The organism is Streptomyces sp. AB3(2024), assembly GCF_041862025.1.
Lineage (GTDB): Bacteria > Actinomycetota > Actinomycetes > Streptomycetales > Streptomycetaceae > Streptomyces.
The window spans coordinates 1-40,959 of the sequence record NZ_JBGWAB010000068.1 but is presented as its reverse complement, the minus strand read 5'-3'; the positions used below and the strand labels follow the sequence as shown (position 1 = coordinate 40,959).

The following is a 40,959-nucleotide window of genomic DNA, read 5'->3' as shown; positions in this document are numbered from 1 at the left end:
CCGGCAAGCTGCCCTCGGCCGACTGACCCCCGTCGAATTCGAGACCGTCATGACCACACCGGCCCTCCAGGCCGCGTGACTCAACCTGTCACCCGAACCTGCATCAGACCCCACCTCGTCACGATGGGCTTGCAGCGACGAAGACTCAACTCCTCTCACGGGTCGGAGAGCTTCGCCAGCTAGCTGGCGCTCGCAGCCGTCAGCGTGGAGATTGCCGCCAGAACCCGTGCGACATCCTTGAGGGAGGCGAGTACGAGATCGGCCCCGGCCGAATTCAGCTCGGCTGCCGTGGTCTTACCTGATGCGATGCCGATAACAGGGACGCCGCCTTCGAGGCCAGTTCGGACGTCCTCCAGGGAGTCACCGATGATCACTGTGTTCGAGCGAGTGAAGACTGTTCCGTACTTGGCCTGGGCGCGCTTCTGGGCGATAGCGACGAGCGCCGGGCGGTGGGGGTCGTCGGAGGCGAATCCGCCGATCTCGGTGTCGAGGAGGCCGTCGATGTCGAAGGCTGCGAGCTTGAGCACGGCGTTCGGCTTGAGGTTCCCGGTCACGGCGGTCGGAATCAAGCCGGGGTGATCGTGCACCGCTCGCAGCGCGGCGGCGGCTCCTGGCATGAGGACGCCCTGTGCGCGCAGATCCTCCGCATGTGCTGCGAGGTGGACCGGCAGGAGATCCACCATGCGCGGCAGCAGACCGTCGACCTCGGCTTCCGGCACTCCGTTATCGACAAGGAGCGATCGGATCGCCAGCGGCATGGTGACGCCGGTGCCGCGGGCCGGGAGGTGTTCCGCCGGGCGGCCGACGACCTCGGCGAAGGTCTCGCGGTAGACCTGCCGGTCGATGTCCCCGACATACAGCAACGTGCGGTCGATGTCCCACAGCACGAGCACCTGCTGGGCCTCGGTCACGTTCAGCTCCTTGCACCGTCACGAGAGTGGCACGGTCGTTCCGCTGATAGCGGCCCGGCCCTACCCGAAGGGCCGGACCTGGGAGACTAGGGATCATGACCGACCGTCGACCGCTCTCGCTGCCCGCCTTCTCCGAGCCCGCTTCCGACGCTCCCGTACCCGCCCAGGCGGGTGGGCGCCGGCTGATGCCGGTCGAGCAGGGCGCCGACTTCCGCCAGCCGCCCGGCGAGACCGAGCCCGAGCCCGCACCCGCCCCGGCCCGACGTCCGCTCGCCCCCGGCGGCCTCACCTTCTCAGACCCGGACCGCCATATCTGAGCGCTGCCACCACGGGTTGCGCCACGTCCAGGACCAGCTCACCACCTAGCCCCACCGCCCCGTGTGCCAGCGCCTCCACCTGGACAGTGGTCGTAGCCGGCCCGGCTCCCGCCTCGGATACCGTGTTCCTCTACGGGGTGCCATAACGGATGTGACGCCCCCCACCGGAGGTAGTCAGCGTATGAGTTCAAAGCGCAGCAAGAATCCAGCCCTGCCCGTACTTGACGACGCATTTCGACTCGCGTCGGTCAAGGACGCCGAAGAGTCCACCCGTGACTTGGCCGCGCGGCTGGCCACCACCGAGCTGCGCCGCGTTTCCCACCCGGGCCGGGTCACCTGGGAGCCCACCGATCAGGCCGAGCCCCTTTCGGTCCCGCCGACTGTGGTCGACGGTGACGGGGACCTGTGGCTGCGGGACCGGGGCACTGGCACCTGGACCATGCCCGAGTTCAACCCGAAGGAGTTCCCGGCCCGCTGTGGCGAGGTTCTGACGTGGAACCAGCTTGCCCGCGAGTTCGGCCCGCTTACCGCACTGGCCGACGATCGCCGCATCGGCGGCGGCCGGCGCTGACCGCGCAGCCTTCTGGGATGACCGCGCCCCTGAAGCGCCCGTTACGGGTGGGTACGGGCGCTTGGCGAGCGGAGTGGCCGCGAGAGCCGGAGACAGCGCCAGAGCGCGGGCCTCGCGCCACACATAGTGGTAGGCGGTGTAGCTGAGGATGCCGCCGCGTTCGCTGAAGAACAGCCGGCCGTCGTCGGCCGTGCCGAACGTGGTGACGCTCTCGTGCCGGAGTGTCACCAGCTGCGGTGGGGGCGGCACCACGCGAGTCTCGCCGGGCGGGCGGTTCTTCAGTTCGCGTCCGTCGTGATAACGCCCAGTGTCGGTCCACGGCTTGCCTGCCTGCGGCAGGGTGCGGTGCACGATCAGCCGCCCCCAGCCGTTCCTCGGCAGGCGGCAGTCTGGCAGCGCCACCGCGATCGTCTCCTCCGGGCGCAGGCCCGCGTAGTACATGCCCGCGAACAGCCCGACCAGCCGGCGGCCACGGCCCGCCGGTATCCGCCGACATAGGAGATAGCGGTCAGCAGATCGCGCGCCTGGTGGGGGTTTGAGATTCGCGGCTGGCGGCCAAATGGGTGGATCCCGCTGGAGAGTATCGGTCCTGCATTCACCCTGGCCCGCGACCTCCTTCTAACGTGCCGCTGTGTCAATTTTGGAATCCCTTCCTGGTTACTCGGGCCGCAACAGCCCCGAGCGGGAGTCGGAGGTGCTGCTCAGCCTCGTGGCTTCCGGGTTGAGCAGCCTCTCGGGCTGGTGGGGGCAGGTCGATCGGCGCCGTCCGTACGACGACCGGCTGCAGCTTGGGCTGGATCGGCTTGCAGTGGCTTGTGCCCGGCAGGGGCTGGAGGCGCCGGTGGGGGTCGCGGATCTTGTCTGTTCGTGGTGCGCTGGGAGGCCGATGCGGGACTGGCCTCTCGTGTTCGATCCGGATGCCCAGGCCGACGGCGAGTTGCTACTGATCGATGGTGTCCCGAGTGAGTTCTGCCGGGAGTGGGTGCGTGCGACCCGTGACTTGGTGGCCGATGTTCATGAGAGCGCACTGGTAAATCACGTGAAGGACGTGGCCAGGGCGCTGGGCCGGCCCGAGTTGTATGCGCACTGGCGGATGCTGCTGACCAAGAAGTCGGTCTTGTCGGCCCCAGAGATGATTCGGCAGCGCAACCGGTTCCTTGACGTTCCGTCCTGGGCGGTGTGGCTCGACGAGTCGTACGAGCCAGTCCCTTCCGAAGGCACGGTTGATGGCTGGATCGCGGTGTGCCCGAGGTGCCGCCAGTGGATGTCGCGGGACGGTGGTGAAGGATGGGTGTGTCCGAGCTGGCGGTGTGCCGGGCACCGCTACGGTTCCATTCCCAGCATGAGGGATGCGGAGGGGGCGTACCGCCTGCGGGGGGACCTCGTAGGCTATATCGCTCTGCCTGGCCAGGCAGAGCTGCGGCTCGCCGAGGGGCTGGCGGCGCGTGGGGCTCGGGTCGTGGTCTCGCCGGGGTACGACGCGCTGGACACCGTGGCGACCTGGCCGGGTGGCTTCGCGATCGGTGTGGACGTGAAGGACTGGAGGAATCCCTTCCTCCTCGCCCGGAAGATCAAGAAGTTTCCGGAGTGGTCCGGGAACCACCCGTACGCCTACGACAAGGGGTTCGTGGCGGTTCCGCAGGATCGGACGCGAGGCAGGCAGGAGTACTTGCGCATCCTGCGCAAGCACAGCACGGCTCTCCAGGCCCAACCTCACGTCCAGGCCATCACCATCGAGGACTTGATCCAGCAGTGCCCTGACCTCGGCGCATCTGGGGTGGTCACCTGTGGCCCGTGATCGTTCCGAGTGGCGGCGGAAGCTGGTGAAGCGGCTGGGGAAGGCCGCGCAGGAAGCCGGTGCGAGCGAGGCAGAGCTGCGACGTGCGCTGACCGTGGAGTTCGGCCTGTACGCGCTATCGGTCTGGGCTCCTCAGGCTGCCGCTCGGGATGTGTGGGCTCTGCTGAAGGGGTTCGACTTCAGGCCTGGCGAGGGCGGCGCTCCGGCGATGAACAGTTCGGTGCGCTGGCTGATCGGGGAGCTCAAAAAGGATCAGGACTGGTACGAGGCCCTCGAAGCGTATGGGGAGTTTCCAGAGCATCTGCGGCTTTTCATCGTCAAGGATTCCGGTTGTCCGCCGGTGCAGCGTGAATTGTCCGACGGATGGGAGCGGCTCGCGGCGTACGCCGAGGCGCTGGCCCGTGCCCCAGAGCACAGGCGCGAGCCGGTACGGCTGGCGGAGCCGGAGACCACGTACACGTTCAGTGCGGATGGCACCCGGCACCGCGTGCGTCTTCCCAGGTGGCTCGTGCCCTCCCCATGCGCAGGCCACGCTGGCCTGCGCCGTCGACGGCAGATGAAGTTCAACTGGGCCTCCCTGCTGGCGACCGCCAGGAAGATGGACGCGGTGGATGCGGCAGCGGGACGCCACTGCAATTGGTACGGACGGATCCGGGACCTTCAACTGCATCTTCGCGGGCCTCGTGGCCTTCGGCCGGCGCGACGGCTGCACATCGAGGACGTACTGCACCTGGTGGGTATGCCGGCGGTCGGCAAGACCACGTTGCTGACTGTGCTGGCCGTGTGGGCGGCCGGGCACCGGTACACGATGACGCTGGTGCTGGGCGACGTGATCGCAATGCTGAACATGGTGGGCGACCTGAACCGCTATGCACCAAGCTCGGCGGCCCCGATCCTCGGCGCGTCGACGCGCGGTCAGCATCTGCGCCAGCTGCACCGGCCACCGGACCCGACGACGGTCGGAGTGGAGCTGCTGCGGGACGATCGGCTTCGTTGGGTGTCGACGGCCTGCCCGATGCAAGGGACGCTGCCGGACCTTACGGCCCCGTTGGCCCTGGGGGACGCGCCGTGCTTCGGGCGGCTGGAGCTTGTCCAGGATGACCAGGCCACGTCGAAGGAGAGGGCCATTCGGGGACGGTGTGCGTGCCCGCTGTTCTACGCGTGCGGGCGGCACGAGGCGGCACGCGCGCTGGTCGATGCCCCGATCTGGGTGGCCACGGCACCGAGCCTGCTGCACTGCCGTGTGCCGGCGCAGTTGACCGACGAGTCGAAGCGGTACCTTGAGCTGGCTCATGAACGCAGTGACGTCTTCGCCTTCGACGAGGCGGATCGCGTGCAGATCCAGCTGGACGAGATCTTCAGCCCGTCCCAGACGCTGGCAGGCCCTGGCAAGGACGCGTACCTCGATGAGGTCCGTCCGCTGTTCGAGCAGCACAACCGGGCCAACCATGGCAAGCATCTCACGACCAGTTCGACGGTCCGCCAGTGGTCGATCTCGATCAACTCCGCCGGCATGCTCGTAGCCCGCCTCCGAGCCTTGCTGGGAGAGCATCGGCACGTGCGGGAATGGCTGCGCGAGGGCTACTTCAACGAGTGGCGATTGGGTGTGCAGCTTGCCGTCGAGATTTCCAGGCGGCCGCCGAAGGAGGCGGAGGGCGCCGAAGGGCGGCCGCGCTGGAAGGTCGACGAGGAGCTGTTCGCCCGGTGGCGGTCGGTTCTGCGTCAGTGGCTGACCGACCCTGGTGGGCTCTACCAGGGCAGTGACCCTAGGGTCGCTGCCCTGAGCGAGATCTCTGCTCGTGGATACGACGACACCGGCCACATCACGCAGCAGCTGATGGACTGGCTGTGCCAGGACTGCGACGTCATCGTCGCCGACGGCGAGCCACGCCGTCGTCTGGCCATTCGTTTCCAGGTCGCCATGACGGTCGCCCTGTTGGCCAAGCAGCTCGACCACCTGACCCGGTACAGCTGGGAGGTGGAGAGCGAGACTGGCGCGGAAGGCATGTCCTCCAGCTTGGTGCACCGCCCGCCGGCCGAGTATCTGCCGCTGGTGCCCGAGAGCCCCATGGGGAACTTGCTGGGCTTCCAGTACCGGGAAGATGAGCACGCGCCTACTGACCAGTTGGGCACGCTCAGCTTCTTCCGCTGCAGTGGGATCGGCCGGTGGTTGCTGCTCAGCCTTCCGCATCTGTTCGGCGGCTCGGCTGACGGGCAGCCTCGCCCTGGGGTGCTGCTGCTGTCGGCGACCAGCTGGGCGGGGACCTCTCCGCGCTACGACGTCCAGGTGCCGGTGGCCGGCATTCTTACCTCCCACGCCGCCGAAGCCGTCCCCGTCGACCAGCGCATCGAGTGCTTCTACCTGCCCTCTATCAGCAAGGGTCCCGACGGCCGCTCCTACGAGCGCAAGGTCTCAGGAAAGCTCGGCGACAAACGCACCGCCGCCCTCTCCGACATCCTCGTCGACTTCTGCACGGCCCAGCCCGGCCCGCGCGGAGTGCGGCCCAGCACGCTTGAACGAATCAGGGACGACCTTGAACCCGGCCGTCACCGGCTGCTGCTCCTGGTAGGGAACTACCAGGAAGCGAAGCTGGCGCACCGCAAGCTGGTGGAACTGCGGCCCGAGTGGGCGGGCCAGATCATGCACATGGTTCCGGACGACGACCGGGGCACCCATCACTGGGACCACGGCTCGCTCGCCCGCAGCAGGGTGTCCACGCTCGCCAGCCACCAGGATGTCTGGATCCTGATCACGCCCATGCTTGCCATCGAGCGCGGCCACAACATCCTCAACGACGATCACGTCGCCGCGCTCGGAGCGGCCCTGTATCTGGTGCGCCCGCATCTGCATCCCGAGGACCTCGGCTACCACATCGAGTCCATGAACCGGTGGGGTGTGGAGGAGATCCGCAATGGGATGCCGTCCGCGGGCTTGCCGGACGCGACGCTGGGAGAGCGTGCAGAGATGTTTCAGCGCATCGCCCACCGCCGGTGGGCGGACCGGCTGGAAGAACCGGTGCGCTACGCCCTCACCGGAGCGCTTGAGCGGCGTGCGATGGACTGGACGAACATCCCTCCGCTCAACCAGATCGCCGGCCGCATGCTCCGTGGCGCGGCCCGGGCCCGGATCTACTTCTGCGACGGAGCCTTCGCTCCGCGCAGCGATGACAGCATCCTCCTGGGCATGTACCGGGCTCTGGAGGAGGCGATGTCGGGGCCGCATGCCGAGATCGCCACCCCCCTCTACCTCCCGCTCAAGCACGGCCTGCACAACCTCTTGGAGCAATACCGTGGCGATGTATGACCGCCTCCAGCGCATGTCCCTCATCCTGAAGCCCACCGAGAGCCAACCTCTCGGTACATATCGCGCCTACGACTTCCCCCAGCTCTGGGCACGGGAACTACACAAGCGGGTCTTCCGCCGTGACCGGGGCAACGACGAAGAAGATGAATGGCACGGTCTACCGCTGTGGGCCGTGACCACCGGTATCGCCGCGCTGCTTCCCCACGTGCTCGTCGGCGACAGCTCAGGACGGCAGGGCAGGGTGTGGCTGGCCTGGAACCACCAGGACGGCAGCCCGCAGCCGGATACGGACCTGATCGTCGAACTGGTACGCAGCGGGCTGGTGGTAGCCGCCCTCGCGAAGAATGAAAAGGCCCGCCTGCGCGGCCGCCCAGAACCGGTAGACCTGACGGAACTTGCCTCAGTCCTGGACGGTTTCAAGGCAGACGAGCTTCGCAGCGAGCTCCGTGAGCTGCACGTCCCGAAGGACGACGTTCTCCGTGACGTGGAGTACCGCATCCTGCCGAACCTGGTAGCCACCCAGCTCGTCGCCAGCGGCTGGCAGGTCGAGCACTCCGGCTGGGAGTGGGACAGTAACGGCGCTCCAAAGGAACTTAAGACGTACGGCATTTCGAGGTGGCGGCGCGTAGTGAGCGATGAGGGCGCCGAACTGATCTCATGGCCCCCGTACACGTACGAGAGCGAGAACAAGACAGCGTATCCGTGGTCATACACCCTGCGCCTGACCGCACAGAACCACGCTCTGGATCTGCGCTCGGACAACCTGCTGCACGCCCGTGTCGGCATTCGGCGGTGGGCACGCAGCAACGTCTGGGACGGAAAGCGCGCCATCACCGCCTATTTGTTCACTCCATCCCCCTGGGCCAACGCAACCAGTCCCTTCGGACGGGCGCGAATGAAGTGGCAGCCGGGGCCCAGGGGGAAGAAGGAGGGCAAGATGGTGTGGGATGACGTGCTCGCCGACACACTGGCGCGCTATACATCACGCCGCTACCTCCCCGCGGCACCCGAACTGGCCGCCGAACCTTACACCTTCTTCAAGCCCACCGACGGCAAACCACCGCTCGCCGGCGTGCCCTTCCGTGACGGGCTGGGCAAGTACGCCAAGCACTCCGTCGGCAAGGGCACCTCAGCCCGCGACCGCTGGCAGATCTTCCGACAGCTCACAACCGCCCTCACTGACATTGCCAAGCCCGAGGAACCACTGCGCCGCGTTCCCGTCCCGGTGCGGCCCCGACCGTCGGCAGATCAGCTGCTGTGTATCGATCAGCCTGCCCTCGCCCGAGCCGTACCTGACGGCATCGCTGTCGAAGTGCTGTGGGACACCACTGTCATGCGAGACGAGCTGCTCACCACTCTGTACACGGCGTTCGGCACGCCTGCGCCCCACCCACCGCAGGACCAGGGCAAACCCTCTCGGCACGAGTACGCCCTGGAGACAGGCGACATCCCTGTCATCATCGGGACGCAGCCTGTGGGCGAGATCGCCTCTGCACTCCAGGTCGACAGCACCATCAAGAACCGCACGGACCGGGTCCGCCAGGCCACCGCCCCTCGCCGCGACCGCACCATCGAGCGGCTGCGCTTGCCGGAGCCCTCGAACCGGCAGCGATTCGCTCTGATCGAGATGCCCGACGCGGACGCGTACAACAGCGCGGAACATGACCCCAAGCAGGCGGTCAAAGCGGCAGCGGCCTCCATCGGTGTACTTGCCCAGAACATCACACCGCCCAAGCCGACAGGCCCCCTTCCCGGCCAGGAAACCGCGGCGACCCGTCGCCAGCGCGCCGCCAAGTCCGTCATGGACCTACTCGTCCGCCAGACAGGGCTGCTTACCCATCCCTCAGAACCCGGCACGAAGACCAGTCCCCTCGGTGACGTGACGACCGTGGGCCTGTGGGTAGTACGCCGCAACAAGGAGAGCCGTGCCCTCTTGCCCCTGGCTGTCTCCCACACGCCTGACGAGCCCTTCGCCCGGATCCGTCTACCCCACGCCGAAGCCTGGATGCCCTTCCATCAAGGTCTGCTCACCCTGACCGACTTCGACATCGAGCGGCGGCTCGCCCACGAACGGATTCAGGCATTCTTCCAAGAAGTGACCGAGGAGATCTGCGATGGCACGCCTATCGCCCTGCTGACTCTCGCGCAGAACCTGCGCTCCAGTTGCCCCGGCCTCACCAACGGCAAGCTGGCAGCGGACTCCCTCGCCTTCGACGCCGGTAGCCCTGTCCGCGCCGACCGCCGCAAGGGACTGCGCCACATCCGGCTGCGCACCAACGTGCGAGACGAAACCAGCCAGCACTTCAGCTTCACCGAGGGAGGCAAAGACGGCGATGTAGGGGTCGGCTCTCATTTCTGGGCGGACCCGCACCGGCCCCGGCACTTCTTCAGCACGTCCAAGAAGCCAGCCACAGCCGGCAACGGCTCCCCGAAGGGCTCACGCATCGAAGCCCATTGGGGCTGCACGGGCAAAGACGAGGAGAAGAACAAGATCTACGGCGTGAAGCACGACACGCTCGCGGACGTCTGGAACCCCCAGCTGCTGGAGCTCCTCGTTGCTTGCCATGCCCAGGACGACGACCCAGCTGCATGGGCCGCCTTCGTGCACCAGCAGCGATACGAGGCAGCACACTTCTCCGACCCACTCGCACTACCTGCCGTGCTTCACCTCGCACACACCGTGAGCGAGCACATCCTGCCGCACTACCTCGTCGAACCCATCACCGAGTACGACGGATGACACCTTGCCGCCCCAAGCCCCCCGCACGGGCCGCGCCCCTACGACACACGCCGCCCACCAACACTGGTCAGAACTCAACGACCGCCAGCGGAGCTACCTGGCGGTCTTCTACAAGCTCGACCAAGAGGCCGAACACGAGCAGCGCAGCCGGTGGCACCGAAGCCTGCAACGGGACCCAGCCGACACCTGGCGCTGGATCCCCTATGACACGAAGCACCCGGGCGCCGGTCCCACCGTCTGCCAACAGCGCCTAGACACCCAAGGCCTGCGCGACACGGGGGCCGGAGCCACACTCGCCGCACTCTGCCGACGGGGCCTGCTCCGCACCCGCGAGATCCGAGTCGACACGCTCCCCGGACACCCCACGCAAACACAGATCCGCCTCACCTCAGCTGGACGTGCAGCCGCCCGGACGAACGAAGAGCAGCGGCGGACAGAACCCACCACTCTTCCGCAGTGGATCGCCGAAACTCTCCAAGAGATCGCTGAAGCTGGACCCGACGGGCTTGCCAAGTACAGCGTCGGCCGCGCCGCGGCGCGGCGACTCGGACCTCAGGGCCTCCACCTCATCGAGGAGGCCAGCCCCTGGTCCTACCGGCTGACGCCCAAAGGCAACGACGTCACGCTCGCGCACCACCAATCGCGATCCGCACCGACGGCCAATGCCTTACCACGCGGCCCGCGCAACGACCCAAACAACTAGATGATCAATTCCAAGGGATGCCTGCGGAGGGTGTGGGGTGGGCGGCGGCCGAAGCCACCGCGAGACGGTCAGGCGGCGGGCTGCCGGCCGTGGTTGTCGAGGTGGCAGCGGGCGGTCAGGCGTCAGGGTCGACTTCGGGGTGCGTGAACCGCACGGGCTTGCCCAGCGACCGGGCGTAGGCGATTTCGGCTCGGGTGCTGTCTCCGATGTAGTCGCCGACGACGAGCACCTCATCAGCGAGCCGGATCTTCGCTCGGTGCAGATCGTCGAGTCGAACCTTCAGCGCCTCGGCCTCGACAGGATCGGACCCAAGTTCGTGCGGCGACTTCATGTCACAGCCCGGTTTGACGACAATCTTTCCGGCTTTGGTCTCCCGCAGATCGGCCTCGGTCATCTCGGTCATGAAGCGGGTGGAGCCGCAGATCACGACGATACGCGGGAGGCTCAGCTGCTTCTTCGCGTCGGCGAGCTTCTCCTCGGGGGTGAGCAGTTGCGGGTATGACACTGGTTCCTCCTGGTGGTGTGGTCCAAGGGGTTGCCTGCGGAGACGAGAACGAGGGTGTCCAAGATCGTTTTGTGACGAACGACGTGGACACCCTCGCGACAGCACTCTATGCGACGACCGACGACATCCTGAAGGAGCATCCCGGGCTGGCGCCGTAGCGCCCGCCGGTCGGCATTACGCCCCGCCTGAGCGATGCCGAACTGGTCACCCTCGCCACGATGCAGGCCATACTCGGCTTCACCTCCGAGGCCAAACGGCTCCGCCATGCCCGTGCCCACCTGCGCCACCTCTTCCCCTACCTGCCCCAGCAGCCCGGCCACAAACAGCGGCTGCGCAAGGCCGCCAGTCTGATGCGAAGCGTCAGGGTGGGCAGCGGCCGGTTGTCCATTCGAAGCTCCGCGTCCCACTCGGACAAGCAGTCGGGACTCCCGGCCCATGTACGGGACAAGATCCTCTCGACCGAGTGGTACATCGGGCACGATCTCGCCCCCGCCACCTGCGGCCTCCGGGAACTGACAGCCTGAACCTGGCAGTGCCCTCGCCGCCAACACCCACCGCTTACCCGCGCGACCGGCACCCGGCCAGAGGCCCCCATTCCAGATGGAGGGGCCGCTGGAGAGCAGCGACGGCAACAGCCCAGCGATCGAAAGAGGAGTCACGGGATGCACGTCATCAAACGCAGTGCCAGGGCCATCCTGCTGGATGGCGACGAACTCGTCCTGATCAAGCGGACCAAGCCTGGCCAGGACCCGTACTGGGTGACGGTCGGCGGCGGGGTCGAGGAGGAGGACGCGAGCATCGAGGACGCCCTGCACCGGGAGGTCTTCGAAGAGCTCGGCGGGACGCTGGCCAAGGCGGAGCTGGTCCACCTCATCACCGATCCCCTGGAGGGCGGCGTGGGGGTACAGCACATCTTCGCCGCGCGCCTGGAGCACATGAACATCAACGCGCGGACAGGCACCGAGTTCGCCAGACCGGAGCGCGGCCGCTACGAGGTCGTACGGATCCCGTTCACCGGGGAGGCAATCCGGCAGATCGCGCTGATGCCTCCGCAGCTCGGCGAGTTTGCTGCTGGCAACGTCGAGGCCATCATGGCGGTGCTCGACACACAGATCCGCACCTGCTGATCGTCGGTACTCCTGCTCAGCGTCCGTCCCGTCTCCCCGTCGTGAGGACTCCGATGTCTCGCATGAACCGCCGCTGATTCCTCACCGAGACAGCCACCTCGCTGTCCTGGCTGTTCGCAGCCCCGGCCGCCGCCCGCCCAACAACGGCCTTACCTGCCCCGTTCGTCGGCGAGGAGGCCCTGAGCGCGATGGAGTCCGGCGGCGCATACCTGACCGGCCTAGCTAGCCACCGCGGATCGTCAGCGCACACGTCGGCGTCCGCTTCGTCCGCGAACCCGACACCCCCGCGTACACCGCACTCGGCGCCTGGGAGATCACACACCGGCTCAACCGCTGGGTCGCCGACCTCGACGGCCCCGCCCGCCCCCTGGGCGAGCTGGACCGCCTCCTGGTCACCTCGCTGACCAGCGGCTCATAGCCCGATGGCCGCCTTGGGACCCATGTACGTGCCAGCCCCAGGAAAGCCGTCCTGGCACAGCGTCATGAACCTCGCGCTGAACCCCAGGCCGGGCAGCTCAGCGAGCTTCACGAACTCGACCTGCCGGATCGGACGCGTATCCGCGCCCTCCGTGACGGCCCCGATCTGCCCGCCGACCCGGCGTGCCTCGAAGGTGATGTGAACGACATGAGCGGCTGTGTGGTCGCAGACGTACAGCAGACGGCCGACCTCGACCTCGGCGCCGGTCTCCTCCAACATCTCCCGCTTCAAGGCCTCTTCCAGGGTCTCGCCAGGCTCGACCTTGCCCCCGGGCAGGCTCCACGACCGATCGCCGTCGGTGTCCTGGTCCAGCAGCAGGATCTGGCCGTCCTCGATGACGATGCCCGTCACGCGTGTATGCACCCGCTGACGCTATCGCCTGGCGACACCGTCCGGGGAGGACACCGGTGGACGCGCAACCGACCACGGCAGTGGTGATCGCCGCCGAGTGGACTGGGCACTCGGGTCGCCGGATGGTCGCCGTTCCTGCCCATGGATTCCGCCCGCGTGGTGGAGGAAACACCACACCGCATGTACGAGACTCGCTCGCACCAGCCTCCGTGGTGCCCCACCCGTCCGGTTCCCTCCCCCGCATGGAGCTCGTCACCGCCACGCTAGGCAACGACGGCCTCCTCCTCCAAGGCCTCGACGGACGGATCGACGGGCTGGTGATCGCCGCGTTCGGCGCTGGCCACGTGCCGCAGACCTGGTGCGCCCGCCTTCAGGCACTGGCCGAGACCATGCCGGTCGTCCTCTCCTCCCGAATCGGAACCGGGCCTGTCCTGAGTAGCACCTGTGGCACGCTCGATTCGTACAAAGTCCGCCTGCTTCTCGGTGCCCACCTCGCCGCGGGCTCTTCGCGCGCCGAGATCGCGAAGGCTGTCAGCGACCGCCACTGATCCCCACGACCAGAGAAGGATCGAACACAGCATGCGCTCCACCAGAATCGACACCGGCAGAACCTTCATGCTCGCGCTCGACCACGGAGAAGACTTCTTCACCAGCCTCACCGCATTCTGCTCGGAGCAGGGCATCCGCGCGGGCTTCATCCCGTCCTTCGTCGGAGGCTTCAGCTCAGCCCGGCTGGTCGGATCCTGCAAACCACTGGCCAACCCCGAAGCCCCCCTCTGGGAGCAGATCACCGTAGAGACCCTCGAAGCGCTCGGGGGTGGAACCCTGGCCTGGGACACCGAACAGGACTGTCTGGCTCCCCACATTCACGTCGCCGCCGGCCTCAAGGGGGACTCCGCCGATGGACGGGTCTCTCACCTACTCGGCGCAACCGTGCAGTTCATCTGCGAAATCCCCATCGTCGAGGTGCTCGGAAGCGGGAACAGTCCCGGGCTGACGCGCCGTCGGGCCGCGGAACTGTACGACGTTCCGCTTCTCGGCTTCGGCACAGGTCACTGAGGCTGGGCATCGACGACGAGGAACTGACCGTCGTCCTCAAACTTGCCACCGAAGGACAGGCGACCGAGATCCTGCATGCCCTGATCGCCCGCTGGCCCGGCTCCACCACGCAGGACGGCCCGGGCACCGGGGTCCTCCAGGACCGGGACGGCGACGGCGGACTGACGGTTCTCCTCGACCAGGCCCACGCCGAGCAGTTCCTCACCTGGTACCGCGACCAGTCCTGAACCATCCGGCGGCCCCGGACATGACCGGACCGCCCCATCCCGATTTCGGCCCGTGCGCCGAAATCCACGGCACAAGGGCGCCAGGGGCCGGAACCTCCGGACCGAGCGAACGCACCGAAGTGAGACACCAGGGGCTCATCACCCCCAGAAGTTCTGGCAACTGCCTTGAGAGTCCAAACAGAAGGCCCCCCAGCTGTGCGGCTGCGGGGCCCTCGCGCTACCCGGCGCCCTGCGGCGCGGGTACCGTCCTGAATGTCGAAGTTCAGAACGGAGTCCATGATGCATGACCAGGCTCAAGAGCACATCGGTCAGCGCGTCCGTGTGGCGCGGATCGCCGCGGGACTGACGCAACCGGAACTTGCCGGCCTCGTGAGCCGGTCCCAGAGCTGGATTGAAGACCTTGAAGCGGGGCGGCTGGGCCTCGACCGGTACTCGGTCATCTCGGCGATCGCTGACGTATGCGAAGTTGATGTCGTTTGGCTCCTCGGCCAGCCGTACCGACTTCGAGGTGAGGACGGAGCAGCCGCGCACAGCTACATCCGCCCCCTGCGAACGGTCCTGCGCCGAGCCGGGCTCATCCTGTCTGGACACCCGGGGCTGGTTCCGCCGGTTGTGAGCACCGAGTTCGACCGTATGCAGTCCCAGGCCATGGCGGCCAACCGCGCCCGGCAGGGGGCCTCGCTACCCAGTGCTGCCGCGGTTCTGCCAGGGCTTCTCGAGGATCTGAGCGCGACCATTCTTCTCCACGACCGGGGGCCGCAGCGGGAGCTCGCCCTGCGCCTGCTCGTCGACGCAGCCCGCAATGCGCGCCAGACCCTCAATCAGCTCGGCTACCCGGATCTAGCATGGGTGGCCGCCGAGGTAGCGGCTGGAGCCGCAACACAGCTCGGCGATCCGATTGCTAAGGCTGCCGTCGCTTGGGACAGGTGCGGAGCGATGCTCCACCAGGGGGACACCCGAGAGACGGAAGCCATCGCCAAGGCGGCCCTGGACGACCTCGAACCCCTAGCCGAGGCTGGTGGGCAAGGCGCGCTCGCCCTTCAAGGAGCTCTGGTTCTGCGGACCGCAGTCGCGTGCGCAAGATCGGGACGCGCTGACGACGCCTGGGCTCACGGGAAACGAGCACTCGAGATCGCCGGGAGGCTTCCGGAGAACTTCGCGGACCTCGAATTCCAGACCGCATTTGGCCGTGCCAACGTGCAGGTTCACGCTGCGGAGGTCGGCGTGGAGGTCGACGAACCGGCCAAGGGCCTCGCGTTCGTCAAGGACGCGAACCTGTCAGGGGTGCCGTCCCGGGAGCGCATCACCCACTTCCGGATTGACGAGGCACGGGCGTTGCACCAGATGGGCAGGACGCCAGCCGCAGTTGCGACGCTGCGTCAGGCAGCAACGCGGGCGCCGCACTACGTCTACGCCCACCCCATGGCCCGCGCTCTCGTACACGAGATGGTTCGAAAGGGTGTACCAACCCAAGCTGCGGCGCTGTCAGGGCTTGTGCGGAACATGACGCTGGCCTTCTGAGCGCGGATCCTTCGGCGGAGGCTCTCCGGCCGGAGCGAACCTGCCAGTACGCCCCATGCGGCTTTGGCATATGCCAGTTGGCGGCTCCCAGGAATTCTGGGGGCCGCCTTCCCGTCGGGGGACCACCCTCATGCCATGTTCACACAAGGCGACGAGTCGAGTACCACTGGTGGTGAGTTCGCCCATGCCTTGCACGGCCGGGACACCGTCGAGTGCGCCATCGTCTACGTCCGCGAACTCCGATGGTCTGTCGCACCGGGGCACCGCTTTCGCAAGCGCGCCGGCTGCACCTGCGACAAATTCTCGTGTGACGTTCCCGGTGCGCACCCCGCCGCCTCGACCGTAGACGGACTCGAACTGGGCGCGGTGCGTCCGGCCTTCGCGAACATCCCCGGCGCCGGGATTATCGCTGCGTGCACGGCCTTCGATGCCGTGACATTCCGCACCACCTTGGCCTTGGTCTGATGATGGCGCTGGATGCAGGCGGAATCCATGTGCCCTGTCTCACCATGGACCCGTTCGTTGCGACACTGCTGACCGCTCCGAAGACGGGAATCCTCCTGGCGGGGCCTGCCGCTGTCGTCCGGTCCGGCAGCGAAGCCTGGATCGCCCTCCCCCCTTCGCACGGTGTCCGGTGGGACACCCCTCCTGTACTCAATGTCCCCCTTCCTCCTGCCCAGAGACTCCTTCCCTACTGGCGTGAGGTCGTCGGGCGATCCCAGGCCGCGGACACTGCAAAGCAGGAGCAGGGCTGATGGCCGCCCGCAGCGGGCCACGCCTGATCTGCGCTTTGCCCCTTATCCGCGTCGGTCGCAGGCGGTTCCAAAGCAGAAAGGGTCCGGAGGTGCAGGCCGTGGAGGAGAAGTTACGCGGCCATCTCGGTGCGGAGCCGGGTCAAAGCCTGGCTGGCGGCATCCTTGACGGCGGGCAGGGTCTCTCCGGCAGCACGCAATACTCGCTGGAGCTGGTGGGGGAGCCGTTGGGCTCGAGCCTCATGCACCGCCGCGACGAGCAGTTCGGCGGCACCCTTTGTGTCACCGGCGAGAAGCCGGACGCGCCCGGTCGTGATGAGCTCGATGACGCGCCACTGGGGTGCGACGGTGGTGGTCGCTGCGGGCGCTGCTTGTTCGGCGCGCAGTATGGCTGCGCGGGTGCGGCCGGTGCCGATCAGACCGCGAAGCTCGATCTCGTACAGGGCCACGGGGTTAACGAGACTTGTGTGGTCGACTTCATCGAGCAACGCCTTCGTCTCCTGGACTGCACGGTCGAAGAGGGGGGCGTTGCCGAAGACGCCGGCAGCCCGGGCGAGGAGCGGGAGGACGGCCGCGCGGCTCGTGGGGTTGGGGGCGAGGGACGCTGCTCGGACGAGCCGGTTGACCGCGGCTCCGACGAGTCCTGCCTTCCGCAATTCATTACCGTGCATACGCAGCGCGGTGGTGGTCAGGGCAGGCTCGTTGAAGAAGGTCACGACGTCGAGACTCTTGCCGGTCCAGTGCGCGGCGGTGGCGAGGCGCTCCTCGGGGAGGACGTTTCCGAGCGCTGTGCCGAGACCGAGCCGCGCGGCGGCCAGGAGGCGGAGGGCTTCGCGCTCGGTGTGTCCGTCTCGGTCGCGGGCTTCCAGTCGGGCCACGAGCGGCCAGAGTTCGGCGACCGCTTCCGAGGCATGTCCTGCTTGTCGCGCGATCTCGGCGAGACGCACGGTGGAGAGACCGAACTGTATGAGTGCACGGAAGTCGGTGTCCGCGGGATCTGTGACGCCCAGGACATGCGGTGGCAGGGCGAGCTGGTCGGCGATGTGCCGCAGGGCAGTCACATCGGTGAGCCGGCGCTTGCCGAGTTCGATTGCGGAGACGTACGTCTTGTCGTAGCCGATGAGTTCGCCGGTCTCCGTTTGGCTCTGGCCATGCACGCGACGGTGGAAGCGAAGGATGGGCGCGAGGTCGCGGGTGGCGAGAACGTCCTGGGCTTCGGGGGTGGCCCAGTGCCAGGCGGCGTGCCGGGCCGATGGGCGCACAGTGGCGCTGTCGGCGCCGGATTGTGTCATCGCTGTCTACTTCGCGGCACGCGCCGCGTACACGGCGGCGATGGACCGCTTGTACCCGTCCGGCATTGTCAGGCCGGCTACCTCGCGCTCGGCGAAGAGGCCGATCCGGGAGTGCTCGTCGCTCACGATCGGGGCGGCCTCCGGGGTGAGGACCGTGCAGTCGTAAGTGATGATCAGGACGCGGCGGCCGGGGACCGGCTCGTAGACCCAGGTGTCGAGAAGTGTTCCGGCCTTGACGATCCAGCCGGTCTCCTCCTTCAGCTCCCGCTCCACCGTCTCTTCAGGGCCGCGATCCGCGGGGTTCGAGCCGGTGGGGGGACCGATCTCCAGTCGGCCGCCGGGCAGTTCCCACTCATTGCGCTCGTTGTGCACCAGGACAACTCGTCCTTGGTGGTCGAGAGCGACGGCCTTGACCGAGACCGGCCACAACGACGGTTGGTTTGGCATGAGGCTTCCCGGGATGTGGTGGGTGGACCGGCACTTCGGAACGTAGCAGGCGGTCGCCGATCACCGGAGCAGTTGCCCGGAATGTCCGAGTCGACAGTCTGTCGCTTTACGGCGATGCCTAGGTGTTCGGACCCTGGTCGGATCGTGGCAATTCGCAGAGGAGCGCATCAATGCTGACGCGTGCACGTACGGCAAGGTTCGGGTCCCACTACGTCGATCAGCAGGCAGAGGGAGCCGACCGCAAAATCGCCAGGCAGGTAGCTGCCCGCGGTGTCGTCATGCTGGACGGGCTCACCTCCCGGCAGGCCGTTCTCGACTTCGCCCAGCGGATCATGACGTTGATGCCGCACCCCGACAGCGACCCAGACGGCCTCACCACGATCCAGAACATCGGACTGGCCTCGCGGCAGCCGGGTCTCGCCGGGCTGGGCAGCGGCGAGCTGAACGCCCACACGGAGCGCTCCAGCGTCCCGAGGCCGCCGCGGCTCATGCTCCTGGTCTGCCTGCGGCCGGCGGCGTCGGGCGGTGAGGTGCTCCTGACCGACGGGCGCGCCGCCCTTGAGGACTTGGCCGCGACCGTCCCGGCGGCGATAGAGGCCATGAGCCTCCGCGGCACCGCCTTCTACGGAGACGGCGGCGGACATCCGTCCAGGATCTTCACACCGCATGGCGGTGGCCGGATCTCCATCCGGTTCCGACAGGACGAGCTCGGCCAGTTCAGTCCGCTCGTGAGCCGCTTCCTACCGGCCCTCCGCAAGGCCATCGCGGCCAACGAGAATGCCTTCGCCTTGCAGCCCGGACAGGGCTACGTCATCGACAATGAGCGCTACCTCCATGCCCGTGCCGCGTTCCTAGGCCCCCGTCTTTGCGTACGCGCTCTGGGCACGCCCTCGTTCCCGCTCCACAACGGCTTCTCCATCGGCAGCGCGGCGACGGAGAACCGGGCGGGCGCCACTTCGGGGCCACAAGGAGCATGCGGAAACTCCGGCCCCGGCGCGGCCTCCGCCGAAGGCTGGGAAGTCCGGTGAGCGCGGTGACGCAGTGGCCTCCGAAGACGCGTGACACGGGCGCCGTCATCGCTGCGTACGAACGAGTACTGGGCTGGCCCCTGATCGTCGACGCCACGTTGGTCTCCGCGGAGCGAGCCACGGCCGAACTGCGGGGCAACACCGGCGCGGAGTTGAGCACCACGTGCTCCGCCTTCGACGCCGTCACCGTGTCGTACCCGGTCGGCGTGGACACGCTGGTGCTGCTCGGCCGCCAGGACCTCGACCTAGTGCCCTGCCTGACTGACGGACATGACCAGGCCGTCTTCCTCGTCCGGGCCGGAAGCGGTGAAGCGCTCACCGCGATGGCGGGCGTCTCGGTCGACTCCGGCCCCGGCGGACGACTCGTCCTGCCGCCCTCGCCTCGCAGGCGGTGGGACACGCCTCCATGGAGCGCCCGGGCCGAGGAGCCGTCTGCTCTTCCTGCCGGGACCGAGATCGAACCCTGCCTTCGCGCCGCCCTGCGGCTGTTCGGCGGCTCGTCGCCCTGACCAAGACGCATCTCTGCGTCCGGCGCCGACCAAGCCACCTACGGAGAGCCATGTCCCGTCCTTCGACTTCTCCTGCCCGCCGTGCCCGCTCTGCTCATAGCCAGGGACCCACCCCGCCGCCTGCCGACAGTCTCACGCGGGCGATTCCCGGTACCCCTTCGGATAGCCCGCCGGGCCTCGACCACGCGCGACCGCGTGCCCATGCCACTTCGAAGATGCGTGACCTCGCTGGGGACGCCCGATGACCCCCACTACGCCGGCCGCGACAGAGAAGCCGGATCTGGCGCGCCTGAACGAGCCCCTGCAGCAGCGGCTGATGGAGATGGCCGCTGCCGAGAAGTCTGCTCTACAGCACGCGATCGCCCTCCTGCCGGCCGGGAACCGGCGGGCGGCACTGCGTCGGCTCCAGCTCCGGCACGCCCGTGAGCTCGAGGACATCGTCGCCAACCATGGATGGCCCACCGTGCCTATGGTCGGCCAGGAGCCCTCGGCGTACTGTCTGCAACTCCTCCTGGTCTGCGAGAACCTCGCGTTCCAGACCCGTTGCAGGGACCTGATCGAGGCAGTTGTGGCCGACCGGGCATGCCCTGCGGCCCAGTTCGCATTCATCGCCGATAGGGTCGCGGTCGCCTGGAGCCTGCCCCAGCAGTTCGGCACCCAGATCAATCCGATCACCGTCCGCCCGTATCCGATCGCCAGCAGCCACGACGTGGACGAGCGTCGGATGGCGGTGGGCCTGGCTCCGCTCGGGGAAGTGCTGGAGTCGTACAGGGCGCGTCTGCGCGGCGACGCGACACCCACCAGCGGGCGCCGCGCATCGGCGGAGGGCTGAGCTGATGCTCCCAGTCCAGTTGTCCCACGCCGCCCCGACTGAGGGCCTGCTACTGCTTCGCAGGCCGCCCTTCCGCCGGAGCCCAGTACTTGGTGAGCATCTCGTCGACCCAGGCCGGCACACGCACCTCACCCTGGGGGCCCATCTGCGGGAACCAGGGGGACAGGTCGAGCACAGGCGTGCCGTGCACTGCGTCGAGGCCCGTGACGACCACGTCGAGTCCCTCCACTCGCACCAGCTTCGGGTGGGAGATGCCCACCTGGTTCGGCCGGCGGTGGTTGCGGTGCACGAAGGTGCCCGTCGCCGGCCACCGCGGATTGCCCCTGGGGCTGCGGGCGTGCAGCTCGACGTCCTCCGGCTTCGCCTTGTGCATCTTCCACACGACCTGAACGTGGGAGAACTCCTCAAGGCCCTGCAGTGTCTCCACGGGGTACTCGTCGTGGAACCGGATGATCGACTCCACCTCCCCCTGGTAGTCGTCAGCCACGTCGCGATGACCGTCGATCACCGTGGCGATGGACTTCAACTGAAACGTCTCGGTCTCGACCATGCCCGCTCCCTCAATCCCCCCGTCCGGCCCTCGCGCCGAACTCCCCGTGCCGTGGCGCGATCACCCTACGCTCCGCAGCATCTCGTCGGCGCGCTGGTCCAACGTGGCGGCCACGCGGCCCCCTCGGGCGAGGACGGGACGCAGGGCCCGGCGCATCTGGACGACCGTGTCCTGGACCCGGCCAGAGGCAATGCCGTCCATGGAGTCCAGGGCTCGGGACCAAGTAGCGCACGCTGCTTCGACCTGCCCTTGTCTGACTTGGACGGCACCGAGGTAGCCCAGCGTCACCACATGGGTGCGGGCGAACGGCAGCGCGCGGGTACGGACGCTGTGTTCGAACTCCTTCTCGGCTGCGCGGAGGTCTCCCAGGTCCCGGAGGGTGCAGGCGGTCTCGTGCGCGAGGCTGGCCTCGCCGAAGAAGAAGACCCGGGCTGGTTCGTCCGTGGGCCGGGCGTTGCTGAGATCCTCGGCGGCCCGGTGCAGGGCGGCACGGGCTTCGGTGTCCCGACGGGACAGGGCGAGGGCACGGGCATGGACGACGCCGAGCAGCGCCCGTTCCCGTGGGCTGGCCTGCGCGTAGCGGCGCTGGGCGAGCGAGCCGTCGGCGAGTTCCAGCGCCCGCTTGGGGTGGTGGAGGTCGACGGCCTGGTGGGCGGCGGCGCGCAGGATGTGCCCGGCCAACGGGCCGTCCCCTGCCTCCGCCGCCATGCTCACGGCGAGGTTGAAGCGTGTTTGCGCGGCCCCATGGTCGGAGGAGTCGAACGCCATCCACGCCGACAGGTAGACCAGCTCCGCGGCCGCGCCGAACATGTCGCGGCGCAGGCTCTCGGAAGGGAACCGGCGGGCCAGGTAGTCGGCGACGTCAGCTCGAAGGTAGGCAGTCAGCGCCGAGCTGCCGGCACGGCCGCCGAGGAGCTGGTCCTGGCGAGAATGGTGCCCCATCGCGGCCTGTACGGCTTGGACGTGGGCAGGAGTGACGCTCTGGCGCGAGACTGCGGAACGGCTCTGGGCCCGGTCGAGTGTCTCCTCCCACCAGTGGTCGGGTGGCAGGGCGGCTCCGGCCGCCGAGTACGCCAGCACCTGCCGACGGGTCATATCCATGGTGTCGTCCCCGAGATCTACCAGCGCGGCCACAGTGTCAACGTCCATCCACCTGGGGGCCGTCGGCCGTGCGGGCTGGAGCGGGGCGAGCCCGATCTGCGCCGGCGTGACGACGCGGCCCAGGCGGCGGGAGAGCGTCTCGCACAAGATACGGGTGGCCTCGTCATCCGGCCGAGTGCCCAGCACCCACATCGAAACGTGCGAGCGCCCCACAGCGCGCAGAGCCTCTGCTCCGCTCTCCGCGGCGACCTCCGCGAAGCGTGCTGCCGTCTGAGCCTGGGACCAGCCTGTTTCCTTGATGACCGCCGCCAGAAGGTCGTTGCGTGGTCGCTTCACGGTGAGCCCCTCAGCATGAAGTGGATCTTTGGCACCTTTGGCAGGGTCCACCGGCACTTGGGGATACCCGTGCCGCTGCCGAGAAGGTTTGCTCTTGGCAAGACGATATTCCTCAACGGCACTGAACTGATGGGGTTTTGGCGACTCCGCCCCAGAGTGGAGGATCCAGCGGCTGAGCACCTGGCTGCCCTTCTCCTGTCTGATCAGCGATCGGAGACAGCGCGTGGTAGCGGCATCCGCAGGACGCAGTCCGGTCCCGCTTTGGCGGAGAAGCCTCTCCTCGGTGGGTCCCCGGCCCTGGCCGGGCCGGGAGCAAGCCGCACTGGGGGTTCTGCACGACACCGGACCTCCGGCCATATAGACCCGGGCCCCATTGCCACACGGCCTTCCCCTTCGCCGTGTGGCCCGGGGCTCGCCCGTGGGCTTCGGCTTCCGATCTCTGGGGGACTGGGCGCAGCGCAGCCGCCGCTGCCCAGGCCCGGAAGCCGTCAGCGATACGCAGCGCACCGCAAGCGCCGCGCCGTCCCGGCTGCCGCGAAACCCAGATACGCCCCGTGGCAGCCGGTCCGCCCCTTCGATCCCGACACCGCTTCACCCCCGGAATTCCCTGACCTTCGTATTCCACCCTTCGTCCGTGAGGAACTGACATGGCAGTCCTGCACGATGTGGTGCTGATCGCGGCACCGGCCGGCCTGGCTGCCACCTCCGCAGCCACCTGGTACTTCAGGCGGGCGGCCAACCGAGCCAACCAGGCCCTCCAGGCGAGCCGGTCCCAGACCTCATCCCTCGCCCGGGAGATCGAACTCCGCGATCAGGAGGCTGGACACCTGTCCGCAGTCCGGTTGCCCGCGTTCATGGCCGCGCCCGGCTCGGGCGACCTGACGCAGGCCGGCCAGCTGCTGCATCCACAGTTGGCCTCCACGTCGTTCGGCAGAGCCTTGCAGGCGGCGTTACGGCAGACCGCTGACTTCGCCCGCGACGCCGAGAACCGAGCTGAAGAGTCGGCACATGCCCAGGTCAAGGACCTGCTGCGGCCGCTGCTGACCCTGGCAGCGCACCAGCAGAGTGAGATGGTCCGCGTTCTGGGGAAGGTCGCCGACGAGGAGGTTCTCGCGCACGCCTTCGCTGTCGACCACGTGGCAACGCTCATGGGCCAGCGGATGCACATCATCGGCATCCTGATGGGCGACGAGGTGAGCAGCCGTCGCCCCGACCTGCCCTTGATGGACGTTCTGGGCGGAGCGCAGTCCCGCGTTCAGGACTACCAGCGGGTGAAGGTCACCAACACGAGGAGCGACTTCGTGTGGGGCCGGGTGGCCGAGCCGATCGCGATCGCCCTGGCCGAACTCATGGACAACGGGGCCCGCCACTCGACCCCCGCCAGCCAGGTGTCGGTGTGGACCACGGCCGTGCAGGGCGGCCTCACCGTGGTGGTCGACAGCCTCGGGCCCATGCTGAGCCCCGACGGGTATGAACGGGCGGCCGCCGTACTGCCCGGGCAGTACCGGCTGCCACTTGCCGCGCTGGGCACGCAGCTTGGGTTACCCGCGGTCGGTGTCCTCGCCCGCCGACACGGCTTCCAGGCGTGGCTGGACCCGAACCATCAAGGCGGTGTCCGCGCCATCCTCCACCTCCCCGAACGGCTCCTTCGCCGACCTCCCGTGCTCGACGAGCCGCAGCACCACAGCGCCTCGGGCGACGAGACGGCCACCAAAGCGGCTCCGGCGGGCACGAGGCTGCGGACGGACAGCCCCAGAGGCGAGGTTGGCTTCGCGAGCCACGGGCTGCGAGCGAACGCCAGGGCTGTCCGAGGCGCGGCTGGTGCTAATCACCATGGCGCTGGTGGCCGGCCGCTGGAGCTGCACGCCAGGGGGGAGCGGTGAGCGGAACGCATGCTCGGCAGCCGGGCATGATGCGGTCATGGCGAGCGGGAGTATCGCGGCAGGCGGTTGAGTCCGGCTGCGCGGCGGGAACTGTCGCCCGCCCTGCTCATCGGCAGGCCTCCTCGGGGGCGCCGGACCGTGAGGCACACCTTCGGGCCCAGCGGGTCGAGGACCTTCGCCGGCAGCTGCGGTTGGTGCTGTACTACCTCGACGCGGTGCCGGTCAGCCAGGAGCTGGGGCTGGCGATCACCGACGCTCAGGTGTGGCTGGAGCAGATGGAACCGGCCGATCCTTCCTGCCCGGCGCCGGCCTTCTTGAAGGCGCTGGAGAACACCGTGCGCATCACGGGCAACCTCCTGGCCCGGCACAGCGTGGCCGCAACGTATGTCCACCTGGACACCGAGCAGCCTCCCTGGGACGAGCACCAGCGGCTTGAGGCTGCAAGCGCACCGTACTGCCGCCACATCGCCATACGTCGCCACGACGTCGCCACGCATGGGTGGCCTGTCGACCAGCGGCCCGAATTCGCTCGCCTGCGGCGCGACGTCGAGGAAGGACGGGTACATCTGCTCGTGGTCCGGTCCGCCTCTGACCTTTCGCCCTCCGGCCACCACCTGGATGACCAGCCTGGCCAGGCCAAGGAGATCAGAAGGTGGCTGCACCGGCATAGGGCCCGGCTGTTGTGCGTCGACCAGATCGCGCACTCCTCGAACACCACCTAGAGCCGCCGGTCCCGTGCGGCGAACCTGACACCGCCGCGCGGGACCGGCCACCGCACGAGGCCCACGTACCCCTCGCCGAGACCACCCTCGACCCACTGCGGACCGAGCCGGGGATCCGGTAGCGGAGACCACCCCGCACAGCCACCGGCGCACCACCTGACCGATACCACCGGAGACAGCGATGCCCACGACCGCGCCCACTTCCTCCCTCGACCTCTTCGACGAGCGGGTCCTCGCGGACCCCTATCCGGTCTACGAGGCGATGCGCCTCATGGGGCCGGCCATCCGGCTGGAGCGCCACGGCGTGTGGGCGGTCCCCGGCTACGACGAGGTCCGCTCCATCCTGGGCGCCTCCGACCTGTTCCGGGCCGAGGGCGGGAGGGCCCTCACCGAGCTGGCCGGGACGATCCTGGCGTCCGACGGTGAGCAGCACGCGCGGCTGCGCCGGGTCCTGTCGCGTCGGCTCGCGCCCACAGCGGTCGCCCGCCGGCAAAGACAGATACAGGAGCGGGCGCGGCGGCTGGTTGCGGAGCACACGGGCGGGGCGGGGTTCGATGCGGTGGAGCTGGCCCGGGCGATGGCCGTCGGCACGGTGATGGAGCTGATGGGCCTGCCGGAGAGCAGCAGCGTGCCCGTGCTGGACGGGCTCGGGCTGACGCCGTTCGACGCCTTCGGCCCGGAGAACACCTGCGGCCCTACGGGGCTGCCTGCCGCAGGGGCCATGCTGGCCTTCCTCCACGAGAACGTTACCCGCGGCAGCGTGCGAAGAGGATCCTGGATGGAAGCGATCTTCCAGGCCGTCACCGCCGGGAAGATCGACGAACACGAGGCCATACCGCTCGCCTCTGCGTATGCAGTGGCCGGCATCGACTCGACGATCCTCGATCTTGCCGGGACGATCATCCAGCTCGCCCATGACCCGGAGCAGTGGTTCCAGCTCCGTGAAGACCCGGCGCGTGCCGAAGCGGCCTTCCACGAGGCAGTACGGCTCGACGCTCCCATGCAGGGGCTCGGCCGGCTCGTGACCGAGCCGGTCGACCTGGGCGGCATTCGGCTGGAGGCCGGCGAGCGGGTGTGGCTGCTACTCGGCTCCGCCGGCCGCGACCCCCGCAGGTGGGGACTGACCGCCGACGACTACAACCTGCGGAGGCCCGGTGCCGACAAGCACCTCTCCCTGGGAGCCGGACCGCACGCATGCCCTGGCAGCCACCTCGCCCTCATGCAGGCCCGCGCTCTTCTGCGAGCGCTCGCCGAGCGCTGCACCACGCTGTCGCCAGCCAGTGCCCCCGTCCGCGCCCAGAACCACGTCCTCCGCGGCCACACGACAGCGCCCATCAGCGTCAGCACCGCCGGACGGTGCACCGGCGCACGCCAGCCCGCGCTCATGTCCCCTCCGGAGAGTCCTCGATGAATGCCCGCGGCGATCAACCCGTCGACGGTGGGGCCGCCCTGCTGGCGGACTCGCTGACTCTGGCCGGGCCAGGGCCGGTGCTCCTGGACGGTCTCGACGTCGTGCTCGTCCCCGAGAGTCACGCTCGCGAGGCCGTCGCCCGCCTGGACGAGCTTGCTGGCCTGCACGCGGTCGGCGCGGTCTTCGCCTCGGGCGACGCGTGGGGGTTCTTCCTACCTGAGGGGTCCGGCGATCCCGCCTGGCCCGCGCCGTCGCGGTACTTCGGCGCCGGAGCCACGCTCACGCTGCCGCCCGCGCCCCGGCCCGATGCCGCCACGGGATGGATCCGCTGGAGGCAAGGCCGGATCTACACCGCGCCCCTCCTCCTTCACGCCGTCCTGGCCAACCTCGCCAAGCGGCACCGCCTGAACGACGGCCCTACCTCCCGACCGCCGACTCACGCCCGCCCCCTGGAGCAGCCCGCCATGCAGCTTCCCAAGATCGCCTTCTTCGACCTGGACGCCACGCTCACCGACCAGGCCACCGGCTTCCGCCGGTGGGCTGGCGAGTTCGCCACCCGATACGGCATCACGCCGGAAGAGGTGGAGGCCGCCGAGGTGCGCTGCGCCGGCCGCAGGGACGAGTTCTTCGCCGACCTGAAGGCCAGGCACGACATCAAGGGGTCCATCGCCGGCCTCCATGCTCAGTACCGGCAGCGGTCCGCCGAGCTCGTCCCCCACCGTCCGCAGGTCTGCACGGCGCTCCGGTCGCTGCGCGACGACGGATGGCGCCTGGGGGTGATCACCAACGGCGACCCCGCCGCGCAGCGCCTCAAGCTCCGCACCGCGCGCCTTGACGGCCTCTTCGAAGTCGTCGCGATTTCCGGGGAGTACGGCATCCGCAAGCCGCACCGAGGCCTGTACCGCATCGCCCTCGACGCCCTGGCCACCAGTTCCGGCTTCATGGTCGGCGATGACCTCGACGCGGACGTGTCTGGTGGCAGCCGGGCAGGGCTCCGCACGGTGTGGATCGCCGGCGGCCGGGCACGGCCGGCCACCTCCCCGGTGCCCGACCACACCGTCGACACCGTCCTCGATGCGGTCGAGCTGCTCCGCGAGCACGCCCATGCCCCGCTTCCTGCCGTCGCGTAGCGCCCGGCGGCCGCGTCCCAGCCGTCCGCGCGCCCGGCGTATCTCCACGCTCAACAGGTACCGGGCCGCAGTGTTCTTGCTGTTTCTCGCGGTCTTCGTCGCCGCCTCCGAGATGCCCCGCTGACCCGGTCACCCGCCAGCACGTCCCGCCGCCCGCGCCGCCCGGCAGAGCCGCACCACCACCCGAACATTCACTCACGTCGACCCCAGCCTTCCAAGGCCGGTCGGCGCTCCGCAGAAGGACTGCTCTATGCCCGCGCGTATCGAGGACTACGCACTGATCGGCGACATGCAGACCGCAGCGCTGGTCAGCCGCGACGGAGCCATCGACTCGCTGTGCCTGCCGCGCTTCGACTCCCACGCCGTCTTCGCGCACCTCCTCGGAACCGAGGAGCACGGCTACTGGCGCATCGGCCCCGCCCACCCGAGTCACCGGCCCGCGCCGTCGGCGGCCCGGCGCCGCTACCTGCCCGGCACCCTGATCCTCGAATCCGAATGGGACACCCCCACCGGGCGAGTTCGCGTCACCGACTTCATGCCGCCGCGCGACAGCACCCCCCAGACGGTCCGCATCATCGAAGGCATCACCGGCACGGTCATGATGCGCAGTGCCCTGCGGATGCGGTTCGGCTACGGGCGCATCGTGCCCTGGGTGACCACCACCAATGACGGCCGTCTCCACGCCGTCGCGGGACCCGACTCGCTGTGGCTGGACACCGCGGCCACCACATACGGCCAGGACGAGGCGACATACGCGGACTTCACCGTCCGCGCCGGCGAGCGCGTCTCCTTCGTCCTCAGCTGGCAGCCTTCCCACCAGGCGCCGCCCCCGGTCCCCGACGCCAGCGACGCCCTCGAGACAACGGAGAAGTTCTGGTCGCAGTGGAGCTCGAACTGCACCTATGACGGCCCCTACCGCGACGCACTCCTGCGCTCCCTGATCACCCTCAAGGCCCTGACCTACTCGCCCACCGGCGGGATCGTCGCCGCGCCCACCACCTCCCTCCCGGAGGAGATCGGCGGCGTGCGGAACTGGGACTACCGCTACACCTGGCTGCGCGACGCCGCCATCACCCTCTCCTCGCTGCTGCGCACCGGCTACCGCGAGGAGGCCCGCGCATGGTGCGCCTGGCTGGTGCGCGCGGTGGCCGGCGACCCGGAGAACCTGCAGATCATGTACGGCATCGCGGGCGAAAGGTCGCTCGGCGAGGTCGAGCTGGACTGGCTTCCCGGCTACGAGGACTCCCGTCCGGTCCGAGTGGGGAACGGCGCCGCCCACCAGCTCCAGCTCGACGTGTACGGCGAGGTCGCCATGACCCTGCACGCGGCGCGGCAGGCCGGACTCGGCCCGGGCGAAACCGCCGCCCACCTCCAGGTGAAGCTGGTCGAATACCTGGAGACGGTCTGGGACCAGCCGGACGAGGGCATCTGGGAGATCCGCGGCCCACGCCGCCACTTCGTCCACTCCAAGGTCATGGCCTGGGCCGCCGTCGACCGCACCATCACACTCGTCGAATCCGGCGACGCCACCATCGCGCCCGGCATCCTGGAGCGCTGGCGGGACCTGCGCGACACCATCCACGCCCAAGTCTGCAGCAACGGCTACGACCCCGTACGCAACACCTTCACCCAGTCGTACGGATCGACGGAGCTGGACGCGTCGCTGCTCCTTCTCCCCCAGACCGGCTTCCTTCCCCCCACCGACCCGCGGGTCATCGGCACGATCTGGGCGGTCCAGCACGAGCTGTCCACCCCCGACGGGTTCCTCCTTCGCTACCCCACCGCTGGCTCCGCGCCGGGCGTCGACGGACTTGAGGGCGACGAGGGAGCCTTCCTCGCCTGCTCGTTCTGGCTCGTCGACGCCCTCGCCCTGAGCGGCCGCACGAACGAGGCCCGCACCCTCCTGGACAAGCTGCTGGCGCTCCGCAATGACCTGGGGCTCCTCGCTGAGGAGTGGGACCCCACGGAGCAGCGGCAGGTCGGCAACTTCCCGCAGGCGTTCAGCCACGTCGCCATGTGCGACTCGATTCTCGAACTCGCCGCCCACGAACAAGCGGAGAGGGCCCTCTGATGCCCGGCCGTCTGACCGAGATCCTGTACGCCCTGTACCTGCTCGCCTCGGGCCTGCCACTGGTTGCCGCATCGGCGCACCGGGAGCGGATGGCGGCACGGGCAGCAGCCGGGTTCCACACCGACGGGAACCTCGCCATACCCGCCCGCTGGATCGGCCCCGCCGGGACCGCGGTAAACGGGAGCGGGTCATCAGGCGGGGCGGGACGTTCCAGGCCCGGACCCAGCAGACCGCGACCTGGCTCGTGGCCGGCAGCCGGCCCCTCGCCGCCCCCTCCGCCGGCGCACTCGTTTCCGCAGCCGGGGTGTGGGCCACCCTGCTCACCGGCACCCTCATCCTCGCGGGAACAGCCTTCGCGCTGCGGGCCTCCCCTGTCCGCCACCTCGCGGACATGCCCGCCACCCTCAGCCGGAGCCCGGGATGACGCCCGACCCGCCGCCGTGATCTCGGGATCTCATCCGCGCGACGCCGGTCCTGCGGCGTCCGGAAGGCAATGACCTGATCGGACTCGACTTGTGAGGTAGCCATGGCGCGGTCCGGTGCGGCGAAGGGCAATGGTCGCAACGAGGCGATACACAAGCACCTGGTCCAGCTGAACTGGTCGGTGAGGGGCTTTGCGCGTCGGGTGTTCGCGCACTGTCAGGCCGTGAACCTGCCGCACACGGTCGCACCGAGCACGGTGGCGCGATGGTGTTCGGGCGACACCACACCGAGCCCGGCCCTCGCGGCCGCCGCCTGCCACGTGCTGTCGTCCGCGCTGAACAAGCAGGTCAATCCGCAGAGCCTGGGGTGGCCGGCGGACACCACGGACATCGCGACCGAGTCCTTGCAGTACGCGGACTTGTCGCACACGACCCGTACGCTGGCGAAGTTGTGGGAGATCGACTCTCTGCGTGACCCGACCCTGATCAAGAGCACGTTCTTCCCGGGGGTGTTCGGACTCGCTTCCCGGGAAGCCCTCGTCATGCCGCCCGACCCTGAGATCGCTGGACGCGGCACCTACAAGGTGACGGCCGCGGACATCACGCTCCTCGAAGACCAGACCAGGCTCTACGGCGCTCTCGATGGGCAGCACGGTGGCGGCAAGTTCCGCGCGGTCTTCGCCGCCTTCCTGGCCATGCACACCGTGCCGCTGCTCAACGGATCCTTCTCAGCGAAGGCGGGCAAGCGGCTCTACGGCAGCGTGGCGGACGCGGTGCTCGCCATGGCCAGCATGGCGTACGACGATCAACTCCCCGGCTTCGCACAGCGCTATGACCTGCAGGCGATGCGCCTGGCACAAGCGGTCGGTGACCACGCCCGCATCGCGCGAGTACATATCCACCAGACCCGGCTGGCCGCGGCTCAGGGCGACCGCCGGGAAGTCCTCACGCACGCACGCAGTGCCGTCCTCGCCGGTGAGGGGGCGCCGCCGATGGTGCGGGCCTACGCCGCCATCACCGAGGCACGGGCGTGGGCCTTCAACAAGAATCCGGAGCAGACGATCGCCGCGGTCACGCGCGCCAGGGACGGCTTCGAACGGGCCAAGGGGTCCTCGACGTTGGACTGGCTGTCGTGGTTCGACCGGTTCGAACTGGAGGCGCAGGCGGCGTGGGCGCTCGCCGGCGCAGGTCTGGTCGACGCGGGCCTGCTGGCGTTGAAGGAGGCCGAGGGCATGCCGTGCGAGCGCGTACGTGACCGGGTGGAACTGCTGATCACGGGTGCGGAGCTGGCCCGGCTGAGTGGGGACATCGCCGTGTACGAGCAGAAGGCCAAGCGAGCCGAGGAGGCCTCGCGGACGCTGGCCAGCCGGCGGCTGACCGCGAGGATCACACGGCTCACCGCCGGCCAACCCCTCGACAACTTTTAGACACGCCGCTGGCGCCCGCTGTCAGCCCGGAGAGGTGGCAGCGGCGGCGCGGAGTCTGGGGAGGAGTCGCGGCGGGACGGCCAGGCGGCCCGCCGGTCGTGGCCGGCCTCTCCCGCGAGGTGTGTCAGGCGGCCGGGAACAGGAGCCGGTACGCCGGCTGCGCCCTGAAGGGCCCCCCGCGATGAGGTGACTCCAGGGAACCCCGGTGCGCGTGCCCGTCTGCCGTGCGCAGCGTGGCGGACACCTGGTAGTCCGGGTGGACACCATCTGCGCTGAGGGTCGACCCAAACGTCAGATCCAGGGTGTCGCCGGGTTCAACCGGCACGGGGGTCTGGAACAGCGGGAAGTAAATCGAGGCCCAGTTGGTCTTCATCCGCAGTGCGTCGAGGGGGTCTTCATCGGGCAGGCACCAGAGTTGGAGCCAGGTCAGTACGCCGTCGATCCTGCCCGGGCGCTGGATGGTCAGCCGCGTAGTCGTCTGCTGCTCGGTGTGGAGGGTGCCGTTGAAGTCGAGAGATTCGATCGCGGCGCTGTCGGAGACCAGTGCATCTGGTGACGCATTCTCGATCCGAAGGCGCACGTCGAACGGTGCCGTGGCCCAGTTGAAGATGCTCTGGAGGTAGGGGATGGATTCGGCCGAGAATGCCACGTGCTGCTCGCCGAGAATGTCGGAGAGGCATCCAGCGGAGGCCAGCGTGACGGCCCGGTGCGGCACGACCACGCCATCTTGTGCCAGGTGCCTACGCCGGGCATCGGTGAGAACGGCGGCGGCGCCCTCGGCGCTCGCGAGGGAGCCGATGATCTCAGCCACGCACACCTCGGCATTGGGCGCGAACTCCAGGCCGGTCGATTCGCCGAGCAGCAGTGTGACCCGGTCCTGCAGCTCGTAGGAGGCGAGGTTCGCTGCCGCCTGGCGGAAGGTGTCTTCGATTACCTCGATTGCGGTGACCTGCCGGGCTCCGGCCCGCACGCTTTCCCGGGCCCACAGGATGTCCTGCCCGGTCCCGATGTCCAGGACGTGTTTGCCCGGCGCCAGCCGCTCCAGCGCGGCCCGGAACCTCTTGTTGCGTTCCTCGTCCGTCGTCATGGTGGTGTAGAGGTACGGGTCGTAGATGGGGTACTCCCCGACGCTGGGCCACAGGGAGGCCCGGTCCGATCGTTCGGGCTCCGAGCTCACCAGAACGTGCACGCTTTTCCCGTTCGCTTCGACTTCTCTGACTTCCCTCATTCGTCATTCCTTTCGGTGACGCCGGCCGGGACTGCCGTGGATTCCCGGCCGGCGGAATGGTGTGCGTCGAGAGCTGTCCCGCAGCCCTCGGGGGCAAATTCCGGTGAGGTGAGATCGCAGTGGTGATGCGGCCAAAACGCGAGCAGGCCGGGCGCGGTGCCAGCGGGCTGGTCCGTTCACTGGCTGTCGGTGGTGTACGCCCAGCTGATCTTGGTTCGGGCGTCAAGGAGCGAGCGCTCCCGGACGGTGCCAGGCCGTAGGGGCGTTCCGATGTAGAGCCAGCCCAAGAGCTGCTCGCCGTCGTCGAGGCCGAGGTATTTGCGGACCTGTGGTGCTTCGATCGCGGTGCCGGTGCGCCAGATCGAGCCCCAGCCGCGGCTGTGCAGGAGCAGCGAGAGGGTGGTGATCATGGCGGTGGTGGCGGCCAGTTGCTCCCACGGGGGTACGCGCGGGTGGTCGGGTACGGGGCAGTGAACGATGGTGAGGAGCAGTGGGGCGCGCAGTGGCTTGGCGGCTGCGCGGTGGGCCTGTTCCGGGGGCGTGGCTTCACCGAGTGCCTCGCCGAGGCGGGAACGCTCGTCCCCGGTCACGGGGATCAGCCGCCAGGGCCTGACCCGGCCATGGTCGGGTGCGGTGGCGGCGGCCTGGACGAGCTCTTCGAGTTCTGTGCGGGTGGGGGCGGGTGCGGTCAGGTCGGGGATGCTCCGCCGGGTGAGTACTGCGTCGAGGACCGGGTCCGGGTTCATCCGGCGGCCTCCCGCGCTTTGTCATCTGCGCGTGCACGCTCCCGCGTTGGCGGGGACATACGAGGGTCGTGGCCGGTCAGGCGGCGCAGGAGCGGGGCGGTGGCCGCGGTGGTGATGACGGCCATGATGACCAGGAGGGTGAAGAGCTGATCGGAGATGACGCCGAGCTGACGGCCGATGCCCAGGACCACGAGTTCGGTCAGGCCGCGGCAGTTCATCAGCGTGCCGACGGCTGCCGACCACCGCCAGTCGGAGCCGGTGAGGCGTGCGGCGCCGGCCGCTCCGCCCCACTTGCCGAGGACCGCGACCGCCAGGATCGCCGCGCCCCAGCCCCACTGGCCGGCCGGGAGGGCGGAGAAGTCGGTGTGCAGGCCGGTGTCCACGAAGAACAGCGGGAGCAGGAGCGGCAGGAACACCGCTCGCAGGCGTGCGGCGCCGCGTTCGACGGCGGGCAGGCGGCGGGGGGTGACGGCACCGAAGAGGAAGGCGCCGACCGCCGGGTGAACGCCGATGCGGTCGGTGGCGTACGCGGTCAGGCACAGGCCGGCAAAGAGCAGCGCGAGCACCAGGTCGTCGGAGGTGCGCCCGGCCCGTGTGAGGACCGCGGCGAGTGCCCGGCGCAGGAGGGTGAGTGCGAGGGCCAAGGCGGTGGCCAGGGCGAGGGTGGTCAGGGCGGCCGTCGGTGTCCCGGCGATGCTCAGGGAGATGACGGCGGTGAGCAGGCACCAGGCCAGGGCGTCGTCCACGGCGGCACAGGCCATGGCGAAGGTGCCCAGGGGGGTGGCTTCCAAGCCGCGGTCGGCGAGGATCCGCGCGAGGACGGGGAACGCGGTGATGGCCAGCGCGACGGCGACGAACAGAGTGAACGGGAGCCGGTCCACGCCGGGCGGCGCCAGGTGGGGGTACATGGCGGTGGCGAGCGCGCTGCCCAGGGCGAGGGGCAGCAGCAGGCCGCCCAGGCTGACGGATATGACGGAGCGGCGCGCGGTGCGCAGCGAGCGGAGGTCGAGCTCGAGGCCGATCAGGAAGAGGAAGGCGAGCAGGGCGAGGCTGCCGAGAGCGGAGGTAATGGGGAGGACGGACGGCGGGAGGAGGTGCTGCTGGATGCCGGGGGCGAGCCAGCCGAGCAGAGAGGGGCCGATCAGGATCCCGGCGAGGATCTCGCCGATGACGGGCGGCTGTCCGATGTAGCGGACGGCCCGGCCAGCGGCCTGGCAGGCGAGTACCACGGCGGGGACGGCCACGAGCAGGGACACCAGCGGGGAGGACACGCAGAGCTCCAAGGTTCCGGGGGCATGAGTGCTCATCGGCCCGGCACAGGTCGTGGGTACGGGCGGCCTGCCGGCCGGGCGCGGTGAGGGCCGGGGCGGGTCAGTCGCGGATGAGCGGGAGGGTGGTGCAGCGCAGGGATCCGGGGACGCGGGTGACTTCGGAGTAGTCGACGGTGAGGGCCTCGATGCCGCGCGCTGCGAGCTGCGCGGTGATGCGGTCGCTGCCCGCGGCGACGACGACCGTTCCCGGGGCGATGGCGAAGACGTTGGCCTGGACGGCCAGGGCCTCGGCGTCGCTCACGTCGATCAGGTCGAAGTGCTGCTCGATCCAATCGAGTTCGGCGGGCGGGAACACGGTGCGGTGGATGAGCGCGGTGCCGGGGGCGACGATGTTGAAGTGGTCGTCGAGGTGCACGATCCCGGGAACGCTGAAGGAGAGCGTTCTGACCTCCCGGTCGATACCGCCGGCGATCAGGGCTCGCTGCAAGGCTCGGGCCCCCGCGGGAGAGGTCTCCTCGCTGAGGCCGACCAGGACGGTTCCGGCGTGGAGTACGACGTCGCCGCCTTCGATGGTCCCCTCAGGCAGGTGGACGACATGGGGGCTGTCGGTGAAGAGCCGGGTGAGCGCGTCGGTCTCGGGCCGGCGGTGTGCGGAGTTGAGCCGGGCGAGGACGAGGATGTGGTCGATGACGAAGCCGAGGTCGCGTGGGTAGTGCTGTGCCGTGCAGCCCGAGGCGTCCTCCAGGAGGATCACTTCGGTGCCGCGGTCGCGCAGCAGGTGGATCAGGGCGTCCTGCTGGGCGCGGACCGTCTTCGGCCGGTAGTCGTTCCAGGTGCTGGTGGCCTGCTGGCGGTCGAAGACCGGGTCGGTGTGAGGGTCGGCGAGGTCGCGGACGTGGTCGCCGGCGTGGCGCATGGCGACGGTTCGGAGGGTTCCGTATTCGGTGGTGGCCTGGGGTATGAGCACGGCGGGTCTCCTGGGCTGGGCGGTTCGGGCGCAGGGCCGCAGCGGCACGCGGTGCCCAGGCAGGGCCTGGGTGTCCGGCCGGTCAGGACGTCGGACACCCAGGCCTCCTGTGTCAGCCGGTCGTGCTGGCCTGGGCGTTCGGTACCTGGGGCAGCCAGTGCACGGCCGTCTCGCGGAAGGATTGGTTGACGGGGACGAGGTCGGCGCCGGTGGTGTCGTCCAGGGCGGTGACGTTGATGCCGAGGTCGGGGATGTCGCTGTCGATCGCGGCGAGGCGGGTTCCGCAGTCGGGACAGAATCCGCGCTTGGCCTCACCCTTGAAGGTTTCGAACCACCGGATCTTGTCCCAGCCGGACCAGGTGATCTGGTCGTGGGGGAAGCCGGCCCACCACATCACGGGTCCGCCGCCGAGCTTCTGGCAGTCCGGGCAGCTGCAGGTGTGAGGGTAGTCCGCCAGGCCCGTGAGGGTGAAGCGGATCAGGCCGCAGCGGCAGCCTCCGGTCCGCACGATCCGCTCTTCGGTGTCCTCGGCAGCAGTGGCGTTCATCAGGTGATGTCCTTTGCGCGATCGGCCAGTTGGGCCCACCACTGTGCCATTCCCTTGAGGATCTCCAGGAAGCCGGTCAGCGCCTGGGCCAGGTCCAGGTGGAAGAGTTCACTCTTCCGAAGGAAGTAGGCCAGGCCCTCGATGTGGGCGGCCTCCACGCTCAGTCCCCCGACCTGCGCCGCCTCGTGGTCGTCGTCGAGGTGGAGGCGGTAGTAGAAGTCGAGCTTCTCCAGCTTGCTGCCGCTCACGCCGACCGTCAGCTCGCCGTACCGGTCGGTGATCTCCCGCAGGATCTCCGTCTCGGCGATGGCGACGCCCTCGGTGGCGTAGTAGCCGCCGGCGATGCTGCTGGGCTGATGCGAGTTGACCATCCGCTCGTGCAGGGACATCAGCATCAGCGTCTCGGGCGCCGGGACGTGGCCGACGACGAGGAGGTCCAGGTCGCTCAGGAGCGCGGCGGAGTACAGGACGTAGTGCGCGGGTACCTTGCCGGGCTCACCGCCTTCCTCCAGAAAGTTGCGGTAGAGCTCGTGTGCGAGGGCGGGGCAGTAGCCCGCGACGGAGGCGGTGGCCTGGCGGAGGTAGGCGGCGTTGTAGCGGGCGAAGACGGACAGCTCCTCGATGTACATCCGGGCCTGCGCCGCGGTGAGCTGTTCGGGGGCGACGAGGTCGCGGATCTGCCCGTACACGGTGTCGATCATCGGCTTGAGGTGCCTGTCGACGAGCACGGTGCCGTCGGTGAGGGTGCCCTGCAGGGTCCGGGCGATCGCGATCCGGGTCTCGGGGTTGGCCTTGAGGTAGGCGTCGACGAGGGAAGTGCCGGTGCTCATGCGCGTGCCTCCGGGGCGTTCGGGCCGGTGATGACGTGGATGCCGCCCGTGGCGCCGAGCGCGGCGAGGCTCTCGTGCACGGCATCGTCGTCGGGGAGGGCGGTGGGCGTGTTCGTGTTGAGGGCGTCGACCATGGCCTCGGTCAGGGGGGTGGTGTCGCAGGTGACAGCGACGCCTCGCAGGTACGCCTGCTGGGGGCCGGTGATCCGCAGCTGGTAGGGGGCGGGGATGGCCACCGCCTTGCCGGGCCGCAGCTGGGCGACGTCGAACACGGCGGCCGCTTCCATGCGGCCGAGGTCACTGGCGACCTTCTCCCAGCCCCCGTTGCTCTCCAGCTCCATCCAGCGGCCTTCCACGTGCTGGGCGACCGCCTGCTCGAGCTGTTCGCCAGCGGCGGCAAGGGCGGTGCGGGCCCGCTCGGTGAGACGGGCGGCGGCCGGGGCGCTGCCCGCGGCGGCGGGGTGCAGGGGCGACTGCGTGCCCATGGGGTTGTCGGGGTCCTCGCCGAGCACCTGCTCCAGCAGTTCGGGGAGGACGGACAGGCGCAGGATGCGGTCGTCGGGGTAGGTGTACAGGCTTACGGCCACCGAGACGCTGAAGTCATCCTGCCGGCCGACGTGGAAGACCCTCTTGGGCAGGAAGAGCGCGTCGCCGGGTTTCATGACGAAGCGCTCACCGTGCGGCAGGAGCCACTGGTAGTCCCCGAACAGGGGAGCCGTACTGCCGGTGAGGCGCACGTAGTCCTCCTGCGACCAGCAGTAGAAGTCCTTCACGCCCGGACCCAGGTGGCACAGGAACGCGTCCTCGGCGCCCTCGTGGACCCCGAAGGCGGTCCCGGAGTAGTTTCCGGCGAACGCGACCTGCTCGGCGCCGCCGATGGGCACGCCCCAGCCCTCGTAGAGGGAGCGCAGGAACTCGCCGAGACCGGCGGCCAGCTGGGGGGAGGCGGTCTCGAGGTTGTTGAGGACGAGACTGAAGCGCTTGGCGCCGACGAGGGTCTGCATCCACGGCACGAACTCGCCGTCGTCCCAGCCTTCCTTGGCCAGGACGGTCTCGATGAGCTCGTCGTGCCGGTCCTCGCCGACGTACACGCGGGCCCGCGCGGCGTGCTGCGTTCCGGCGACGTGCGCGCGGCGCAGCGACTCCAGCCCGTCCAGGGCGTCTTGGGGGCTGGCGGCGGAGGACGGGATGATCCCCTTGAACAGGTACGGGGTGGTCCGGTTACTGGTCGCTTCGGGAAACTCCCGGCTCCAGAACTCGCGGGAGGGAGGCCAGAGGGTGTTCACGCGATCTCCTGACGGTCAGCGCTGCGGGAGTGCAGCCGGCGAACGGGAAGGCGCCGCCCAAGGGCGGGGGCGGGGGCGCTAGCTCAGGTAGTCCTCGCGGCCGCCGGAGCGGACCGTGTCGAGGGTGAAGCAGTGGAATCCGCCGCCCGCCAGGCGCCGGTGGCGGTGGGCTACGGGGACGACCGTGAAGCCGCGGCCCTCCAGGACCCGGATCAGCTCGGGGTAGAGCGAGTTGACGACGACGGTGTTCTCGTCGATCGACAGGACGTTCATGTCGATGTAGCGGCTGGCGATGTTGAAGCCGAAGCTGCTGTAGTCGGGGAACGCGGACTCGTCCATCTGAGGCGGGTAGATGACGTCCCACGCCTGCATGGCCTTGGGCAGGTAGTCGAGGTACTCCGGAGCGCGCAGGAGCATCAGCCCAGGGCGCAGCGGCACCACGACGCTGTCGATGTGGCTGTCGGCGATCCCGTCCAGGAGGTGGAAGCGCAGCCCGGGGATCACCTCGCCCAGCCACCGCAGGGCCAACCGGTGATTGGCGTTGGCGGCGTTGACCAGGACGTCCGCGCCCAGGCGCATGCACTGCGCCCCGTCGAAGATCATCTCCAGGTCGAGGCCGTCGATGGGCAGGGCCGTGTCGGCGTCCATGACGGCCGAGACGTCGATGCCCTGCTTGTCGAAGTAGGCGGTGTCCAGGGAGCCACGGGCCAGCGCGGGCCTCGGCATGCTCACCCACCGCGCCCCGGCCGTGTAGTACCGCTGGAAGATGGTCTTGAGCTGGTCGTTCTCGAAGATCCGGGCGCGGACGTGCGGGGCGGTCTCCACGATCGTGTCACCGAGGATGACCGTGTTGTCCCGTACGTTGAGGGCCGGGGTGGCCCGCGCGTCCCAGTACGGCGAGCGGATGTCGACGTCCTTGCCCGGGGCGGAGGGCCGGTGGACGGTGACGCCGCAGGCGGCCAGGGCCGCGGCCAGGCCCTCGACGTCCTCGTTGAGCTCGTCGACGTACTGCTGCGGGATCGTAAGGAGCGTCTGGCCGGCCGCGGTGTCGGCCGCGACGTTGTCGAAGTAGAACAGCTTGAAGGAGGCATCGACGTGGTGCGCGTTGTAGTGGTCGGCGCGGCCGACGACGACCTCGCGGAGCGTGCTCCACTCGTCGAAGCTGTTCACGGGCAGGGCAGTGGTCATGGCGGGCCGCCTCCTTGGCGGCATCTGCCGAGCAGGTCGGCAGCCGGGGCAGGCGCGTGCAGGCGGGGCCCGCAGCGGCTCGGACGGTGAGTCGGACAGGGGTCCTGCGCGGCGGCTAGGCGGCGTTGGCCGTGTGCGGGGCGGTAGGGCGGGCGGGAGCGGCGGCGAGGCGCGCGATGATGTCCTCGATCACGCACCGCTGATCGGGTGTCGAGCGGCGGCGGAAGAAGAAGCCGCTACACCAGGGGATTTCGGACCACCGGTCCAGGCCCCGGCGCACCATGGCCGTGGCCTCGGGCAGCCGGCGGAAGGGAATCTGCGGGCACAGGTGGTGGATGGGGTGGTTCATGTCGTCGAGGTGCCCGCCGAGCAGGTGCCGGGTGAGCCAGTGCGAGGACCAGCCGCGGGTCTGCAGGAGCAGGTCCTGGTTCTCGATCAGCCCCGCGTGGTTGCCGAGGTCGGTGATCCACGTGACGGCCGGGCGGACCAGGACCAGCGGGACCAGCCAGTACAGAAGGAACGCGCCCACCGCGTCCATGGGCCAGCACAGGGTGAGGGCAGCACCCCACAAGAGGCCTCGGGCAGCCGGTGCCCGCCAGGTCTCCTCCGGCGCCTTCGTCACCAGGGCGCGCCCCGCGTTCTTGGGCAGGCGGAAGAGGGCGTTGCGGACGATCACCTTGAGCACGAACTCCCGGCGGGTGGGCTCCGGCCCGGCCCGGCGGATGTCGCCGGCCAGGTACGACTGGAACATGGGGTCGCGGGCCGATCCGAGCTCGGCGTGGTGGATGCCGTGGGTGATCTTGTATGGCAGGAACCCGTCACCGAGCAGGGCGGTCAGGGCGTAGCCGATCCACCGGTTCATCCGGCGGCTGGCCGCCAGTTTTCCGTGAACGCACTCGTGGGCCAGGTTCGACAGGTGCCGTTGCCGTACGCCGATGTAGCAGACGGCCAACGCCGGTCCGATGCCGTGCCCGAGCCACGCGCCGAGCACGGCGGTCAGGGCGATGGAGGCGACGTCGACCAGGACGTCGAGGAGGCCGACCGTCGGGCGGCCGCACAGGCCCTCCAGTTCCGCGATCAGTTCTCGTCCCAGCACCTGGCGGGCCGGCCCCGAAGCGCCGGTGCCGTAGCGGGTGCGGCGTGGGGGCGCCGGGGTGCGTGCTGCCCGCGCAGCTCGGCTGCTCATCCGATTCCTCCTGGCAGGGTCTGATGCTCTATCCGGTCCGGCACCCGGGGGTTCGGCCGTGCCGCGGCACGGCAGGCTTGCGGGAGGCGCGTCTGCTGCGGGCGCCCTCGACGGCCGTGAGGTGGCGGGAGAGCAGGATCGCCTCCGGACATCGGCCGGTGAAGCGCTCCCGCTGGCCGCTGGTG

General features: G+C 69.1%; 37 protein-coding genes and 1 pseudogene. 20 read left to right on the top strand and 18 right to left on the bottom strand.

Annotated elements, in window-relative coordinates; translation table 11 throughout:
* Positions 1-179: 179 nt before the first annotated feature.
* Positions 180-911: an HAD family hydrolase gene (locus ACEPPI_RS24410; RefSeq protein ID WP_373917393.1), complete on the bottom strand. Its 732-nt coding sequence runs from the start codon at positions 909-911 to the stop codon at positions 180-182.
* Positions 912-1,006: 95 nt separating this feature from the next.
* On the opposite strand from ACEPPI_RS24410, the gene ACEPPI_RS24405 reads away from it, so the two are divergent.
* Positions 1,007-1,228 carry a hypothetical protein gene (locus tag ACEPPI_RS24405; RefSeq protein ID WP_283454507.1) on the top strand — a complete coding sequence of 74 codons (222 nt, stop codon included), beginning with the start codon at positions 1,007-1,009 and terminating at the stop codon, positions 1,226-1,228.
* A 187-nt stretch (positions 1,229-1,415) separates the two neighbouring features.
* Here the strand turns inward: ACEPPI_RS24405 and ACEPPI_RS24400 are convergent, their stop codons facing one another.
* On the bottom strand, positions 1,416-2,240 hold the full coding sequence (locus ACEPPI_RS24400) for a hypothetical protein (RefSeq protein ID WP_373917392.1): 825 nt from the start codon (positions 2,238-2,240) through the stop codon (positions 1,416-1,418).
* Between the two features lie 190 nt (positions 2,241-2,430).
* Between ACEPPI_RS24400 and ACEPPI_RS24395 the strand changes: the two genes are divergently transcribed.
* The 3 genes from ACEPPI_RS24395 to ACEPPI_RS24385 are packed head-to-tail and all read left to right on the top strand — an operon-like array spanning position 2,431 to position 9,641.
* Positions 2,431-3,597 carry a hypothetical protein gene (locus tag ACEPPI_RS24395; RefSeq protein ID WP_373917391.1) on the top strand — a complete coding sequence of 389 codons (1,167 nt, stop codon included), beginning with the start codon at positions 2,431-2,433 and terminating at the stop codon, positions 3,595-3,597.
* Entirely contained in the window at positions 3,587-6,901 is a 3,315-nt protein-coding gene (locus tag ACEPPI_RS24390) for a hypothetical protein (RefSeq protein WP_373917390.1), read from the top strand. Before ACEPPI_RS24395 ends, ACEPPI_RS24390 begins: the two co-directional genes overlap by 11 nt.
* Positions 6,902-6,914: 13 nt before the next feature.
* On the top strand, positions 6,915-9,641 hold the full coding sequence (locus tag ACEPPI_RS24385; RefSeq protein ID WP_373917389.1) for an RNaseH domain-containing protein: 2,727 nt from the start codon (positions 6,915-6,917) through the stop codon (positions 9,639-9,641).
* 818 nt (positions 9,642-10,459) lie between these two features.
* Here the strand turns inward: ACEPPI_RS24385 and ACEPPI_RS24380 are convergent.
* Positions 10,460-10,849 carry a hypothetical protein gene (locus tag ACEPPI_RS24380; RefSeq protein ID WP_373917388.1) on the bottom strand — a complete coding sequence of 130 codons (390 nt, stop codon included), beginning with the start codon at positions 10,847-10,849 and terminating at the stop codon, positions 10,460-10,462.
* A 173-nt stretch (positions 10,850-11,022) separates the two neighbouring features.
* Between ACEPPI_RS24380 and ACEPPI_RS24375 the strand changes: the two are divergent.
* Both ACEPPI_RS24375 and ACEPPI_RS24370 read left to right on the top strand, forming a co-directional pair.
* Positions 11,023-11,211 (top strand): annotated as a pseudogene (locus ACEPPI_RS24375) (IS982 family transposase); the annotation flags it as partial.
* A 300-nt stretch (positions 11,212-11,511) separates the two neighbouring features.
* A complete protein-coding gene (locus ACEPPI_RS24370; protein ID WP_373917387.1) occupies positions 11,512-11,976 on the top strand; it encodes an NUDIX domain-containing protein in 465 nt (154 codons plus the stop codon).
* Between the two features lie 412 nt (positions 11,977-12,388).
* Here the strand turns inward: ACEPPI_RS24370 and ACEPPI_RS24365 are convergent, their stop codons facing one another.
* Positions 12,389-12,805, bottom strand: coding sequence for an NUDIX domain-containing protein (locus ACEPPI_RS24365; RefSeq protein WP_373917386.1), 417 nt, complete (start codon positions 12,803-12,805; stop codon positions 12,389-12,391).
* A gap of 242 nt (positions 12,806-13,047) precedes the next feature.
* Here ACEPPI_RS24365 and ACEPPI_RS24360 point away from each other — a divergent pair, with 242 nt between their 5' ends.
* Together ACEPPI_RS24360 and ACEPPI_RS24355 are read left to right on the top strand one after the other, a co-directional pair.
* Positions 13,048-13,353 (top strand): hypothetical protein, encoded by a 306-nt coding sequence (locus ACEPPI_RS24360; protein ID WP_373917385.1) that lies wholly within the window; start codon positions 13,048-13,050, stop codon positions 13,351-13,353.
* A 31-nt stretch (positions 13,354-13,384) separates the two neighbouring features.
* Positions 13,385-13,864, top strand: coding sequence for a PPC domain-containing DNA-binding protein (locus ACEPPI_RS24355; RefSeq protein ID WP_373917384.1), 480 nt, complete (start codon positions 13,385-13,387; stop codon positions 13,862-13,864).
* Here ACEPPI_RS24355 and ACEPPI_RS24350 read toward each other — a convergent pair.
* Entirely contained in the window at positions 13,858-14,052 is a 195-nt protein-coding gene (locus ACEPPI_RS24350; RefSeq protein ID WP_373917383.1) for a hypothetical protein, read from the bottom strand. The two genes, ACEPPI_RS24355 and ACEPPI_RS24350, sit on opposite strands and share 7 nt — an antisense overlap.
* A 315-nt stretch (positions 14,053-14,367) precedes the next feature.
* Here ACEPPI_RS24350 and ACEPPI_RS24345 point away from each other — a divergent pair, with 315 nt between their 5' ends.
* Together ACEPPI_RS24345 and ACEPPI_RS24340 are read left to right on the top strand one after the other, a co-directional pair.
* Positions 14,368-15,612, top strand: a complete 1,245-nt coding sequence (locus ACEPPI_RS24345) for a helix-turn-helix domain-containing protein (protein WP_373917382.1) — start codon at positions 14,368-14,370, stop codon at positions 15,610-15,612.
* A gap of 135 nt (positions 15,613-15,747) precedes the next feature.
* A complete protein-coding gene (locus tag ACEPPI_RS24340; RefSeq protein ID WP_373917381.1) occupies positions 15,748-16,077 on the top strand; it encodes a hypothetical protein in 330 nt (109 codons plus the stop codon).
* Positions 16,078-16,477: 400 nt separating this feature from the next.
* On the opposite strand, the gene ACEPPI_RS24335 is transcribed toward ACEPPI_RS24340, so the two are convergent.
* Positions 16,478-17,656, bottom strand: coding sequence for a helix-turn-helix domain-containing protein (locus tag ACEPPI_RS24335; protein WP_373917380.1), 1,179 nt, complete (start codon positions 17,654-17,656; stop codon positions 16,478-16,480).
* A gap of 6 nt (positions 17,657-17,662) precedes the next feature.
* Positions 17,663-18,103, bottom strand: a complete 441-nt coding sequence (locus tag ACEPPI_RS24330) for an NUDIX domain-containing protein (RefSeq protein WP_373917379.1) — start codon at positions 18,101-18,103, stop codon at positions 17,663-17,665.
* A 170-nt stretch (positions 18,104-18,273) separates the two neighbouring features.
* Between ACEPPI_RS24330 and ACEPPI_RS24325 the strand changes: the two genes are divergently transcribed.
* From ACEPPI_RS24325 to ACEPPI_RS24315, 3 genes are all read left to right on the top strand, one after another.
* The gene (locus ACEPPI_RS24325; protein ID WP_373917378.1) at positions 18,274-19,131 is read left to right on the top strand and encodes a TauD/TfdA family dioxygenase; all 858 of its coding nucleotides are present in this window, start codon (positions 18,274-18,276) and stop codon (positions 19,129-19,131) included.
* On the top strand, positions 19,128-19,640 hold the full coding sequence (locus ACEPPI_RS24320) for a hypothetical protein (protein WP_373917377.1): 513 nt from the start codon (positions 19,128-19,130) through the stop codon (positions 19,638-19,640). The genes ACEPPI_RS24325 and ACEPPI_RS24320 overlap by 4 nt, the downstream gene beginning before the upstream one ends.
* A 241-nt stretch (positions 19,641-19,881) precedes the next feature.
* Positions 19,882-20,472 carry a DUF6624 domain-containing protein gene (locus tag ACEPPI_RS24315; protein ID WP_373917376.1) on the top strand — a complete coding sequence of 197 codons (591 nt, stop codon included), beginning with the start codon at positions 19,882-19,884 and terminating at the stop codon, positions 20,470-20,472.
* 49 nt (positions 20,473-20,521) lie between these two features.
* Here the strand turns inward: ACEPPI_RS24315 and ACEPPI_RS24310 are convergent, their stop codons facing one another.
* Complete coding sequence (locus ACEPPI_RS24310) at positions 20,522-21,022, bottom strand: SAM-dependent methyltransferase (protein WP_373917375.1); 501 nt, start codon at positions 21,020-21,022, stop codon at positions 20,522-20,524.
* 60 nt (positions 21,023-21,082) lie between these two features.
* The gene (locus tag ACEPPI_RS24305) at positions 21,083-22,171 is read right to left on the bottom strand and encodes a Tat pathway signal protein (RefSeq protein WP_373917374.1); all 1,089 of its coding nucleotides are present in this window, start codon (positions 22,169-22,171) and stop codon (positions 21,083-21,085) included.
* Positions 22,172-23,106: 935 nt separating this feature from the next.
* On the opposite strand from ACEPPI_RS24305, the gene ACEPPI_RS24300 reads away from it, so the two are divergent.
* From ACEPPI_RS24300 to ACEPPI_RS24270, 7 genes are all read left to right on the top strand, one after another.
* Positions 23,107-24,342 (top strand): hypothetical protein, encoded by a 1,236-nt coding sequence (locus ACEPPI_RS24300; RefSeq protein WP_373917373.1) that lies wholly within the window; start codon positions 23,107-23,109, stop codon positions 24,340-24,342.
* Between the two features lie 194 nt (positions 24,343-24,536).
* Entirely contained in the window at positions 24,537-25,064 is a 528-nt protein-coding gene (locus ACEPPI_RS24295) for a hypothetical protein (protein ID WP_373917372.1), read from the top strand.
* 181 nt (positions 25,065-25,245) lie between these two features.
* Positions 25,246-26,475 (top strand): cytochrome P450, encoded by a 1,230-nt coding sequence (locus ACEPPI_RS24290; protein WP_373917371.1) that lies wholly within the window; start codon positions 25,246-25,248, stop codon positions 26,473-26,475.
* On the top strand, positions 26,472-27,605 hold the full coding sequence (locus tag ACEPPI_RS24285; RefSeq protein WP_373917370.1) for an HAD family hydrolase: 1,134 nt from the start codon (positions 26,472-26,474) through the stop codon (positions 27,603-27,605). Before ACEPPI_RS24290 ends, ACEPPI_RS24285 begins: the two co-directional genes overlap by 4 nt.
* A 250-nt stretch (positions 27,606-27,855) precedes the next feature.
* The gene (locus ACEPPI_RS24280) at positions 27,856-29,676 is read left to right on the top strand and encodes a glycoside hydrolase family 15 protein (RefSeq protein WP_373917369.1); all 1,821 of its coding nucleotides are present in this window, start codon (positions 27,856-27,858) and stop codon (positions 29,674-29,676) included.
* 244 nt (positions 29,677-29,920) lie between these two features.
* Positions 29,921-30,100 (top strand): hypothetical protein, encoded by a 180-nt coding sequence (locus tag ACEPPI_RS24275; RefSeq protein WP_373917368.1) that lies wholly within the window; start codon positions 29,921-29,923, stop codon positions 30,098-30,100.
* 102 nt (positions 30,101-30,202) lie between these two features.
* Positions 30,203-31,525, top strand: coding sequence for a transcriptional regulator (locus ACEPPI_RS24270; RefSeq protein WP_373917367.1), 1,323 nt, complete (start codon positions 30,203-30,205; stop codon positions 31,523-31,525).
* 124 nt (positions 31,526-31,649) lie between these two features.
* Here ACEPPI_RS24270 and ACEPPI_RS24265 read toward each other — a convergent pair whose 3' ends face one another.
* From ACEPPI_RS24265 to ACEPPI_RS24225, 9 genes are all read right to left on the bottom strand, one after another.
* Complete coding sequence (locus ACEPPI_RS24265; RefSeq protein WP_373917366.1) at positions 31,650-32,612, bottom strand: class I SAM-dependent methyltransferase; 963 nt, start codon at positions 32,610-32,612, stop codon at positions 31,650-31,652.
* A 317-nt stretch (positions 32,613-32,929) separates the two neighbouring features.
* Positions 32,930-33,499, bottom strand: a complete 570-nt coding sequence (locus ACEPPI_RS24260) for a nitroreductase (protein ID WP_373917365.1) — start codon at positions 33,497-33,499, stop codon at positions 32,930-32,932.
* Positions 33,496-34,770, bottom strand: a complete 1,275-nt coding sequence (locus ACEPPI_RS24255) for a cation:proton antiporter (protein ID WP_373917364.1) — start codon at positions 34,768-34,770, stop codon at positions 33,496-33,498. Before ACEPPI_RS24255 ends, ACEPPI_RS24260 begins: the two co-directional genes overlap by 4 nt.
* A gap of 100 nt (positions 34,771-34,870) precedes the next feature.
* Entirely contained in the window at positions 34,871-35,737 is an 867-nt protein-coding gene (locus ACEPPI_RS24250) for a dimethylarginine dimethylaminohydrolase family protein (RefSeq protein ID WP_373917363.1), read from the bottom strand.
* A gap of 112 nt (positions 35,738-35,849) precedes the next feature.
* Complete coding sequence (locus ACEPPI_RS24245) at positions 35,850-36,284, bottom strand: GFA family protein (protein ID WP_373917362.1); 435 nt, start codon at positions 36,282-36,284, stop codon at positions 35,850-35,852.
* Positions 36,284-37,114 (bottom strand): DUF3865 domain-containing protein, encoded by an 831-nt coding sequence (locus ACEPPI_RS24240; RefSeq protein WP_373917361.1) that lies wholly within the window; start codon positions 37,112-37,114, stop codon positions 36,284-36,286. Before ACEPPI_RS24240 ends, ACEPPI_RS24245 begins: the two co-directional genes overlap by 1 nt.
* On the bottom strand, positions 37,111-38,400 hold the full coding sequence (locus tag ACEPPI_RS24235; RefSeq protein WP_373917360.1) for a hypothetical protein: 1,290 nt from the start codon (positions 38,398-38,400) through the stop codon (positions 37,111-37,113). Before ACEPPI_RS24235 ends, ACEPPI_RS24240 begins: the two co-directional genes overlap by 4 nt.
* Positions 38,401-38,478: 78 nt before the next feature.
* Positions 38,479-39,588 (bottom strand): inosamine-phosphate amidinotransferase 1, encoded by a 1,110-nt coding sequence (locus ACEPPI_RS24230; RefSeq protein WP_373917359.1) that lies wholly within the window; start codon positions 39,586-39,588, stop codon positions 38,479-38,481.
* A gap of 115 nt (positions 39,589-39,703) precedes the next feature.
* Positions 39,704-40,774: a fatty acid desaturase gene (locus tag ACEPPI_RS24225; RefSeq protein WP_373917358.1), complete on the bottom strand. Its 1,071-nt coding sequence runs from the start codon at positions 40,772-40,774 to the stop codon at positions 39,704-39,706.
* Positions 40,775-40,959: the final 185 nt, after the last annotated feature.

Coding starts and splice junctions, on each gene's coding strand:
- ACEPPI_RS24240 (WP_373917361.1), bottom strand. CDS start 37,114: ATGAGCACCGGCACTTCCCTCGTCGACGCCTACCTCAAGGCCAACCCC.
- ACEPPI_RS24245 (WP_373917362.1), bottom strand. CDS start 36,284: ATGAACGCCACTGCTGCCGAGGACACCGAAGAGCGGATCGTGCGGACC.
- ACEPPI_RS24355 (WP_373917384.1), top strand. CDS start 13,385: ATGCGCTCCACCAGAATCGACACCGGCAGAACCTTCATGCTCGCGCTC.
- ACEPPI_RS24260 (WP_373917365.1), bottom strand. CDS start 33,499: ATGAACCCGGACCCGGTCCTCGACGCAGTACTCACCCGGCGGAGCATC.
- ACEPPI_RS24225 (WP_373917358.1), bottom strand. CDS start 40,774: ATGAGCAGCCGAGCTGCGCGGGCAGCACGCACCCCGGCGCCCCCACGC.
- ACEPPI_RS24305 (WP_373917374.1), bottom strand. CDS start 22,171: ATGGACGTTGACACTGTGGCCGCGCTGGTAGATCTCGGGGACGACACC.
- ACEPPI_RS24385 (WP_373917389.1), top strand. CDS start 6,915: ATGTCCCTCATCCTGAAGCCCACCGAGAGCCAACCTCTCGGTACATAT.
- ACEPPI_RS24300 (WP_373917373.1), top strand. CDS start 23,107: ATGGCAGTCCTGCACGATGTGGTGCTGATCGCGGCACCGGCCGGCCTG.
- ACEPPI_RS24335 (WP_373917380.1), bottom strand. CDS start 17,656: ATGACACAATCCGGCGCCGACAGCGCCACTGTGCGCCCATCGGCCCGG.
- ACEPPI_RS24265 (WP_373917366.1), bottom strand. CDS start 32,612: ATGACGACGGACGAGGAACGCAACAAGAGGTTCCGGGCCGCGCTGGAG.
- ACEPPI_RS24405 (WP_283454507.1), top strand. CDS start 1,007: ATGACCGACCGTCGACCGCTCTCGCTGCCCGCCTTCTCCGAGCCCGCT.
- ACEPPI_RS24370 (WP_373917387.1), top strand. CDS start 11,512: ATGCACGTCATCAAACGCAGTGCCAGGGCCATCCTGCTGGATGGCGAC.
- ACEPPI_RS24340 (WP_373917381.1), top strand. CDS start 15,748: ATGTTCACACAAGGCGACGAGTCGAGTACCACTGGTGGTGAGTTCGCC.
- ACEPPI_RS24345 (WP_373917382.1), top strand. CDS start 14,368: ATGATGCATGACCAGGCTCAAGAGCACATCGGTCAGCGCGTCCGTGTG.
- ACEPPI_RS24325 (WP_373917378.1), top strand. CDS start 18,274: ATGCTGACGCGTGCACGTACGGCAAGGTTCGGGTCCCACTACGTCGAT.
- ACEPPI_RS24270 (WP_373917367.1), top strand. CDS start 30,203: ATGGCGCGGTCCGGTGCGGCGAAGGGCAATGGTCGCAACGAGGCGATA.
- ACEPPI_RS24280 (WP_373917369.1), top strand. CDS start 27,856: ATGCCCGCGCGTATCGAGGACTACGCACTGATCGGCGACATGCAGACC.
- ACEPPI_RS24400 (WP_373917392.1), bottom strand. CDS start 2,240: ATGTACTACGCGGGCCTGCGCCCGGAGGAGACGATCGCGGTGGCGCTG.
- ACEPPI_RS24330 (WP_373917379.1), bottom strand. CDS start 18,103: ATGCCAAACCAACCGTCGTTGTGGCCGGTCTCGGTCAAGGCCGTCGCT.
- ACEPPI_RS24285 (WP_373917370.1), top strand. CDS start 26,472: ATGAATGCCCGCGGCGATCAACCCGTCGACGGTGGGGCCGCCCTGCTG.
- ACEPPI_RS24310 (WP_373917375.1), bottom strand. CDS start 21,022: ATGGTCGAGACCGAGACGTTTCAGTTGAAGTCCATCGCCACGGTGATC.
- ACEPPI_RS24360 (WP_373917385.1), top strand. CDS start 13,048: ATGGAGCTCGTCACCGCCACGCTAGGCAACGACGGCCTCCTCCTCCAA.
- ACEPPI_RS24315 (WP_373917376.1), top strand. CDS start 19,882: ATGACCCCCACTACGCCGGCCGCGACAGAGAAGCCGGATCTGGCGCGC.
- ACEPPI_RS24290 (WP_373917371.1), top strand. CDS start 25,246: ATGCCCACGACCGCGCCCACTTCCTCCCTCGACCTCTTCGACGAGCGG.
- ACEPPI_RS24230 (WP_373917359.1), bottom strand. CDS start 39,588: ATGACCACTGCCCTGCCCGTGAACAGCTTCGACGAGTGGAGCACGCTC.